The following is a 57,671-nucleotide window of genomic DNA, read 5'->3' as shown; positions in this document are numbered from 1 at the left end:
TGAAATCGATGTAATTGAAGCATTAACTGAAATGCTTGAACTAGAAGGGTTTGACGTGTTGCCATTTACCGACCCTAAATTAGCGCTGCGCTCTATAAAATCTGACAGTCATTGTGTGGTGTTGTGCGATGTGAAAATGCCACATATTGACGGCTTAACCTTGTTGGATGCTATCAATAAACGTGCCTCTAATTTGCCGGTGTTATTGATGAGTGGACACGGTGATATTCCGATGGCAACGCAAGCCATAAAAAATGGAGCTTACGACTTCTTAGAAAAACCGCTAGTGCCTTCTGATTTAATTATTAAATTGAATGATGCATTTGCTAAACGCCAGTTTGAAAGCATTGATGATGCCGTTGAAAATAACTCTTCGCTCACTATTGAAGAATTTGTGATTGGTGAATCACGCAGTATTGAGCAGATTCGACAACAAATATTAGTGCTGGCAAAAACAGGGGTCGATACCATTATCAATGGTGATACGGGTACTGGGAAAGAGGTTGTCGCCAATGCTTTACATCAGTTTAGTACACGAAAAGAGCAACCTTTTGTGGCCATTAATTGTGGCGGAATGACGGAAAGTATTATTGAAAGCGAGTTGTTTGGACATGAATTAGGGTCATTTACCAATGCCAGTAAGCAACGAATAGGGAAAATTGAACTAGCGAATAATGGAACACTTTTTTTAGATGAAATTGAAAGCATGCCTATTTCAGTGCAGATAAAGCTATTGCGAGTAATACAGGAAAGGGTCGTTGAACGTGTTGGTGGTAATCAATTGATCCCTGTAAACATAGTGGTGGTAGCGGCGAGTAAAGCAAATTTAGAGGAACTCAGTGATCAAGGGCTATTCAGAAAAGATCTATTTTATCGTTTAAATGTGGCCAGTATAAATATTCCTAAATTAAAAGAACGGGTCGAAGATGTGCATCCGCTATTTTGTCATTTTGTGAAAAAATCCTGTCAAAAATTTCAAACTCAACCGCCTATTTTATTGTGTGAGCAATTACGCGCTCTGAATATGCATGATTGGCCGGGTAATACGCGAGAGCTAAGAAATGTCGCAGACAGATTTGTTTTAGGCATTGATGGGCAAGGCTTTAACCTACAAAAAACAACCTCAGAAACAGAGCCTGAAGGATTCGATTTTGACCTACAAATGGAAGGCTATGAAAAAGCATTGTTATTAGAAGCACTAGCAAAATCAGAAGGTAATATTAATGCTTCTTCAGAGCAATTAAACCTGCCTAGAAAAACGTTATACCGTAAGTTAAAAAAATATAACATCAATAAATTTGACTTTAGAGTGAGGGCAACAAAAGAGACATAAGTGACCCATTCTTCCTTTGAAAGCATTAAATTAGTTGACTTTATTGACTCAAAAATTAGAGTTTTTTATTTTTATTTTATTCAAGCTGTTGATTAATATCTGTTTTTTATGTTGGCACTTGGCTTGCTATAGGTTATGCCTGCTCAATAGCTTATGTCTGGCCAATACCTCTGCGACATTGTAATAAGTTTCAGAGCAGACCAATAGATAACCTGATACGAGCATGACAATCTCATAAATAAAAGGAAGTAAAATGAATAAATTATACAAAGGATTACTACTCGCAGGCGCGTTAACTGTGCCGACATTAGCGATTGCTGATGAGTGTACAAATCGCGGTGTATTAGATGATAGATACTGTGATGAAAATAATGATTTAGTGGCAGATTCACCTAAAGATCCTGAACAGTGGCGAGACCCAAGTACTTTAGTATTTACTTACACACCTGTTGAAGATCCCGCTGTTTATAAAGATGCTTTCAAAGACTTCCAAGAACACCTCAGTAAAGTGACAGGCAAGCGTGTTGTTTATTACACAGTACACTCTAATTCTGCACAAGTTGAAGCGATGCGTTCAGGACGTTTACATATTGCAGGATTTTCTACGGGGCCAACAGGTTATGCCGTTAATCTAGCGGGCTATGTTCCGATTGCTGTAAAAGGCACCGCGGAAGGTTTTCAAGGTTATAACTTGATCACCATTACTCGAAAAGACAGTGGCATTGATGAAATGGCAGATCTAAAGGGTAAAAAGGTTGCACATACTTCTGCTTCTTCTAATTCTGGCAACTTAGCACCTCGTGCTTTATTCCCTGCCTTAGGTATCGTGCCAGATAAAGACTATAAAGTGTTGTACTCAGGTAAGCATGACCAATCTATTTTAGGTGTGTTTAATGGCGATTACGATGCTGCACCAGTCGCTTCAGATGTTTACGACCGTATGGTAGCTGCGGACCGTGTTGATGATGAAAACATTAAAATTATTTACCGTAGTCCAAAATTCCCAACCTCTGCATTTGGTTATGCAAATGATCTTAACCCTGAGCTTGTTAAAAAAATAGAGAGTGCCTTCTCAACTTACCGCTTTACACCGGAAATGAGTGCCACGTTTAAAGGAGCAGATAGATTTGCACCTATTACTTATAAAGAAGACTGGGGTGTGATCCGCGATATCGCGCATGCTACTGGCACGGCTTATACAAAAGCTGGTTTACAAAAGTTAGCAGAACAGAATGCTGCTAAAAAAGCCGCAAAAAAAGCCGCAGCTTTAGCCGCTGAAAAATAATAAAACTACCTAAGTAATAGGCTGAAAATCGAGCTTCAGCCTATTTTACCAATCTAACGAATTATCCGTTCATTTATGCCTTTTTTCATCACTTTTCCTTGGCATCAAAATAGATCTTTTATTAAATTCGATTGGTATTACTTAGCATTTCTGTTGATACAAGGAATTGTCACCATGGCATCTACAAGTTCTAACGCAATTAAAATTAACGATCTTCATCATGAATATATCGCCGGTAAACCTGTCCTTAAAGGCATAAATATTGATATTAATGAATCTGGCATCGTAGCCATTATTGGCCCTTCAGGCACCGGTAAAAGTACATTATTAAAATGTATCAATCGTTTAAATGACCCTAGCAGTGGTGAAATCTTATTTGACGGTGCTGATTTAACTAAACTTCAAGGTAAAGCATTACGCAAGATGCGCAGACACATAGGCATGGTATTCCAAGAATATAATCTTGTGGAGCGATTGACTGTTTTAGAAAACGTATTAAGTGGGCGCTTAGGTTATATGAGCTCTTGGGATGCGTGGCGTCGCAATTATAAACCGGAAGATTTAAAACATGCCTTTGAATTATTAGAGGTGGTTGGATTAACTGACTTTGCCAATCAACGAGCCGATGGATTATCTGGTGGGCAACGACAAAGGGTTGGTATCGCTAGAGCGGTAATGCAGGGGCCTTATCTATTATTAGCCGATGAGCCAACTTCTTCATTAGACCCAAAAACAGCCGTTGAAATCATGGAGCTAATGGAAACTTTTGCACAACGTAATGATATCCCTGTGTTGCTTAATATTCATGATGTAAATCTGGCTAAACGCTACGCTAAACGAATCATTGGTATGTCCAACGGTAAAGTGCACTACGATGGCCCACCTGAAGATATTAGTGAGGCGGATCTGAAAGTCATTTATGGAGGTGAGTCATGGATGGATTAGCCAAATCAAGCGCTAAGCATGCGGTTAACCCATTTAAAGCCTCGTTGTTAAATCGTGCGCTGTGGTTAATTGTAGTTGCTTATATTTTTTATAGTGCCAGTTCATTAGGGTTATCATTAGAACGTATTTTATTAGGATTTAGTGAAAGTGAGCGTTTGCTAACAAGAATGTTCCCACCAGACTTTTCTCGTGCTGGTTTGTTGATGGATGGGGTGGCAGAAAGCTTACAGATTGCCATTATTTCTAGTTTTTTTGGTATCGTGATTTCATTGTTTATTGGCCTTTTAGCGGCTCGTAATATGATGCCTATTATGATCACTGCGCCGGTACGTGCGTTTATTGCGCTGTGTCGTTCATTTCATCCCGTTATCATCGCTATTATTTTTGTTAAAGCGGTGGGTTTTGGGGCGTTAGCTGGGATATTAACGCTGATATTTGCATCCATTGGTTTTATCGCTAAATTATTTGCTGAAGCCATTGAAGAGATTTCATTTAACTCGGTGGAAGCGATTAGAGCGACTGGGGCAAGTTTCTTTAGTGTCATTATTTACGCCGTTATGCCACAGGTATTCACGCGTTTTATCGGCTTTGCAAGTTATCAATTAGATTCAAATTTAAGAAACTCAACCATGGTTGGCATCGTTGGAGCTGGTGGTTTAGGCGGAACTTTATTTTCAGCCTTCCAACGCTTTGATTACGATTTTGTCTCTGCCATTTTAATTACCATTATCGCTATTATTCTGGTTGGTGAAATGCTATCAAATTTAGTTAGAAGGATTTTCTAATGACAACTTCAAGTATCGATTTAGAGTGGAAAAGATTTACGTTACAGGAAAGGATCTCGCGTTTTGCTGTTTATTTGGTGATCGTGGTTTCGCTAGTATGGTCATGGCAAAGTGTAGAGGTGATTGAAGAGTTTTTATACGATGCACCAGAGCAATTGCTGGATATGTTTCAACGGATGACACCGCTAGATTACGCGTTTTACCCTAGTTCAATTCATGATGCATTAATTGAAACATTACATATTGCTACGCTGGGTACGCTGATTACATTAATTTTTGCTGTGCCTTTAGCCTTATTAAATGCACCTAATATAACCCCTAGTAAAACACTCAATTGGATTGCACAATTCTTTTTAGTGGCAACGCGATCTATTAACTCATTAGTTTGGGCTTTGTTATTTATTGCCTTGTTTGGACCTGGTGTTATTGCAGGGATAATGGCTATCGCGATTCGTAGTATTGGTTTTGTGGGTAAATTATTATCTGAAGCATTAGCTGAAGTAAATATGGGCACCATTGAAGCCTTGAAAGCAACGGGAGCGCCTTGGGGCAGTATTTTAGTAAAAGGTTACTGGCCACAGGTGATGCCGGCATTTTATTCAATTGTATTATTTAGATGGGATATTAATGTACGTGAATCGGCGGTATTAGGTTTAGTAGGTGCTGGTGGTATCGGTGTGGTACTGAATGATGCGCAAAACCTATTTCAATGGCAGAAAGTTGCGATGGTGCTTGTTAGTATCTTTGCAGTGGTTATTGTTGCTGAAATTATCGCTATTCAAATCCGTAAGCGTTTGATCTAGTTTCGTACGATCTCGTTTATGGTTTAGAACAATCATTATTTACGTAAGTTATTTATTTTATTTCTTGTGTGCTTAGAAAGGGAGGCCTTATGTTGTTGTATGTAAGTAGTTATTTAGCTCGACCTTTCAGGTTGCATTCACTTGAAACGAATCAATAAAACAACACTATAAAAAGCCAACTGATTATGAACTGCCCCCATAAAGTTGGCTTTTTTTCATTTAACTTTTTATTTAATTTTTTATTTAGTTTTTCATCTAATTATTGTAATCGCTGCCTTCGTCTGTCCATTATTAATGGAACAGGTATCACTTTTTTATTCGTAAAGTGCGAATGATCATATTAATTAGAAAAACATTATGTTCTAATGTGAGCATTAACTGGCGCGAACGAACATTTAATTCAAGGATTCCGAAATGAGCCTCAATAGAACGAACAATATTAAACAACTAGCTGAAGAAGAGTTAGATGTCCTTATTTTAGGGGGCGGTATCAACGGTGCTGTCGCTGCTGCATCTTTGGCTGCAAAGGGAGTTAAAGTTGGCCTGATCGATAAAGGCGACTTTGCTGGCGCAACAAGCTCTAACTCATCAAATCTTGCATGGGGTGGTATTAAGTATTTAGAAAGTCACGAATACCGTTTAGTGAATAAACTTTGTAAGAGCCGTAATAACTTAATGAAACATTACCCGTCATCAGTGACTGAGGTACGTTTCTTAACTACTATTCAAAAAGGTTTCCGTTTCCCTGTTTGGTTTGTATTCATGGGGACCTTAGCTTATTGGTTATTTGGTCGACTATTTACTATGGCACCTAAATACCTAACACGTAATGCTATTAAACAACTTGAACCAAGTATTAAAGTAACTGGCGCTCAAGCAGGTTTTGAGTACTCAGATGCTTTCTTAAAAGACAATGATTCACGCTTTGTATTTAACTTTATAACGGCAGCTGCAAAAAAATCAGCGCTTGTTGCAAACTATGTAGAGTCAATTAAGGCGGTGCGTGAAAATAATCAATGGGTTATTGATGCTAAAGATAACACCACTGATGAAACCTTTACGATTAAAGCAAAAACCTTGATCAATGCCTGTGGACCAATGGTTGACCAAGTAAATAAAAGCACCAAACAGAAAACATCACATCATCACTTGTTTTCAAAAGGTGTGCATTTAACGGTTGAACGTATTTCAAAAGATCACCGTGTATTGGCCTTTTTTGCAAGCGATGGACGTTTATTCTTTGTATTACCAATGGGTTCAAAAACTTGTATCGGTACCACTGATAACCAAGTAGAGAGCCATAAAACAGAAGTTACAGACGAAGATCGTCAATTTATTCTTGATAATGCTAATACATTATTAGAGTTAGATAAGCCGTTAACTAAAGCAGATATTATTGCAGAAAGATGTGGTGTTCGACCATTAGCGATTGAAGCTGAAGAAGGCGTGGCAGACTGGGTTGCTTTATCTCGCAAGCATGCGATAGATGTTAATAAGCAAGATAAACACATTAGTATCTTTGGTGGTAAATTAACTGACTGTATTAATGTTGGTGATGAAGTGGCTGATATCGTTAAAGATCTAGCCATTCCAATGAAAAAGAATGATTCACTTTGGTATGGTGAACCAGCTGATTCAGTTAAAGCTAAATTTATGAGCGCAATGGTGGAGATTGATAAATTAACACCAAAAGGTGCACTAGAGCCTTTATCAAGTCGTTTCTGGCGCCGTTATGGTGAAGATGCTTTTGTTTTACTTGAGGCAATCAAGCAAGATCCTAGTAAAGCTGAACTTGCTCTTGAGCATACAGAGTTTACTTGGGCTGAAATCGATTGGGTTGCTGAGAATGAGATGGTTGTTAACCTTGATGATCTACTGCGTCGTCGCTCGAAAGCAACATTAGTGATCCGTAAAGAACTCTTAGATAATGCTGAAGGGCTGGAAGCGGTTAGTGAACGTTTATTTGGCGACAAGGCACAACAGAAAGTTACTGAGTTCCGTAACGCGGTTTCATTCAACCGAGATTAATTGCGCGAAAGTTAGTTTCTTAGATTGAAAATTAACTAAAGCTTTAAGCTAATAAAACCACTACCAAGCGTAGTGGTTTTTTGTTTTTTAAAAGAATAAAAACTTTAGCAGAATAAAAATGATTCTTAGTTTAATGCAATTTTATTCGATTGCAGTGATAGGTAAATCTTGGGGTAGGTTAGTTTGATTAGTATAGATCTGATCAAATGTTGCTAATGAAGCTATTTTCACTGAAGCGGAACCTGACCATTTGCTCGCATCCGCCACTAACCAGGTTTGTCGTGAGTTATGTAAAATACTTTGTGATAACTCTGCTTCAGCGGTTTCATGTTCCATCGCAGTATGACTTTCAGTGATGGCGGCACAGCCTAAGATGCCAATATCTGCTTCAAAACTATTAAAAAACGTTAACACACTATGACCCACCACATCCTGTTGCTGAGATCTAAATAACCCGCCGGCAATATAAACTTCAATTTCAGGGTTCGACTCTAAAATCTTCACTACTTGTAAGTTGTTGGTGATCACTCGATTTTTGGTTTTTAAATAATAAGCAATACGTGTCACTGTGGTGCCTATTCCCATCATGATGGTTGCGCCATCGGGAATCGAGTCGGCGACTTTCTTCGCGATCGTGTCTTTCACATTAAACTGCAAGTCGCTACGCAGTTGATAGCTGGTATTAGTGAGTAGTACTGGCAAACCAACACCGCCGTGAATACGCCGCGCATAGCCAGCTTTACACAGTTGGTTAACATCACGGCGAACGGTTTGTGTGGTAACTTGAAAATATTCAGCCATAGTATCAATCTGAATATCTTCGTGTTGCCTCAAACGAGCGAGAATATTTTGTTGGCGCGCATTTATTTTTATCATGCTTGAGCAAACTGATCAGGTTTGTCAGTGATGATCATCTCAACTCCCCAAGCTCTAAATTTACTTGCTTGCTGCAGATCATTAAGCGTCCAAATATTTAATTTTAGACCTGATTGTATGACTTCTTTGGCCATCTCTTCGGTTAATATTTTGTAATCAATATGTAGGCTGTATAAATTGATCGATTTTAATTTTGCTAATGTGGCTAGCGGTTCATGTTCGGTAATATAACCGAGACGAATCGTTGGCATTACTTGTCGACAGTGCGTTAATGCTAATGTTGAAAAACTAGAAATGATTAATTTTTCATGCGGGAAGTTCATTTTTTCCAACACTTCTGCCACTTTATCGACTAAAGGTTGTACTTGATGATCATGATGAATTTTGATTTCTAGGTTCATAGATAAATCATTAGCTATAAAAAAGGCTAACGTTTGCTCTAGAGATTGAATCTGTTCTCCTGCAAACTCCTTGGAAAACCAGCTACCTGCATCTAATGCTTGTAACTGCTCAAGCGTTAAGTCTGCGACTTTATTTTTGCCATTAGTACAACGATCCACTGTCTCATCATGGAATATGACGGGCGTGTTATCGGCACTCAATTGTGTATCAAGCTCAATCCATTTTGCACCAGACTGTAAAGCTTTTTTGAAACCAGCTAATGTATTTTCTGGTGCTAGCGACGCTGCACCACGATGACCTGCAATCATAAATCCACCTGTAATGTTCATTTGAACGTTAATGACTTTGTTGATGATAATGTATTTTAGAAAATATAAAAGGCTTAAAAATACAACAGGCTGTCATATTAACTTAACAATTCAGTGGTATTTATACGTTCAGGTCTACATTTTTGTAACCTACTATTTGCACGATAATCATTTTCATATGATTCTACAAATGTTCATATGAATAATGTTGTGTGGGTTAACAAAAAAGCACATATAACCTATTTCACTATTTTTTTGTTTTAATAAACAAACTAATTTATTAAAACTAACTTTACAAACAAAGGTACTATTTATGATAAAGGTAATCGGAACCGTATTAACAGCTGTTGCATTGCTTGTTGGTTGTGGCGAAAAACCTGCTGATACAACGAAAAGCGCAGACGTTGCAAAAAAAGTTGAGCCCATCGACATCAACATGAGTTTAGTTTTTACTCAAAATGAGTTACTAACTCAAGAATTAATAAAAGCGACGGACAAAATCCGCGAACGTACCGATGGTGGCATTAATATTAAAGTTTACCCAGGTGGCCAGTTACCTGTTTATAAAGATAATCTTGAGCAAGTTGTTAATGGCGCAGATTGGATTGCGGTAGAAGATTTAAGTTACCTAGGCGATTACGTGCCTGACTTTGCTGCATTAGCTGGTCCTATGTTATACAACTCTTACGATGAATACCTTGCCATGATGGATACAAAATTAGTTGCTGATTTAACAGCACAAGTAGAAGCAAAAGGGATCAAAGTATTAAATGCCGATTACATGTTTGGTTTCCGTCATATGATTACTAATAAAGAGATTAAAAACTCTGCTGATATGGCTGGTATGCGTATTCGTGTTCCAGGTAGCCAATTATTTATTAGCACATTGGCATCAATGGGCGCTGCACCTGCATCATTACCTTTCCCTGAAACCTATGCTGGTGTACAACAAGGTGTTGTAGATGGTCTTGAAGGTTCAATTTTAACAATGTACTCAACTAAAATGTATGAAGTCGCTAAAAATATGTCTTTAACTAAACATTTCTTAGGTACTGTTGGTCTGTATATTTCACCTACATTATGGGACAAATTTACACCGGAACAACAACAAATTGTTAATGAAGAGTTTGCAGCTGGTGCCATTTCAAATACGAAAGAACTAGTTAAGCTTGATGCTGAATACACGCAAAAACTGGAAGAGTTAGGAGTTAAATTTAACGAAGTTGATAGCGCTGAATTTAGTAAATTAACTGCTGACGTTTATAACCAGTTCCCAGAATGGAGCAGTGATATTCGTAGTAAAATTGGTGCAGAGTTGGAAACAATTCGAGCAGCTAAATAGTCGAAATGAAGTCATTATATTTAACTGGCCTTTAATCACTAAGACTGAGTGCCACCGTTAAATATTAAAAAATAATGCTGCTTTATTGTTTTAACGATAAAGCAGCATCTTTTTTGGCCTGTAATAGTTATTGTGTCATTCGCATTAGTTATGTGTTTTTAAGCAAAACAAAGTATCACCAACCTAGTTGCTTTTCAGTGCTGCAATGGGTTAACGAGTAGGAGAAGTCATGGGCTTCTTATTTAAAAATTTTGAAGAAATCTTAGCATCAGTTGCTATCTCCATTACCATTTTGATGGTCATTATTAATGTCATCCTACGTTATGGTTTTGGTTTTGTTGTTCCGTGGAGTGAAGAGTTAGCCGTTATTTGCTTTATTTGGTCTGTCTATTTTGGTATTAGTTCTTGTTACAAACATAAGCTACATATGGGCGTAGATGTGATCATTGCGCTATTGCCTGAAAAAGCAAAAATTCCATTCAATATAGTCATTTCAGTTTTTTTACTGGCAATAAATTTGATCCTTGCTTACCTAAGTTACGATTACATGATGCTGTCTAATAAAGTGACTCCGGTGATGGGCATGTCCTACTTCACTATTAATGGTGTGCTATTTCTTTGTTTCTCTTTGATGTCGATTCATACCGTCAATTTTATTTTCAAAGATATTAAGCAGCTTAGGCAACCCGCACAAACTAAGCAATCTAGCGACGCTTCCTCGTCGCAGTCAGACATATAGGTGACACAGTGGAAATCTATCTTCCAATTATTATTTTGTTCTCTCTGTTTTTGCTAAATGTACCGATTGCATTTTCTTTAATAGCTTCTTCGTTGGTTTATTTTTTATTTATTAATACCTCGATCCCTGTGACGCTAGTGATGCAACGATTCATCTCATCAGCTTCCTCATTTCCGCTATTAGCGATCCCCTTCTTTATTATGGTGGGGTCGGTAATGAATTATTCCGGCATTAGTCGCAGTTTGTTATCTTTGGCGGATTCATTGATCGGTCATAAAACCGGTGGTTTGGCGCATGTGAATGTGGCTTTAAGTACGTTAATGGGAGGCATTTCGGGATCTGCGAATGCAGACGCAGCCATGCAATCGAAAATACTTGCACCAGAAATGACTAAACGAGGTTACGATTTACCCTTTACCGCTGCAATTACAGCGGCATCATCGAGTATTAGCCCAGTTATTCCACCGGGTATTAATTTGATTATTTATGCTTTGCTAGCCAATGTTTCAGTACATGAAATGTTCATCGCAGGTTATGTACCTGCTTTTATGATGGCATTATCATTAATGGTGACGATTGCAATTATAGCGAGACGTAGAAAGTATGCCCCATCAAGATCTGAGCCTGCACCAGCCAAAGAAAGGCTTCATTATTTAGGTAAAGCTATTCCAGCTTTATTGATTCCCTTCGGTATTATTTTAGGCATGCGCTTTGGTTTATTCACACCTACAGAAGCAGGTGCGATCGCAGTTTTACTGTGTGCAATCATTGGTTTATTTGTTTATCGCGAGTTAAAGCTGACACATTTTCCTGCTATTTTTAAAGAGACGGTGCAAGGTACCAGTAGTGTCATGTTCATTATTATCGGTGCGATGATCTTTGGTTATTACATGACCTTGGAACAAATTCCACAGAGCGTTGCCTCTGCATTAATCTTAGTCACCGATAACAAACTAGTTCTATTAATGTTGATCAATTTACTGTTGTTGATTGTGGGTATGTTTATTGAAGGTGGCGCTGCAATGATTATTCTTACGCCATTATTACTACCAGCAGTACTTAATCTTGGGGTGAACCCCGTGCACTTTGGGATCATCGTGATTGTTAATATTATGATAGGAGGTGTTACGCCACCTTTTGGCTCCATGATGTTTACGGTTTGCTCAATTCTTAAAGTAAAACTGACTGATTTTGTACGAGAAGTTGCACCTTTATTATTAGCATTATTAACCGTGTTAATGATTTTAACGTACTCGGAAGGTTTAGTAATGTTCTTACCTAACTTGCTGTAAGCATGAATAAATAAGCATTAATAGATAAGCGTTATAGATGCTTAAGGAAATACAATGAAGCAATTAAAAAACACCTTAACCAATGATTGGAAAGAGGTGCAATGGGTATTAACAGATGTTGACGACACACTAACCTGGCACGGGCAACTACCACCAGAGACCTTAATCGCGCTAGCTGCGTTAAAACAGGCTGGGCTGAAAGTGGTTGCTGTGACAGGAGCTTGCGCGGGATGGTGTGACCATATTGCACAATTGTGGCCAGTTGATGCCGTGATTGGTGAAAATGGTGCTTTTATTATGGAAAAGGAAGCGGGTAACTTAACCCTTAAGTCAGGGCTTCCTCTTCAACAAATTGCACAAAATCAAGCCACCTTAAAAGAGCAAGTTACTAGCATTTTAGCGGATTACCCTGACCTTGGTTTAACATTGGATCAGTCTTATCGCTTGTGTGAAGTTGCGATTGATATCGGTCAAAATCGCGACCCTGTTGCTACGCCTATTATTGAAGAAGTGGTCTCTAAAATTAAAGCCTTGGGCGCTAATGCAACGGCAAGCTCAATCCATATTAATAGCTGGTATGGAGAGCATTCAAAAAAAGCGACATCGTTTCAGTTTTTGCAGGAAAAAGGCTTATCAACCTCTGAGATACTTGCACAAGCTTGTTATGTGGGAGACTCCTTAAATGATCAATTCATGTTCGCTGCTTTACCTAAAAGTGTGGGTGTCGCTAATATCAAAAATTACTGGGAAAGGCTTTTACATCATCCAGAATTCATTATGACTGAACCAGGTGGTTATGGTTTTGCTGAGTTTACTAAACAGTTATTAGCGATAAAGAACTTAGCTTAACAATGCATTCACTGTTACGATTATTGCTTTGATAGGTTCATAGCACTTATGCCTTTAAAGTCACATGGGCATATATTGGCTAGATCATTCTCTATGGAGTAAACATTGACTAACAGAGCGGCGAGTAATACTACAACGACTAATAATCGTATTTTATGGATGGCTTTTTTAGGTTTGTTAATGACCAATTTGTTTTGGGCCATTAATGCTATTTTAGCGAGAAGTTATATGCCTGAAGTCGCGCCTATTGCGATGAATCTATTCCGTTGGTTCGGTGTTTTTATATTGCTGACGCCTTTTTGCTTACCTAGAGTGATAAAAAATTGGGCAATGATCCGCCCACATTTATCGGCGTTAACAGGGCTAGCGATATTAAGTATCGTATTTTATAACAGCTTACTTTATTTGGCCGCTAACTTTACCACCGTAGTAAATATTACCCTTATTAATACGCTTATTCCGATTGCCACTTTATTGATGGCATGGCGCGTCTTGGGTAATCGTCCTCGCTTAATGCAATTCCTTGGTATGGTGATCTCAATATTAGGGGTATTACTGATTTTAACAAAAGGGCAGTTGTTACATTTATTGAGCCTTAAATTCAGTCAGGGTGATTTATTGATGGTTGCCGCTGTGGTGGTGTGGGCATTGTTTACTGTGTTGTTGAAAAAGTTGTCACTTAAATTATCGTCTATCAATGTGCTGTATCTTTTGATCATGTTGGGCCTGCCTTTCTTGATGGTCGCTTATGCTATTGAAGCTGTGTTTTTTAAATTTTATTTACCTTCTTTTGAACACATCAGTTTATTTGCTTATTTGTGGGTGTTCCCATCCATTCTTGCCTATATATTTTGGACTAATGGGGTTTTACGACTAGGCGCGGAAAGTGCGTCATTATCGATAACCTTAATGCCTTTATTTGGGGCTGTATTGGCGATTGTATTTCTTGATGAATCCATATTTTGGTTCCATATCGCAGGCGGTATGTGCTCTCTGTTAGGCATGTTATTCGCACTGCTACCAGCCAATAAACTGGCTGTTTTGTTTAAATTCAATACTCAGGCTAGAGGTATGTCAAAAAGTTGAAAATAAATCGATACTTAAGGGATGATTTATTTGCTACTTGTTAGCATTTCATTAACATCCTAAAGACTTTATTACAGATAAGTGGTGCATTGGAAAATATAGCACTATAAACAATCGTTACCATTCAAGGAGTTTAGAATGCCGTTAAAAAGAATAATTACAAAATTAGCGATCGGAATGACGATGGCAGGGGCGTTATTAACGCCTTTTATGGCCAATGCCGCTAAAGCAGAATATAAGTGGAAAATGGTAACAACTTGGCCAAAAAACTTTCCAGGTTTAGGGACAGGGGCAAATGAATTAGCGAAACTCATTAATGAGATGAGTGATGGACGAATTCAAGTTAAAGTTTATGGTGCAAAAGAATTAGTGGGTGCATTAGAAGTATTTGATGCTGTCTCTCGTGGTACCGCAGAATTAGGCCACAGTGCAGCTTATTACTGGAAAGGTAAAGTACCTGCAGGACAATTTTTCACCGCAGTACCTTTTGGTTTAACGGCGCAAGAAATGAATGGCTGGATATATAGTGGAGGCGGGCTAGAACTTTGGCATGAAGCTTATGCACCTTTTGGTATTGTGCCTATGCCGGGCGGTAATACAGGCGTGCAAATGGGTGGTTGGTTTAATAAACGTATCGATAGTTTAGCCGATGTTAAAGGCTTAAAAATGCGTATACCGGGTTTAGGTGGTGAAGTTTTAAAACGTGCTGGCGGTACACCTGTATTGCTACCGGGTAGCGAAATTTTCCCTGCTTTACAATCGGGTACTATTGACGCGACGGAGTGGGTTGGTCCGTATAACGATTTAGCTTTTGGTTTAAACAAAGCAGCTAAATACTATTACTACCCAGGATGGCATGAGCCAGGTTCATCAATGGAAATCCTGATCAATAAAAAAGCATTAGAAGGGTTACCTGAAAATCTGCAATCGATTGTGTTAAATGCAACAAAAATTGCTAATGCAGATATGTTAGCCGATTTCACAACGCGTAATCATGCGGCACTTGGACAGTTAATGAGTAAAGGTGGTGTTGAGTTATTACCTTTTCCAAAAGATGTGTTAGCTAAATTAAAAACCTTGTCAGAAGAAGTGGTTAAAGAAGAGTCTGAAAAAGATGAAATGAGCAAAAAAGTTTATGCATCTTATAAAGCTTATCGAGATCAAGTTATTAAATGGCATGATATTTCAGAAAAAGCTTACTTAAATGCAAGAAGTCCTGAGTAGTTAGCCCCTATTTCACTACTCTCAATGTTAATCCTGTTCATTAAAGTGTTATTAATACCTTTATTGAATAGGATTAATTTCTGTTTTAACGTCATAATAACGGCCGTGATATTTTATTGAATCGTAATGTACTGGATTACATTAGATTAATAGTCACACTGCGCCGTTTCTTTTAGTTTGTAGATTGAGAATTTTGTATGGATACACCATCCCCTTCTTTAATAGCCATGATCAGGAACATTAATCGTTTCAGTGATTGGTTAGGTCGTTTTGTTTCTTGGTTTGTTTTAGCGATTGTGCTGATTACCTTCACCGTTGTTGTTATGCGTTATGCTTTTAATACTGGGTCTGTATTTATGCAAGAATCTATTAGTTACTTTCATAACTATGTGATCATGTTAGGTATGGGCTACACCTTACTCAAAGGTGCTCATGTCCGTGTTGATATATTTTACCGACCTGCCTCCGCAAAGAAAAAAGCCTGGGTTAACTTATTAGGCTTCCTATTTTTATTACTGCCAACCTGTGTCTTTATCTTCTATATCGCGTGGGAATATGTGGCTGCCTCTTGGGAAATATTAGAAGGTTCACAGGAAGCGGGCGGAGTGGATGCACGTTACCTGTTTAAGTCTACGATTTTATTAATGCCGGTATTAATGATCATTCAAGGCATTGCTGAAAGCTTAAAAGCGATATTAATTATTAAAGGATATGAACAACACGTGTTGGCATTAGATGTAACTGAAGAGGAGCATGGACTATGATCGAATTTATTCCTCTGTGGTTATTTGCTTTTGCCTTCATCATTTTATTGATTGGTTATCCGGTTGCGTTTGCGCTAGCAGGATCTGCTTTATTGTTTGCTTTAGTTGGCTTTGCAACAGATACCTTTGATAGTGTTTTTTTAGAGGCTATTCCTAATCGTATTCAAGGTATTCTCGCTAATGATCTATTAATAGCGATCCCCTTATTTGTATTTATGGGGGTGATGTTAGAGAAGTCTAAAATAGCCGAAGAACTATTAGATACAATGGGCCAAGTTTTTGGTGGCAAACCAGGTGGTCTCGGCTTATCAGTACTGATTGTTGGTATGTTATTAGCCGCTAGTACCGGGATTGTTGGTGCAACGGTTGTCACTATGGGCTTGTTAGCATTACCGACCATGCTTAAGCGTGGTTATTCTCCACAAGTTGCAACGGGTGTGATCTGTGCATCGGGCACCTTAGGACAAATCATTCCTCCTTCTATTGTCTTAGTGTTATTGGGTGATGTTATTTCATCTTCTTACCAACAAGCGCAATTAGACCAAGGCATTTTCTCTCCGGAAAGTGTCACCGTAGGAGACCTATTTTTAGGCGCTTTGCTTCCTGGTATTTTATTGGTCAGCCTATATGCGCTTTATATTATCGCCATTGCTATTCTTGCCCCTAAAAAAGTTCCCCCGATCCCTGCCGATGAACGTAAGGTAAGTAGAGAACTGTGGATGCAAGTACTAACCGTATTGATTCCGCCAATTGGGTTAATTGTTTTAGTGCTAGGCTCTATTCTTGGCGGTATCGCAACACCAACAGAAGCTGCATCCGTAGGTTCTATTGGCGCGATTATTCTCGCTAAACTTAAGAAGACACTCACCTTTCCTGTATTGCAGAAAGTGTTACGCAGCACTACTGAAGTAACCTCAATGGTATTTATGATACTCATTGGTGCTTCTATCTTCTCATTGGTATTTAGAGGTTTTGGTGGTGATGACCTAGTGCGTGAGTTTTTAACTAACTTACCGGGAGGCGTATTTGGTGCAGTCTTTTTAGTGATGTTAGTGATGTTCTTACTGGGGTTCTTTTTAGACTTTATTGAAATCACGTTTGTTGTGATCCCAATTGTTGCCCCTATCTTGCTAGCAATGGGTATTGATCCTGTTTGGTTAGGTATTATGATCGCGTTAAATTTACAAACGTCGTTCTTAACACCCCCCTTTGGATTCTCACTGTTTTATTTGCGTGGTGTCGCGCCCGACTCGGTATCAACGCCACAAATTTATCGCGGTGTTATTCCCTTTATCGGGATTCAAATAGTGGTGATTGGCCTACTTGCTTATTACCCGCAACTGGCAACGTGGTTACCTGAATTAGTGTACGGTTAAACCAACCAGAAACTAGCACTTCACTTAGCTGCAACCTACAAAGCGCTCTTTATACAGAGCGCTTTTTGTTTGTTGTTGAGTCGTAAAGAGAGTTATTTGTTGTCGAGCTGTAGAGGGAATTATTTGTTGTTGAGTCGTAAAGAGGGCAGTTTATTTTCCTTCGTTATTTTTACTGCTAACACCACAGCCCTTTAAAATCACTTGTGTTAATAATTGCACGCCTTGTTCAAAGTCTTGCTCTTCTAGCTGTTCTTTCTTCATTAGAATACTAATTTGTAAACCATGGTCTGCATAGGCCTGCGTACTGGACCATAACATAAACAATAAATGTTGCGGATTCATCGGATCCATCCATTTTTTATCGATCCAACTTTGGAATACTTGGCAGGTCTGTTCATATTGTTCTTTTAATTCTGCCTCTAACGGCGCACGAAGATAATGTGCACCATGTAATACCTCGGCAGCAAAAATACGAGATGCATTGGGATGTTGCTGGGATTGACGCATTTTATTGGCGATATAAATAGGCAGGGCATCTCTAGGGTGAGAGTGCTCATTCATTTCATTCATGCTGCCCATCCATAGCTTTAATAATTGGCTCATGACTTCTTTATACAAACCTTCTTTGGTTTTAAAGTAATAAAGAATATTGGCCTTTGGTAAACCTACTTCCTGTGCGACTGCTAAAACAGTGGTGCCTCGATAACCCCGCTCTGCAAATATTTTTTCAGCGGCTGCTAAAATATGTTTTACATTATCTTTACGTATATCAACTAATTTTCCTCGTTCATGTATTACTCTTTTTTGTCCTGTTTTTTGAGCCGATTTTTTAATTGTCTTGTTCATAACTAGGAAGCACTCTTTAGGGTTGTTATGTTAATAACTGACGCATTTAAAGATGTAATAGATACTTAACATGATGGGATTTAGATAATCTTAAATCCCATCTATTTATAATGTTAAGAAGAATGAGGGCTATTTTAGTTTGCCATCAACGCCTTCAACATAATAATCCATACGTAATAAATCACCGTCTTTCATCACTTCGCCGGCAGGTACAATTACTTTGCCAGACTGATCCTTGATTGGGCCTGTGAATGGGTGGAATGCACCACTGACAATTTGTGCTGACAATGCATTTACTTTATCTGCCACATCCTGTGGAACAGCTTTATTGAAAGGAGCAATTTGTGTCATACCTGACCCAATACCTTCCCAAACATCTTCCGATTTCCAAGTGCCATCCATAATTGATTGCACACGTTTAACGTAAAAGCTGTCCCAGTTATGAACCGCTGCAGTGAGCTGTGCTGTTGGACCGTAATCGCTCATATCTGAATGGTAAGCAATGGCATAAATACCTGCATCTTCAGCTGCTTGTACTGCTGCTGGAGAATCCGTATGAAAAGTAATAACATCGGCTTTTTGGTCGATCAAGCTGTTTGCTGCTTCACGCTCTTTTGCAGGGTCAAACCAAGTATTTACCCATACTACTTTTACTTTTAGGTCAGGTTTTACTGAACGAGCACCGAGTGTAAATGCATTAATACCACGCACTACTTCAGGAATAGGGAATGCACCGATATAACCTAAAGTGTTCGATTTAGTCATGTAACCTGCAACCACACCTGTTAAGTATCTTGCTTCATAAATACGGTCGAAATAAGTGCCGACATTTTTAGCACGTTTATAACCCGTTGCATGTTCAAAGCGTACATTTGGGAAACGTTTAGCCACTTTCAGTGTTGGATTCATATAACCAAAAGAAGTGGTGAAAATTAATTTATGACCACTTTGTGCAAGTTGTGTTATCACTCGTTCAGCATCCGGCCCTTCTGCAACATTTTCGATAAACGTTGTTTTAATTTTATCGCCAAATACTTTTTCTAGGTTAAGTCGTGCTTGGTCATGTGTGTAGGTCCAACCTGCTTCTCCCGTTGAGCTCACGTAAACAAACCCTATTTTTAGTGGCTCTTCGGCGTGGCTAAATGCAGAGAAACCCAAGGTCAGGGTTAAACACAACATTTTGAAAATCTTTTTCATATTTGTTCTCCATATATCGATTTTTTGTTTTGCATTAAAAACTGCTTAATGACGTTCCATATCAAATACCATTTTTTGAACACGAATCAAGGTTGGTACATAGTATGCAGAGCAAGAAACTGACCAAGTGGTCAAATGCATTTAAATTTTTTTAATGTTCTACAATTAATAATGCTAAGGACCTATAAACAAAGGCTCAGTTAGTAAAGGGAGGTTTACGTGATTCAGTTTTTACTTAATAACGAAATGATTGAACTGAAATCGTTTGCGCCAAGTCTGAGCATTTTAGACTGGTTACGCACCAATATGGGGAGAGCAGGGAGCAAAGAGGGTTGTGCTTCAGGAGATTGTGGTGCCTGTACAGTAGTAGTTGGCGATCTCATTAATGGCCAGTGGCAATACAAAAGCATTAATGCTTGTTTAATGCTGGTGGGCAACTTACATGGTAAGCATCTAATCACAGTGGAAGCACTCACGACTAAAGTCGACCCCACGCTAGAAGATTTACATCCAGTACAACGTGCGATGGTGGAGTGTCATGGTTCTCAATGTGGATTCTGTACGCCCGGTTTTATTATGAGTTTGTTTGCTTTGTACATGAACCATAATCAATACCCAGGTAAAGAAGCGGTTATTCAAGCGCTAGGTGGTAACTTATGTCGTTGTACTGGTTATCAACCGATTTTAAAAGCCGCAGAAAAATGCTTTAGCTATCCAAAGCAGGCAGCACAAAACATTTCACATCAAGATCATCGTTTTAGCCAACAGGTTAGCGTATTAACAGAAACGCTTAAAAAAGCCCTGTTAGCAAATCAAATTCCAATGTTAGAAGAGGGTGATCAACATTTTTATTTACCACAGAATTTATCACAGTTGTGTGCCTTAAAAGCATCACATCCTCAGGCTCAATTTGTAGCTGGTGCAACGGATTTATCGGTAGAGTTCAGTCAGCGCCTTAGTTATAACAATAAACTTATCTCAGTACGTTACTGTCCTGAATTAATGCAGTTTAATGAAGATCAGCAAGGTTTACATATTGGGGCTGCATTACCTTATAGCGAATTTTTAGAGCGGTTTAGTGAAATTTATCCAGAATCCCATGAGCTGTTTGAGCGCCTAGGATCGTTACAAATTAGAAATGCAGGTTCGCTAGGTGGCAGTATTGCTAATGCCTCACCTATTGGCGATCCTGCTCCGCTATTTATTGCGCTCAACGCCAGTATTGAGTTACAGAGTTGTCGTGGACAACGTGTGATTGCATTGGCCGACTTCTTTGTTGATTATCGCAAAACACAATTAGCTGATGATGAGGTGATCGTTGCTATCCATATTCCTAAGCGTGAGACTACATTGCAATTAAGCTGTCATAAAATATCGAAACGTATAGAAGATGATATCTCCGCTGTATGTTTAGTTTTAAGTTATCAATTGGATAACGATAAAATGCACAATGTTAGATGTGCAATGGGTGGCATGGCTGCAACGCCAGCACTGGCTAAAAATGTTGCCAAAGCACTAAATGGTCAAATCTTAAACCTAGAAAATCTACAGCACGCCGCACAACAAATAGATGTCGATTTCCAGCCGTTATCCGACGTCCGTGCTTCTTCTACTTACCGTCTTCAAGTTAGTAAAAATCTCTTTGACCGTATTTGGTTTCAAGCATTAGGTAAAATTCAATTAAAACAAAATACGCAAATTAGCAGCGCCATTCAAACAAGGATCCATCATGAGGCACTTTAAAACAGATAAACCAAGTGGCCTTGCAAAGAATGCGATTGGCCAATTTTTTGCGCATGAAAGTGCACTTAAACAGGTCACTGGCAAGGCCATTTATATTGATGATAAACCCGAAGCAATAAACAGTTTGCATGCCTACCCTGTGTTATCAACAATTACCTGTGGCCATATTGTTTCCATCGATACACGCGATGCGTTGTCAGTAACAGGTGTGGTGGATATTTATAGTGCCAAGGATATACCGGGTAAAAATGATGTTAGTCCTGTATTTAGTGGCGATATATTACTGGCAGATGACAAAATTGAATACCACAGTCAGCCTATTTTATTAGTGGTCGCAAGCAGTTATCAAATAGCTCGCACTGCCGCTAGAAAAGTGAAAATTGAATATCAAGAAACAGCGGCTGTGCTTGATATTAAACAAGCGATGGCTGAGCAACATTGGGTGCGCCCTCCACATGCATTACATCGAGGTGAGCCAAAACAAGCAATTAATGACGCCAAGCACCAAATTAATGGTGAACTCTATGTGGGTGGACAAGAGCATTTTTATTTAGAAGGGCAAGTGAGCACTGCCACGCCAACGGAAGATGGTGGCATGTTTATTGAGTCGTCAAGCCAACATCCCTCTGAAGTGCAGCACTTAGTCGCAAAAATTCTTAATAAACCATTTAATTATGTCACCGTAGAAATGCGTCGTATGGGTGGTGGTTTTGGAGGAAAAGAAACGCAGGCTGCACCTTGGGCATGTCTAGCTGCACTGGCCGCTTTTTATACCGGTAAAAGTGTTAAAATTCGTTTAGCACGTGGCGATGATTTTAAAGTAACGGGCAAACGTCATCCCTTTTACAACACCTATCAAGTAGGGTTTGATGATGATGGGCTGATCACCGGTGTTGATATCGATATCAATGGTTACTGTGGTTACTCCGCAGATTTATCCGATGCAATTGTAGACCGTGCATTGTTTCACGCTGACAATGCTTATTATTATCCTGCCGCACATATTAATGGAAACCGTTGTAAAACGAACACCGTTAGTAATACCGCATTCCGAGGTTTTGGTGGTCCGCAGGGCATGATTGTCGCAGAGCAAATTGTTGATGATATTGCTTACTACCTTGGTAAAGACCCATTACAGATTCGTAAGCTTAACCTGTATACGCCTGGTCGTGATATCACTCCTTATAAACAAAAAGTAGAGCAATTTATTCTTCAGGATATGATTGCAAAAATGGAAGTAGAGGCCGATTACTGGGCTCGTAAAGCCAGTATTGAAAACTTTAATCAGCATTCTCCAATCATTAAAAAAGGGTTGTCATTAACACCGGTTAAATTTGGCATTTCCTTTACCGTACAGCATTTAAACCAAGCCGGTGCGCTAGTGGTTATTTACGCCGATGGTTCTGTTCATGTGAATCATGGCGGTACGGAAATGGGACAGGGTTTACACACCAAAATAGCACAAATCGTGGCACAGGCTTTTTCCATCGATATGCAACATGTGCTAGTCAATGCAACACGTACCGATAAAGTGCCCAACACCTCACCCACCGCAGCATCAAGTGGAACCGACCTAAACGGTATGGCGGCATTAAACGCAGCGAATACCATCAAAGAAAGATTACTCGCCTTTGCTAGCGAGCACTTTGCAGTAAAAGCGGACAGTTTACAGTTAGTGAATAATCAGTTGATCCATGAAAAAGGGCAAATCAGCTTTCCAGAATTAATTAATCTTGCTTATTTAAACCGTATTTCACTTTCTAGCACTGGCTTTTATGCCACCCCTGAAATCTATTACGACCGTGAAAAAGCAGAAGGTAATCCTTTCTTTTATTACGCTTATGGCATTGCTTTGAGTGAAGTAGAAGTCGATGTGTTAACCGGAGAAAACTCAGTCACTCGAGTTGATATTTTGCACGATGTCGGTAACTCGATTAACCCAGCATTAGATATTGGACAGATTGAAGGTGGCTTTATTCAAGGTATGGGATGGTTAACTACTGAAGACTTAAGTTGGAATGATAAAGGTCAGTTGGCCAGTAACGCACCTGCCACTTATAAAATTCCAGCGATAGGTGATACACCTGCAGAATTTAATGTCACGCTTTACGATTCACAAAATCCAGCGACAACCGTGTTTAAATCCAAAGCCGTCGGCGAACCTCCTTTTATGTTAGGAATTAGCGTGTGGAGTGCGTTGCGAAATGCCGTCGCCAGTATCACTGATTATCAATTTGCACCAAGCTTAAATACGCCAGCAACAGCTGAATGTATTTTAGGTGCTGTGCAAGTGGCGCAAGAGTGGTTACAAGCGCAGAAAAAAGAGGGCAGTGAACAAGGCCAACAAGGAGTTGATGATGCTTAATATTTCAATGCAGGGTTTGCATAAACATAGTTGGTTACAAGCTGCCACTGAACTTGAACAGGATAGCGAAACCTACGTCATTATTACGCTATTAGGTGCGGCAGGTTCAACACCGCGTGCTAGTGGCACTAAAATGGTAGTGAGTGAACATAATATCTACGCGACTATTGGTGGTGGGCATTTAGAGTTTAAAGCGATTAAACATGCTCGACAATTGATAACACAGGGAGAAACCTGTCAGCAAGTTGAAAACTTTCAACTAGGGGCTAGTCTCGGACAGTGCTGTGGTGGCCAAGTGTTAGTCTTATTTGAAGTCTTTGCTAGCGACAATATGCACTTAGATATATACGGTGCAGGTCATGTAGCACAAGCCTTGATACCGATGCTAGGGCAACTGCCGATAAGGGTACGTTGGATTGATAGCCGGGCAGATCTATTTCCAGAGCATATACCAAGCAACATTCAAAAAGTGGTTGATGAAGCGCCTGTGGATCAAGTTAACAATGCAGTAAAAAACACTGCTTCTTTAATCTTAACGCATAACCATCAATTAGATTTCTCGTTAACGCAAGCCATTATCAAACGTGCAGATTCACTATGGTTAGGGGTAATTGGTTCAGAAACTAAAGCGAAGAAGTTTCAATATCGTTTATCGCAAAGAGGTTTCACCGATGCACAAGTCCAAACTATGGTTTGTCCTGTTGGCCTAAAAGAAGTATCAGGTAAATTACCAATGGAAGTTGCCATTTCAATAGCAGGGCAGTTGGTTGAGTTATACCAAAGTGTGCAAGTGCAATCACCAAAACAACGGGGTAAAGAATGGAAAACACTGCAAAATAACTTAGTGCAGTTAAGCGCATTACAAAGTAATAAAAGTAAGGTTAGTTAGTGGCTTAATACTCTTTGCTATAGATCGCCTACAGCGATTTGTGCCATGACCTCGTTCCCATGCCAAACGTCCTGTTTGGCTTTACTAAAAGCAGTCAATTACTTGGGAAAGCTCAACGGTGGAATTATCGTAGCTACATTAAGTAAGGTTTAAGGGAAGTTTTGGTATTGATTTGGGTTTGAAGTAGTTAGAGAAGTCGAGATGTTAATTTTAACTTATAAGTCATCTAGACTGACTTCAATGGCTGTTGATAAGTCAACTCGACGAGCTTCGACGATTTGAGCTAACTCGTAATCATCTAACGTATCCATAAGTGACTCATAGGTTTCTGCAGGGACTAAATAAGCCGTTGGTTTATTATGATCTAAGATAGTGTTCACCGAACCATCGGCCTCATTTAATAAAGCAGTAGGATTTTTCTTAAGCTCTGAAACACTTACTGAACAATCAGCTAAAACTTGTTTCATAATGACTCCTACTTAACCTCTCAAATAAGACCATATTTTAAACCTAAATATAATTAGTGCTATCTGGTTTTTTGATGTTTGCTATAACTCGTTTGCGTTCGTTGATTCATTAAGGTCATTGTAGGCTTTGGTATTCCGCCTTTTCGGCATGTCGTCTTTATTAACTAGCTAAACTTGTTTGTTTTAATGTATGGATGTCCCATACTTTGCATACTTTCGTGTATGAAAAATATCAGATATAAAATATGTGTATGCAATTGTTTTTTTATATATAAAAGCAGAATAAACAACTGTCTTTAACTGTAAGAAATGAAACAAAACACAAAGGATTAAAATTTAAAATTGGATGAAAATGGTGCTGCAATCCGTACAGCTAGCCTACATTTCCTAAGATCTTCTAAATACCATTAAACACGAAAGAAATATCACAAAAAGTGCAGTGAGAGGGGGCTCACTAACCGCAACAGGTTCATTTACAGGCACAGCTAACCCCGCATAAGTAAACTCAAATGTTTCCCCAGGATAATCTATGTGTCTGCCAAAAATGCTCATACTACCAGTATTCGTATAGGCCGTGGCATTGGAGTTTATTGAAAGGAAATAACTCTGTTCTTGAGGATTTGCGAATAAATTAGCCACTGAGAGTGGAAACAGGAAATCAAAACTAAGCTCGTTTCCATCTGCCGAGCGAGTTGCCGTATTAGGCCCCCTGTCGCCTAAACCATCGCTACGATAGTTAACATCTAACACAAAATCAGAAAAACCTGCGATGACAACTTGGTCGACAAGAAAGTTACCAGTAGTGTTATTCAATGTAGGTACTAATCTAGGAGAAAATATTAAGCTATTGTTAGCATTTGAGCGAGTCACTCTATTGGTAACATCAATGCCTACTTGAAAAAGATTGTTACCACCTGGCACTATAGAATCGTAGATTGAATTATCAGAGATAACTACGCCAGCTAATTCCGGCTCCATTGCAGCCGTTGTACCAGGAAGAAAAGCAGTATCGCCTGCATTTAACAAGATCGCGTTAGATTTAACCGGAATAAGTGCAACAACGCAACTCATTACAATGCCTATTACTATAGATTTATTCATGTCAACATCCTCTTTTATGTTAGAGTTATATTAAATTCATGTTAAATTTTCGTTATATTATAGGAGAAATAAAAGAGGAAAAATAAAAGCGCTTTACTACGATTATTCAATAATAAGACAATTTTTCTGTTTCAATTAAAACCATTTAATTGAGCTATCATTAACCTTTTTGTATTTGTTCCTTCAGTCAAGTTCAAAGCATAAAGTATACCGAAAAAAGATTATCAACAGTTTTAATGAGTTATAAAACAACCTTTTCTATATAATTGTAAACTGTAAAATATACTGACACATTTTAATATTATTTAGCATCAACTGAGATAAGATTTTATAGCTGATCAGTGGCTTACTTCTTCGGTATAAACAATATGAGAAAAAATAGACAGTCAATAATTTAAAAATCTGAAACAGGCTTAAACATGATTGTTAAAATCATAGTAGTCATTATCTGCTGGAATTCTTAGAGATTTAAAATACCCAAATAATACACATTTCAACATAAATCGTGAATTATGCGCACGTTTACGATTAGCTATCGCTAATTATATTTTTATTAAGGAATTTTTAAGAAAGATTAATGAGCTTGTCGTCGTAATTGGTTCTTACTGGCTATCCAGCATTTACCTGTATGTTCTGCAAATGAAGCTAATTCTTCTAAAGAGCCAACAGCACCTTGATAGTCTTTACCAAATCGACTAGCTAACGTTAACCAAGTTGCTTCACCTAGGCCAAGCTTGCTGATCAATTTAGGATGATGGCCTGCAATAGCACCTCGCTTATCTTCTCGTAAAATACGTCCACTCCAATCAACCAACTCAAGGTAATCTATCAATGAAAAAGGAATGCCTAGTACAGGATTAATCTTATCGCTTTCATAAGCATCACCAATAAAACCAAATAAAGATTTTTTCTTAAAATAATAATTTGATGGGTTATCTTCTGGTTGGGCGTTACCAACTTTTTTGCAAGGTAATAGGCGTTCATAAGCTGATGTATACTCTGACGTCTCTACGTTACTATGCATTTTGGCGCGAATTGGATTTAAATCTACATAAGCCATACAGGTTAATAACGCATCTTCATCAAGCAAAGCCTGCCTCTCAATTTATAAGAAAGTAAAGCGCCCCTCCCACTAATTTGTAGGGAATAAATTAGAACAGCTTTAGCTGGCCCGAAGGGTGAGCGCCATGGATGGCAGCGAATATAACCTGCCTGAGCATTCATCTTCTTTATTTGCTTTACGCGCGATAAATTCATTTAAACAACGCATAAACCAAGATATATCGACTAGACGCTCTCGCCAATCACTAATAATGGCTAATGCCGCTTTATTTTCTGCCGCTGAGATTGTCTGTTCATCCAGCCAACGCGCCACTAAGACAGGCTTGGAATATAACTAACACCAACGTTCACAAACTTGCTCATTACTCAGCTCTTCATTGTGCCGCTCATTCACATGCAATACTAAATGATAATGATTAGACACTTATGTTTATCTAAAAGGCGCATATGCACAAATATCAATACAAAAGACGGAAGCAAGATAATGCATTCGTTCAATCACCCACTGGCGTCGATGCTCAAATGATTTTTCTGTGTATTTATCTTCACCACATAAATAAGCACGACGAACACAACGTGAAATACAGTGATATTAAGGTGTATCTGATAACGACACTTGAGATTGGCGAGACTGAGTCATAACAACTACCTCTTAGCATGTAAAAGCGACATAATTAAAAGATAGAAGAGTCATGATGAGTCGTCAAAGTTTGTGGGTGTCCACGATCTTTCACTTGACCAGAATAAGCTTCTTTAAATGGCCAAAGAAAACCTATTCCATAAGAAAGTAAAAGAAAGGCCAACCGAGTTGTTTTCTAATCCAACTAATCAACTGCTTTTATAACGCACCGGCTCTTACAGGCCATTCATGGCCAGAACGAGCCAAAGCTAAACGTCCTGTTTGGCTTTGCTAAAAGCAGTCAATTACTTGGGAAAACTAAACGGTTGAATTGTCGTAGTCCCTTAGAGTTATATTTAGAATAAAGCTTATTATTAATTGCTGCGAGTATGCTTTTTGATTGATACTACAGCTTGCCAAATCAATGAAGCAAAAATTATATAAAATATAAGGCTAACAAACTCCAGACCTTTAGATAGGAATCTTCCAAATGGAATTATATTCGATGCTATAGCGTTGAAAAAATCAGAAACATAAGAGATCTGACCGTTATACTTTGGACAAATAGTATATAAATAATTATTTTCATATCCAATAATTATTAATTGGTAAATAAATGCAAATATAAAAATAAGAAATATTGGTCTTATATAACTCATCCCAAAGTTTGAGATTTTTTCATTTAACCAAAAAATAAATTTCTCTTGAGACGCTTTTTGATTTATAAGTTCTTTCTTGTATTGTCTCATTTCCAAAGCAAAGTACTTATTCGCTTCAATGTTATTACCAACTTGATCAAATGAGTTTTTAATTATTCTGTATGTTTCTCGATTTGTATTATCTGATTTTATTTCAGCTTTTAGAAAGTTTATCGACTCTTTTAAATTGGTATTTTCAAGATCTAAACCACCCTGAAAAATTGCATTTCTGCAATTTACAAAACTAAGAAATGTTACGTACTTAAATGTTGATAATTTTTTGTTTGAAAAACTGAAATTACATAACTCAAAACCAGAAAAATCATAAAATATGCATTTTTCACTTGTGTAAGTTCCAAAAGCCGATTTGTAAGCATCAAATATTTTATGAAAGTTAGTATTAAAGATATTAAAAGTATTTACAGTATTCTCTTTAAACTCAAATTTAGAATTGAATGTCACATTCTCTATGTTTAGCTTCTCTAATTTAGAATTATTCAAAACAAATTTTTTATTTATAGAAGAATTAATTATATTTAACTCTCCGAGTTCAAGCTCAATCTTTGTTGTGTTATTAAATATTTGGTTATTAATAACGGTACTAGAAATTTCTATTTTTTTCTTAAAATTACAATCAGTGAATAGTGAGTATATATTTTTATCATCAACTAGATTTTCATAATGAAATGAAACATCGCCTTCAAAAATACAATCTTGGTATAAAGTATTATCTACATTATTTAAAATTTTATGGCTATAGACAGCCCAATAAGTTTTAAAACAACAATCTTGAAAAAATACTTCAAGGGAAGGGATATCTATTTCTGATAATTGAAATGAGCAAGAATCAAAGTGAGCGGATTTTATTTTTTTTAGTAGTATAAAATAATCAAAATAATCTCGTCCTTTTCTGGAAGGAAATGCTATTTTATCGAATATAATATTTTTAGGTATTTGAGCTTTATTAAATGTTGATAATTTGGGGTCGCCACTTAAATAATTTTTAATTGTTTCTTTAGTAAGTTTGAATTCTTTAATTCTAATGCCATCAGTATGTATCTGTTCTACCATATAGTTTAACAATTCATGATAAAAACTTAATAAAAAAGAGGCTTCCTTAAAGTCATTGGAATAACTGTACTTTTTACAATGAAGAACACATTTACCTTCTCTTATCGGAGGCAATTGACATTTTTCGATTTTGCATTTTTCCATGGAGTATCCGTTTTTCGATTAAAACTATATTATATGATTAGCACATATCACTATCGCTTTAGCAATTTCTTTCATTGTAATTTGGATGAAATATCAAATTAACTAACTTGTTTTTCAATAAAATGATCCGTAATTTTAAAACATTACTCAATGTGGACGAACAATCCCACCGTTGAGTTTTCCCAAATCATCAATGGCTTTTAGCAAAGCCAAACAGGATGTTTGGATTAGGCTCGTTTGGCACATGGATGTGGCGTAAGAGCCGGTGCGTTATAAAAGCCATTTATATTTGGGTTCGAAAACGATTCGGCGTCAGTTTTTTTGACTTTCTGGGTACTGGTTTCTTTTTTGATAAAAGAAAGACGTGTCGCCGACAGGGCGAAACCACCGATAATAAATATCAAGCAGACCTGATGAGCGCAGACGAACCCTAACTCAAAGCAAACTAAAAACTGCATTTCCACGCGGAGCATGGGAACGAGAATGTAAGCTTAAGCTAAGCATAAAACATTGCTCAATGTGGACGAACAATCCCACCGTTGAGTTTTCCCAAATCATCAATGGCTTTTAGCAAAGCCAAACAGGATGTTTGGATTAGGCTCGTTTGGCACATGGATGTGCCGTAAGAGCCGGTGCGTTATAAAAGCCATTTATTATTTGGATCAGAAAACGATCCGGTGTCAGTCTCTTTGCTTACTTTCTCTTCTGACCAAGAGAAAGTAAAGTCGCCGCAAGGGCGAAATACCAAAGCATATAATTAATCAAACAGACCGGATGAGCGCAGACGAACCCAATCCAACTCAAAGCAAACCCACCCAAAGCGCACAATTAATCGCACTGACCTGATGAGCGCAGACGAACCAAACTCAAAGCAAGCCCATCCAAAGCATTAAATAAGCGATGACAACCTCGCGAGGTTAACTACTCCTATGCCATGGTTTCCCTAATGCCATCGGCTCAAACAACTTCAATCGTTGCTTGTCTCGACTTAACATCACCAACACCACTAATGTCGCAACATAAGGCATCATCGCTAATAAATTAGAAGAAACATCCCAATTTAAGCCCTGTGCCACAAGGTGCATAATGCTTGCAAAACCGAATAAGTAGGCGCCTAAAATAATGCGTTCTATTCGCCAGCTCGCAAACACAACCAAGGTTAATGCAATCCAACCCTTGCCTGATACCATGCCTTCTGTCCACATGGGAGTGTAAGCAATGGATAAGTAACCGCCTGCTAAACCGGCCATTGCACCACCAAAAATAACCGATAAATAACGAATGAACATTACCGGTAGTCCTAAGTTGCTAGCAACGCTTGGGTCTTCGCCAACCGCTCTTACCGATAAACCTTGGCGGTGATAACGGAAGAATAAATACACCACAATGACCAATATCCAGCTTAAATATACAATCGCATTTTGCCCGAATAGTGGCTTACCTATTAATGGAATGCTTTGTAATGCATCGATAGATAAAGAAGGTAACACGGCTATTTGCTTGCCCTCATAATCGTTGCCTAAAAAAGCGGATAAACCAGTACCGAAGATAGTTAGGGCTAAGCCGGCTGCAACCTGATTTGCATTTAAATTTAATGCAATGAAGGCAAATAAAAGCGACATAGCAATACCGACTAATATAGCCGCGATAAAACCAATAAAGTGATTATCCGTGTGGTACATGGCAATAAAGCCTGCAACTGCGCCCATTAGCATCATGCCTTCTTGACCTAAATTGAGCACGCCACTTTTTTCACATACCATTTCACCTAACGCAACCAATAATAGCGGCGTACCGGTCATGATCATGGCGTATAAAATATTGGTAACTAAATCAATATCCATTTGTTGATCTCCTTAATAACCTTTAATGTTTAGCAGTTGCTGTGAAACCAGGTAACTTAACGGTGAATACTATGCGGTAACGGATCAGCACATCACAGGAGAGCAAGAAAAATAAGATAAGCCCCTGTAAAATACCTGTGATTGCTCTAGGTAATTGCAATACCATTTGTGACATTTCCCCGCCCATAAATATTAAGGCAATTAATAACCCTGCTAGGGTAATTCCCACTGGGTGCAAACGCCCTAAAAAGGCAACAATAATCGCCGAATAACCGTATCCGGGAGAGATAGCGGGGATTAATTGACCCGTTGAACCGGTGACAATGACTGCGCCGGCAAGCCCTGCTAATGCACCGGACACCAAAAACACCATCGCTGCTAATTTTTTCTCTTTAAATCCTGCCATGCGAGCGGCTGGTTTATCCAACCCTAGTACTTTGATTTGGAAACCTAAAAAAGTTTTGCTCATAAATACCCAAACCATAACCAAGGCTAAGATGACCAATAACAAACCAAAATGTAGGCGTGTTCCTTCAAATAAAATAGGTAATAAAGAGCTGTCTCCAAATAGGGCGCTTTCAGGAAAGTTATATCCGCTCGGATCTTTTAAAGGGCCATAAACTGCCCACAAAAGAGTATTAAGCGCGATGTAGTTCATCATGATGGTCACTAGCGTTTCGTTACAATTTAAACGTAAGTTGAGGAACGCTGAGATGCCCGAACAAAGCATACCGCCAACCATACCTGCCAGTAAAACTAAGGGCATTGCCCAGAAGCTATCTGAATCAACAAATTGTAAGGCCATGGTGGTGGCAACCACTGCGCCTAGTAATAATTGTCCTTCTGCCCCGATATTCCATATTGAAGCGCGATAACATAAGGCCAACCCATAAGCGCAGAGTAAAATAGGGATTGCGACAACTAGTAATTCTGTAATGCCATACCAATTTTCAATAGGGCTTATAAAAAAGGTATACAGCGCGAGTTGTGGATCTTTTCCTAATCCCCAGAATAAGACAGTGGCTGCAATAAGGGTTAAAAAAACGGCCAATACAGGGGATAGGTAACCCCACTTTGCCGAAGCTTGCGCGCGAGGGGTTAACTTAATCATGACTTTTTGCTCCTATTTCCACTGTTTTTGTCGCCGCGGTTGTTGCTGTCTTTTGCTCTGTACTTGGTCCAAAATCACCGGCCATCCATTGTCCTAACTTAACTAACGGTAATACTTCCGGTACTAAAAAGTCTGATACGCTACCGTCACAGATAGCACCTAAGCGGTCACTGATTTTATATAACTCGTCTAAATCTTCGGAAATAATTAAAATTGCGCAGCCACGGTCTCTTAACTGTAAAATTGCATCGTGAATAGCGACTTGGGCTCCAATATCAACTCCCCAAGTTGGGTGCGACATTAATAAAAATTTTGGCTCTTGATCTATTTCTCGCCCAACAATGAATTTTTGTAGGTTGCCGCCAGATAAGCTTGCGGCACTAGTGTGATTACCCGGTGTTTTTACTTTATATTGTTTAATTATTTTGTCTGCTAACTGCACAATTTTAGATTTTTTTAAGAAGCCATTTTGCACTAAGCCTGAATCAAAGCTGGTCAGTAGTGCGTTATCGCATAAGTCTAAATCAGGAACAGCACCTCGGCCTAGGCGGTCCTCTGGCACAAAAGCTAACCCTAAACGACGACGTTTTAATGGGCTGAGTTGATCAACAAATTGACCTGCAAACTTTATTGCTTGTGAATTACGGTGGATCTCTTCACCGGATAACGCTTTTAATAACTCTTCTTGTCCATTGCCAGCTATTCCTGCAATACCTACAATTTCGCCTTGTTTAACCTGTAAATTAATATTTTTAAGTGCAATATCAAATTGCCCGATTGACTGTGTAGACAAGCCTTCAATACTGGCAAAAACATCACCGCCTAGAGCGCGTTTACATTCATTACTGATCGCTATATCGTCGCCTACCATCATACGTGCGATGGACTCGGAGGTTTCATTCTTAGGGATGCAATGACCAGTTACTTTACCTGCTCTAAGGATGGTTGCGCTGTCACATAGCTCAGTGACCTCATGTAATTTATGGCTGATAAACAGTACTGAGCAGCCTTCTTTAGTGAGTTTTTTTAAGGTTTTAAATAGGTCCTGTACTTCCTGTGGGGTTAATACTGAGGTGGGTTCATCTAAAATTAATAGTTGTAAATCTAATAATAAACAACGCACGATTTCAACACGTTGGCGTTCACCTGTGGATAAACTAGAAATACGGCGCTCGGGATCTAAGGGCATACCATAGCGCTCAGAGGTTGCTTTGATACGATGCGCTAATGTCTTGAGGTGGCCAGCTTGATCACCTAATACGAGTGCTATATTTTCAGTCACGGTTAAGGTTTCAAATAATGAAAAATGTTGAAAAACCATGCCAATACCTAAACCACGTGCAATCGCAGGTTGATCTATCGAAACAGGTGAGCCATTCCAAATAATGCTGCCAGCATCGGGTTTAACTACGCCGTATAACATTTTCATTAAGGTGCTTTTCCCCGCACCATTCTCTCCCAATAGGGCATGAATTTCGCCATGCTCTATATCTAGAAAGACTTGATCGTTGGCTTTACAGCCTGGATATTCTTTGGTTATCCCCTGCATTGCTAAGCGTTTAACATTGCTCATTAATAAATCCCTTTTAATTACAATGATTACTGTGTCTTTTAAAAACAGCTTTTAATAAAGGAGCATTTTGGTTGTTCTATAACCATCAGAATGCCCATCGAAATAGCCTTATTAATACTGGTTTACACTGTAACCTGTCCAATTGGTCAAAGTTGGTATGATATTAGCAATAACCTTACCAGTTATTAAAAATTCATTGGCTGAATGCCCGTAAGTGATATTTTATAAATTGCTTAAGATGCTAATAAATAAATGATTTTATGTTTTTAAATGCGTTTTTAATGGTTTTTTAAACCTAGCAAGTCAGGTCTTAAAATAATTTTATAAGCACCAAGAGTGGACATTATTTTCTCTTTTGCACCATTACAGGGCTTCGATTAAAACAGTAATCGATTAACGATTTGTAGTTAATGAGTATTACTATTTGTTGCTGTAACAGATCATCAACAGCGTTTAGCGAACAGCAGAATAGTGTTTTTATATAATGAGGTTTATTGTCAATCTTACCGAGATGAAAAAGGAAGTTAGATGAGTTTGGATAAAATAAATAATGCCAGTGCAGAGCAAGCTTATGATCTTTTTGAGCACTGCTGTTGCGCGCCAAACTGGATTAATAGCATGGTTGCAGAGCGTCCATTCAAAGATATGAGTGCATTATTAGCGGCATCACAACGCATATTTCTGCAATTATCTGAGCAGGATTATCTAACTGCTTTTACCGGACATCCGCAAATAGGTAATTTAGCGACTCTACATGAAAAATATGCCAGCACTTCTGGTAGTGCAAGTCATGAGCAGTCTGGTATGTCAGTGGCAGAACAAACACTGCTTGAGGAGATGCTGGACTTAAATAAAGCTTACTTAGCCAAGTTTGGTTTTATTTTTATTGTTTGTGCATCGGGGAAAAGTGCACAACAAATGTTAGCGATTATTCAATCAAGGATCGGTAACGATCGTCAAACTGAACTCACAATAGCCAGTCAAGAACAGGCCAAAATAACGCAAATTAGGTTGGAACAATTATGATCAATAAAAACCCAATAACCACACACATACTTAATACTGCACTGGGTAAACCGGCAGCGGATATAGCCATTCAGCTTTTTGTTTTAAATGAGCAAACTTGGCAGTTATTGTCTGCTGCTGTGACTAATGAAGATGGACGCATTGACGATTGGTTGGATAACAGTTGGTATCAAGATAAACAGCCAGAGGATCTTTTTTCGACCTATAAAATTGTATTTGAGCTGGATGCTTATTGGCAGAAGCAAGGTATTGATGCCTTTTATCCTAGCGCTGAAATCTGTTTTAAAGTGCAGGACAGTAAGCACCATCATGTGCCTCTATTGCTCTCCCCTTATAGTTATTCCACATACCGTGGTAGCTAGTAAGTGCCTATTTACAGACCGTAAAACAGTTCTACAGACCCTAAAAAACCGTTACTGAAAAAACAGCTACTAAAAATAAGAATAAAAAGGACGATATAGATTATGGAAAATTACTTAATTGAGGTCGCGCATTTAGTATTGCGTTATTTCCATGTAATTGCGGGCATCGCATGGATTGGGGCTTCCTTCTATTTTGCTTGGTTAGACAACAGCTTAGAAACGCCCCCAAAAGTAAAAGCAGATAAAGGTATCAGTGGTGACTTGTGGGCTATTCATGGCGGTGGTTTTTACGAAGTGGCTAAATATAAAAATGGGCCCGAGCACATGCCAACCACTTTACATTGGTTTAAATGGGAAGCTTATACAACTTGGATCACCGGTGGTTTGTTATTTAGTTTGCTGTATTACGTTGGCGCAGATGTAAACCTATTAGATGGTAGTAAAAGTGAATTAAGTAAACTGGCGGCGATTGCAACATCACTGGGTAGTATCGCGATAGGTTATATTATTTATCGCCTATTATGTAATTCACCTTTGGTTAAAAACGGTTTGTTATTTGCGGTAGCTATGGTGCTGCTGTTAGCAGTATGGGCTTGGGGTTTTGACCAATTGTTTGCTGATAAAGCGGTTTATATTCATATCGGTGCATTAATGGGTACCTGTATGGCGGGTAATGTTTATCATATCATCATGCCTGGTCAGCGTTATCTAGTTAAAGAAGTAGAAGCAGGGCGCATTCCTGATCCGACTGTAGGTTTAAAAGCAAAGTTGTGTTCAATTCATAATAACTACGCAACCCTGCCGATTATTTTCATTATGCTAAGTAATCATTTTTCACATACTTATACGCATCAGTATGGTTGGTTAGTGTTAATCGCCTTTATCGTAATTGGTATGTGGATCAGACATTATTTTAATCTTAAACATCGTCATATTAATAAACCTTCTGTGTTAATCAGCGGTATTGCTGCATTTTTTGTATTGATGTTGGCGATTGCACCTTGGGATAGTTTTGCGCCGAGAGTTGTTGCAACGGGAGCAGAAGCAACCGATATAGCGCAAGTTTCAGATGCGCAAGCTTGGTCTATTATAGAAAAGCATTGTACTGAGTGTCACAGTGCAACACCGACTTCAACCATGTTTGCTAGCGCGCCGTTAGGGTTTACGCTTGATTCAATGCAAGCTGTGGAAATCCAACATGAAAAGATCTATTCGCGTGCGGTGTTAAACCAAGACATGCCTTTAGCTAATTTAACGAAGATCACAGCAGAGGAACGTGAAACCTTGGGTAGATGGATTGAAAACTATCGCTTAAAGAAAGCCAAGCAGTGATTAAAATTTAACGTTCCAGATGAGCCCTGTTTAATATGTTAGGGCTCCTCGATCACGCTCGCTGATCATCGGCTAGTGCTGCCTCTATTTATGAATGTGTTGGTTATAAACGTACTGAATAAAATCTTGAATAACGTATGAAATAAAGCACTTATCTTGAGTGCCTTTAACCTATCCCGCTACATTGAATTTTTCTCATCTTCATCCAGCGTAAGTTTCATTATGAATTTTGTCTAAATATGTTTAAATAAGGACATATCTTTTAGACGTATAGAAGTCCATTAATGAAAAAATTAACTATATTAGATGGTGGCATGGGACGCGAACTTAAGCGTATTGGCGCACCGTTCTCACAACCATTGTGGAGTGCACAAGCACTGCTAGAAGCCCCACATTATGTAACGCAAGCACACCAAGGATACATTAATGCAGGTGCTGAAATTATTACGGTTAATAGCTATGCCTGTGTGCCTTTTCATCTCGGTGAAACATTGTATCAACAACAAGGTAGTGCATTAGCCACACAAGCTGCAGTGATTGCTAAAGACGTTGCAAAAGGCGCTAAACATGAGGTTTTAGTGGCTGGATCTTTACCGCCTGCTTTTGGATCTTACCGTCCAGATTTATTTGAAAGCGAAGGTGCCTTTGATATTTTAAGCACTTTATTTAACGCACAAGATGAACATGTAGATATCTGGTTGGCTGAAACCATCTCAAGTATTGAAGAAGCACAGGTTATGTCAAATGTACTTAAGCATTCAACAAAACCTTGTCACTATGCATTCACATTAAGCGATGAAATTGAACAAGTTGCTAGATTAAGATCTGGCGAGTCTGTTACAGAAGCTATTAACATTATCCTTGATGGCAGTTTTAATGAAAATATTGACGGTATTTTCTTTAACTGTTCTATTCCAGAGGTAATAGAGCAGGCAATCGCAGATACTAACCAAGCTTTATCTGTGCATAACATACAGGCCAACATCGGTGTGTTTGCTAATAGCTTTACACCGATCGCTAGCGATTATAAAGCAAATGAAGGTGTGCAAGCTTACCGTGAGTTATCCCCTGAAGCCTATCTCGAATTTGCTAAAAAATGGTATGAGCTAGGAGCCAATATTATCGGCGGATGTTGTGGTATCAGACCTGATCATATTCAAGTGCTGGCTGAGTGGAGAGATAGTATCGAAGCTGCTTAAGCTAATACCGACTCCGCTAAGTAACTGAGCAATCTTACTGGCTAAAAGAAACTATTTTTGCGTTAAAAGTTTTGTAAAGGGAGTAACCATTTACGGTAACTTTTGCCTTAAACTAGCTCCTTTTCCCTACATAATATTCGATTATTAAACTAACGGGGTAGGTATAATAAAGCCCATTATTGGGTCACTAATATCTTCTGTGGCATCAATGGCTGCAACAAAAATCATTGCAGCATTGCCCGGCTTTCTCTTATCCACAATAACTACTCCTTGTTTTTCATCCTCACGCTTTCCCTATATTTTTTGTATCACTATCTCACTATGTAATGACAGGTGAAACTCTATTTCCAGCAATAAAAAAGTGATTCATTTCAAATTTTTATAAAACCATCTCTTTTAATCTCTATTTATACGATCTCCTTCAAATTTATTTTAAATCCTTTTAAAACAATTATTTATAAATTTTTGTGTGCTTTGTGTCTAAAAATAAGCCTTAAAATAGTGAATAAAATGGAATCTTGGTTAGTATTAATTCCGTATTGTGGAATTCATAACTGGAGGTCAAGATGGCATTAGTAGCAATTAAAAGATTACAAGAAGAATACGAACGCATTTTATTAGCGAGAGATATGGATGGCGAAATGGCTACAAAACTAGCCGCTGGTTTCGTAGAGATGGCTAACGAAGGCACTTATTCTCATGGTATTAATCGCTTTCCTGTTTTTATTGATCAAGTAGATAAAGGCCAAATCAAACTTAATGAAGTGCCTAAATGTGTTAACAGTATGGGCGCGCTTGAGCAATGGGATTGTAATTTTGGACCGGGTGTTTTGAATGGTTTAATTTGTTCTGAACGAGCAATGGAATTAGCACGCGAACACGGTATTGGCATGGTTGGTATGCGTAATTCTAACCATTGGATGCGTGGTGGTGCTTATGTATTAAAAATGGCGAGACAAGGGTTTGCTGGTATTGCATCAACTAACTCAATTGCTGTTATGCCTGCTTGGGGTGGTAAAGATCATCGTGTTGGTTCTAACCCGCTTATTATGGCAATTGCCGGCGATCCACCTGTAGTTGTTGATTGCTCAATGAGCCAATTCTCTTACGGTCAATTACAAAACTATGTATTAGCTGATAAGCAATTACCTGTTGTTGGTGGTTTTGATGATAATGGTGAGTTAACGACTGACCCGCATATCTTATGGGAAAACAAACGTTTATTACCAATGGGATTTTGGAAAGGTTCATCTATGTCTATCGTATTAGACATGATGTTAACGGCAATCACTGGTGGTAACTCTGTTCCTGCTCTTACTGAAGATATGGGTGGCGAATTTGGCGTATCTCAATTCTTGATTGCGATTGATTTGAGCAGAACTATGGAAAAAGACCAATTTGCTCGTGAGATGAAACGTATTCGTGATTATGTATTAGCGTCTGAGCCTGCTGAAACAGGATCTGTAATGATTGCTGGTTCAGAAATGCAGAACTTCATCGATAAGCATGAAAAAGCCGGTGGCATCGAGATTCACGATGAGATTTGGAATCAAATCACAGCCTTGTAATTGAGCGCTAGATTAGGAGAACTTTATGCGAAGTGTATTTAAGTGGATCTGGAACTGTATCGATATTTTAATGGCAGCCGTTTTGTCTTTTATGATTGTGCTTGTCTTTACTAATGTTGTTTTACGTTATGGATTTTCCTCAGGTCTACGTCCTTCCGTGGAACTTTCTCGTCTAGGCCTTGTTTGGGTTGTCATGTTAGGTGCAGTCGTTGTGCTGCGCCGCGGTGAGCACCTTGCTGTGAGTGAATTTTCCGAGAAATTGTTTCCCAAGTTCGTGCCCATATTAAGACGCCTATGTTGGGCTGTCATTTTAGTGTCAGTTAGCATGTTATACCTAGGTTCATTCAATCAAATGATGGCTAATTGGGGAGATATTTCTCAACTGACGGGGCTACCATCTGCACTATTTTATCTCGCGGGTGTTATTTCTGGCGGGCTGATGGGAGTGATTGCTTTGGTACGGATTATTAATCCAGATTGGTTGCTCGATCATAAAGAGAATGGAGAATAAATAATGGTTTTAGCAATATTTTTATCGGTATTGATTATCTCAATTCTGTTAGGTCTTCCGGTTGCATTTGCATTGCTATTGTCATCAATAGCACTGATGTTCCATTTAGATCTATTCAGTGCGGATATTCTTGCTCAAGGCCTTATTAATGGCGTAGATAGTTTCACATTATTAGCTATTCCATTCTTTTTAGTCGCTGGTGAGGTGATGTCTGCAGGTGGTCTGTCTAAAAGAATTGTGAGATTAGCAACCACCTATGTTGGGCATCGTAAAGGTGGCTTAGGTTACGTAGCAATCTTAACTTCGGTATTACTGGCGGGTTTATCTGGCTCAGCAGTAGCAGATGCGGCGGCATTGGTTAGTATTTTATATCCTATGATGAAAGCAGCTAAATACCCTGAAGGTTCATCAATGGGCTTGCTCGCTTCCGGTGGCATTATCGCCCCTGTTATTCCCCCTTCACTACCACTGATTTTAGTGGGTGTTGCAGGCGGTATTTCTATTAAAAACCTTTTCTTAGGCGGTATCGTACCTGGTTTGTTAATGGGCTTAACGCTCATGTTTGTATGGAGCTTATTAGTTAGAAAAGAAGATTTAGAAGTCAAAGAGAAAGCATCAAAAGCAGAGAGACGTGCAGCACTAAAAGATGGTATTTGGGCGTTGTTCTTACCATTCATTATTATTGGCGGTATACGTTTTGGTATTTTTACACCAACAGAAGCGGCTGTGGTTGCTGCTGTTTACGCCATTTTTGTATCAAGTGTCATCTACCGTGAAATATCCTTAAGAGATTTTTATAACATCTTATTAACTGCGGGGCGTTCAACTGCCATGGTTATGTTCTTGGTGGGATGTGCAATGGTTGCGGCTTGGTTGATTACTGTTGCGCAATTACCACAACAACTTGCTGGCATGTTAGGTCCACTGGTTGATAGCCCTCGCTTATTGATGGCTGTGATCATGTTATTGGTATTGTGTGTGGGTATGGTAATGGACCTTAGTCCGACGATTTTGATCCTCGTACCATTACTGATGCCGATTGTTAAAATGGCGGGTATTGACGTCACTTATTTTGGTTTGATGTTTGTTATTAACTGTTCTATAGGTTTAATCACTCCACCTGTTGGCACCGTTTTAAACGTGGTGTGTGGTGTGGCTAAAGTACCCATGTCTACCGCGGTAAAAGGGGTGTTACCTTTTATTGGTGCGTACATGATTCTGTTAACTTTATTTGTAATATTTCCAAGTATTATTACTGTCCCGATGGCTTTTGTCATTGGTTAAACTACCCAAGGAGAAGAAAATGAAAAAATTTTTTAAAATAGTAGGGATTGCATCGACGATTGCTTTTTGTTCATCAGTGTCGGCACAAACGACATTAAAACTGGCTCATGCTGCGCCTGAATCTGATTTACAACAAGACATGTCCTTATTCTTTAAAAAAGAAGTAGAGGCTCGTACCAATGGCGATATTAAAATTAATATCTTCCCACAGGGACAGTTAGGTAACGATAAACAAATGATCGACGGTACTCGCTCAGGGATTCTAGATTTCTCCATGGTAGGTGTAAATAACTACTCTGGCTTCTTACCTGAATCATCGGCTTTTACGCTTCCGTTTATATTTCCTACCCGCGAATCTGCTTATACAGCACTTGATGGCGCACCAGGTAAAGAAGTATTAGTTTCAATGGAAAAATTCGGTATTAAAGGTTTAGGTTATCCTGAAAGTGGATACCGTAATGTTACTAACAGCCGTCAACCAATTCGCACACCAGCAGATCTTGAAGGATTGCAAATGCGAGTAAATGGTTCGAAAGCATTGAATGATATGTTTAATGAGCTTAAAGCAAATCCACAGCAAATTCCTGTTGCTGAACTTTACAGCGCATTAGAAACAGGTGTTGTTGATGCACAAGACCATCCAATTGGCGTGACATTGTCATTTAAATTTTATGAAGTTCAAAAATACTTAAGCATGACGCAACACGCTTACTCGCCTTTAGTGTTGACTATGAACTTGAAAAAATTCAATAAATTAAGTGCTGAAAATCAAAAAATCATAACAGAGGTTTCTAAAGAAGCCGTTGATATGCAACGTAAGCTTAGTATTGCTAAAGAAGATCAAATGATCGCTGATTTAGAATCGCATGGTATGAAAGTTAACCGTGATGTTGATGGTGCTGCTTTCCAAGAAGTGGTTAAGCCAGTATGGGCTTCATTTATTGAAGCAAATGGCGATGACATGATTAACAAGATCCAAGCTGCTACAAAATAGGTAAGAAAATATACGTCATCTAGTTGAGGGTGTGACTAGGTGGCGTATTTATCAATGTAAATGATAAACAGGGGCCACAGGGTATGAGCATATATAAAGAATTAAAAAAAAGAGTATTAGAGGCTAATTTACAACTTCCTAAGTATGGTCTAGTGACTTTTACTTGGGGTAATGTCTCTGAAATCGATAGAGAAAAAGGTGTGATTGCGATTAAACCATCGGGTGTTGAATATGATGTAATGGCAGAAGAACATATTGTCATTATTGATTTAGAAGGTAATCGAATTGAAGGTGAGCTTAACCCTTCTAGTGATACGGCAACGCACATCGAACTCTATAAAGCTTTTCCTAATATCGGTGGCATTGTTCATACGCATTCTAGAAATGCAACTATTTGGGCTCAAGCTGGTATCGATATCCCCGCGCTAGGGACAACACACGCAGACTATTTTTACGGCAATGTTCCATGTACGCGACAATTAAGTGATGCTGAAATCGAGCATGATTACGAAAAAAATACAGGTACGGTGATTATTGAAGAATTTGCTAAACGCAAGTTAGATCCAAAAGCAATTCCAGGTGTTGTAATTGCTGGGCACGCTCCTTTCTCATGGGGAAAAGATGCCTTTGATGCCGTGCATAATGCGGTTGTATTAGAAGAAATATCTGCAATGGCGATTGGCACTAGAGCATTAAATCCTGAGATTATGATTAATCCCGCGTTATTAGATAAACATTATTCTCGCAAACACGGTGCAAACTCTTACTACGGTCAAAAATAAAGGCACATGCTTATGTATAAATTATTGGCGTTGGATCTCGATGGTACTGTTTTAAATTCAGAGCATAAAATTAGTGCTCAGTTAGTTCAGGCAATTCAACAAATTTCACAGGTTCACCATGTTGTTATTGTGACTGGACGTCATCATGTGGCGGCTGCTCCTTATTACCATGAGTTAGGCCTAAGCACGCCAATTATTTGTTGTAACGGTACTTATATTTACGATTACCATAATAAAAAAGTGCTCTCTGAAAAATCAATAGATAAGTCAAAAGCACTTGATTTCATTAAGCTTGCGAAACAATTCAACCTCAAAATGGTGATGTATAGCCGAGATTCAATGCTGTATTCAACACAGCAACCGGTTGCTTATATGGAAAAACTGTCACAGTGGGCAAATAACTATCCAGTAGCCGAAAGGCCAAGTATTTTACAGGTTGATAGTTTTACTGATGCCTTACAAGAGACAGATTATATTTGGAAGTTTGTTGTTGAAGGCGGTGAAGTGGACTCGTTTAATCAGACTGATTTTATTAACAATAATTTTAATGGTGAACGCTCTTGGGTAGATAGAGTTGATTTTGCCAATAAAGGTAATAGCAAAGGTAATGCGCTCTCTCAATATGCGCTTAACTTAGGGATTGAAGCAAATCAGATTGTCGCGGTTGGTGATAATCATAATGATATTTCTATGCTGCAATTAGCAGGGTTAGGCGTAGCAATGGATAACGCTGAGCCAGAGGTTAAGCAACACGCGCAACACGTCACCTCGAATAACGACCACCCAAGTGCACTTGCACAGCTGCTATTAAAAACATTTTTATAGAGGGTACATGATGTTAATTGGACATATTGACAACAGTGCAATGAGAACTAGCTATCCGGCGATCATTGATGATGTATTGAATGAGTTATCAGCTTTAGACTTGCATTCATTAGCGCTGGGGCGACATGAGTTTAACAACTTAGATAATCAAAAAGTGTGGTTTGTACTTCTAGAATATAACAAATCACCATTAACCGACTTACAGCCGGAAGTGCATCAATACCATTCTGATTTACAAATAGTATTAACAGGCCAAGAAACGATGGCATGGGCATTAGATACAGGTAAACATCAAATTAATCAGCCTTATAACCCAGACAGAGATATTCTTTTTTATGAATATCAAGGTATCGATTTAAATTATATCGCAGCGATCCCTGGGTGCTTTTATCTGTTTACACCGAATGTGGTCCACATTACGAACATCCAAGATGATGATCAGCAAATAGTTCGTAAGCTGGTGGTGAAGATCCATAACGATTTATTGGACATAAAATAATGAATTATTATATAGGTTTAGACTCTGGCGGCACTTTTATGAAGGCTGCTTTATACGATAGTAAAGGTGTACAGGTTGCTTTAACAAGAACCTCTGCAAGTGTCATTAATGAACAGCAGGGGTGGGTAGAAAGAGATCTCGATAGTTTGTGGGATGATGCAGTTATTGTGATCAAAGAGTTATTAGCAACCACTGATATCAATCGAGAAGATATTAAAGGCATTAGTATTTCCGCGCAAGGAAAAGGCGTTTACCTACTAGACAAGCAAGGTCACAACTTAGGGCGTGGCATTATGTCTTCTGACTCACGCTCATTAAGCATTGTTAAAGAATGGTTACAACAAGGTTTACCAGATCAGATCTACAGCAAAACGCTGCAAACGCTATGGACTGGACACCCGGTGTCTATTATCCGTTGGTTAAAAGACAATCAACCTGAGCTTTATTCTAATATTGGTGCGATCATGATGGCGCATGATTATATTCGATATCGGTTTACGGGTGAGGTGGGTGCTGAAATAACCAATATGTCGGAGAGTAATTTCTTTAACGCTCAAACCGGCCAATATGATATGGATTTATTAACCTTATTTGATATTGAAGAAGTTTGGGATGCGCTACCTAATATTGTTCAACCGGATCAATTAGCCGGTAGCATTACTGAGCAAGTCGCGCTTGAAACGGGTTTAGTTGCTGGTACACCTGTTTTTGGTGGATTGTTTGATGTTGTTTCTACCGCATTGTGTTCGGGTATTGATGCATCGGAACAAGCATTAAACTATGTGATGGGAACGTGGGCGGTGACCTCAGGTATTACACGTGAAATAACTCAAGCAACACATAATTTTGTGTACGGACATTATGCCGTTGAAGGTGAATATATTATTCATGAAGCAAGCCCTACATCGGCGGGAAATTATGAATGGTTTGCTGAATATTTAAGTGCAGATGGGGAATTACAACATCAACACAATGAGTCATTAGTGGCTAACTTGGAAGTGGCATCGAGTAGTGTTTATTTTGTCCCATTCTTATATGGCTCTAACCAAGGTTTAGGCCTTAAATCTGGCTTTTATGGTTTGCAGGCTCACCACACTAAGGCGCATATTATTCAAGCAATCTGGGAAGGTATATTGTTCTGTCACAATATACACCTAGAAAGAATGAGAGCTAGATTCCCACAAGCAAAAATACTAAAAGTGACTGGCGGACCTACTTCTAACCATACGTGGATGCAAATGTTAGCGGACTTGACCGGTATGGAAGTGGAGATAACGGACATAGATGAAACCGGTTCATTAGGGGCGGCTATTGTTGCGATGGTTGGTGCTGGCGAGTATTCATCGAGCCGTGAGTGCATGGATAATATTGTCAGTCAAAGCAAGCGTATTCTGCCTAATGTTGATAACCACCAAGCTTTGAATAAAAAATATCATCACTATCAGCAATTAGTTCAACTATTTAAAACATTTGAGGAACAGATTAATGACTAAACCCTTATTACAAATGGCCCTAGATGCAACGGATCTAGAAACGGCAATAGCTTCAGTAGCAGATGTTTCAGAAAAATTAGATGTGATTGAAATAGGAACGATTTTAGCCTTTGCTCATGGTGTGGATAGCGTTCAAGTATTACGCAATAAATACCCAGATCATATTATTGTTTGTGACATGAAAATTACCGATGCCAGCGCCATTCTAACGCGTTTAGCTATGCAAGCCGGTGCTAACTGGGTAACAGTTAGTGCTGCTGCACATATAGAAACCATTCGTTCTGCGAAAAAAGTAACCGATGAATTTAATGGTGAAGTGCAAATCGAGCTTTATGGCCATTGGACATTAGATGATGCTAAAGATTGGGTTGAAATGGGTATTACTCAAGCTATTTATCATCGCTCTCGTGATGCTGAATTAGCTGGGGTGAGTTGGACAGATGAAGATTTGAAAAAAATGAAAAGCCTATCAGACCTTGGTATTGCGCTTTCTATCACCGGTGGCATTGTGCCTGAAGACGTACATCTATTTCAGGATATATCAGTTAAATCATTTATTGCTGGTCGCGCTTTAGCGGGTAGCAACGGTGTTGAAATTGCTAATAGCTTCCATAGTCAAATGAATAAATATTGGTAATGACATTATGAGTGAGCAAATTAAATCCTTATCGAAAGCATTAGTCGTTTTAGAATTTTTAGGGCAGTTCCCTAATGGCGTTTCTCTACAAAAAATTGCAGAAGGAACTGGGTTTAATAAATCCTCAGCTCATCGAATTTTGGCAACCTTTGAAGAAGCAGGATATGTTGCTCAACTCAGTTCAGGTAAAGAGTACCGATTGACCATGAAATTGGTGCACCTTGGCCATTCTGCAATGAATTCTGACGTGACTGGCATAGTAAAACCCTATTTATCTGAGTTATTAGGTGAAGTGAATGAGACAGTTAATTTCTTATCATTTGATGCTGATAACATTGTCTTTAAAGATAAGTTTGAGCCTGAGAATGCGTCTTTTAGAACCCGTACTTACGTAGGCTTGCACTCACCAATGTATTGTTCTGCGGCTGGGAAATGTTATTTAGCCTTTAGCTCTGACATGGTCAGAGAAGCTTACTGGCAACGAAATGCTAGCACCATGAAACCGCTAACCGAGAATACCATCCTAGATAAAGGTCAGTTCTTTACTGCTTTAGATGATATTAAAAAATTAGGTTATGCCCTCGATGATGAAGAAAATGAAGCTGGTATTTCCTGTGTTGCGGTACCCGTTTTTGATAAATTTCAAAAACCTGTTTACGCGGTGAGCGTCTCCTCTTTAACACCTAAAATGAGGAAAATTAGTTACCCCATTTTAGCTCAAAAAATTCAATCCTTTACTGCACGTATAGAGCAGCAACTTTACTAAGGACCTAGTATGTTTAATTTAAAGAATAAGTTTCGTTTGGGTATTTATGAAAAAGCGATGCCAACCTCATTAACGTGGGAAGAGCGTTTAATCAATGCTAAACAAGCGGGATTTGATTTTGTAGAAATATCTGTGGATGAAACTGATGAACGTCGTGCGCGTTTAGATTGGAGTGATCAAGAAATATATGCTTTGCGCCGTTTATGTGAAGAACATGAAATGCCTTTGCAATCTATGTGTTTAAGTGCGCATAGAAAATTTCCATTTGGTTCAATGGACGATGCTATTAGAACTGAGTCATTAGTGATCATGGAAAAAGCAATCGCACTGGCTTATAAGCTAGGTATTCGTTGTATTCAAATGGCGGGTTACGATGTGTTTTATGAACCGCAGTCAGAGGAAACTCATTTGCGTTTTATTGATGGCATGCAACAAGCAACTAAAATGGCTGAAAGAGCAGGGATCATGCTTGGTGTAGAGATCATGGATACACCATACCTTAACTCATTAAGTAAGTTTGAAGTGTTAAAGCGTGAAATTCCATCTCCATTTTTTATGGCTTATCCTGATGTGGGTAACATTACAGGTTGGAATTATGACGTGTGTACAGAGTTGAAATTATCTCGTGACCATATTGTGCAAATACATCTAAAAGATACGCTGCGTGTTTCTGAAACCTGTAAAGGCCAATTTAGAGATCTAGTTATTGGAGAGGGGCAAGTGGACTTCCCAGCGATCTTTAAAACATTAGCTGAGATTGATTATAGCGCTCCCCTCGTTATTGAAATGTGGGCGCAAAATGATCAATGGTTAGATGATATTAAAGCAGCTAGAAGCAAATTAAAAACCATTGCTAATGCGGCAGGCTTTGCACTATAAATATAAGAGGTGGAATAGTAATAATGAATAAATTAGAACAGCTTAAAAAACTAACCGTAGTGGTTGCTGATACTGGCGATATTCAAGCGATTCAAAAATATCATCCTCAAGATGCAACAACTAACCCTTCTTTGATTCTAAAAGCGGCACAATTAAGTGATTATGCACCTTTAATGGATCAAGCGATTGCCTATGCAAAAACACAAAGTGAAGACAGTAAAGAACAAGTCCAAGCAGCCTGTGACATGTTAGCGGTAAGCATTGGTAAAGAGATATTAAACGTTGTCCCAGGGCGTATTTCAACAGAAGTTGATGCATGCCTTTCCTATGATTGCGAGGGCAGTATTGCTAAAGCACGTCAGTTAATCAAAATGTATAACGATGCTGGTATTAAGAATGATCGTATCTTGATTAAGTTGGCGGCTACTTGGCAGGGTATACGTGCTGCCGAGCAACTTGAAAAAGAAGGCATTAACTGTAATTTAACTCTGTTATTTTCATTCGCTCAAGCGCGTGCTTGTGCTGAAGCCGGTGTCTTTTTAATTTCGCCTTTTGTTGGTCGTATTATGGATTGGTATAAAGCGAAGCAAGGACAAGATTTTGAAGCCAGTGAAGATCCTGGTGTACAGTCTGTTAGCCAAATTTATGATTATTACAAAGCGCATAATTACAAAACCGTAGTGATGGGAGCTAGTTTTAGAAACGTAGGTGAAATTCTGGAATTAGCAGGTTGTGACAGATTAACGATCAGCCCTGATTTATTGCAAAAATTAGAACAGTCAGATGGTGATGTTGAAGTTAAATTACAACCCGCTCAAACACAGCATGATCGCCCTGAAGCAATGAGCGAAGCTGAGTTTTTATGGGAGCATAATCAAGACCCAATGGCAGTTGAAAAACTGGCAGAAGGTATTCGAAACTTTGCACTCGACCAAGGCAAACTTGAAGCGATGATTGCAGCTAAATTATAATCTGCTAAAGCTTGGTTTAACTGTTTAATAGGTTACAAAGGAAGTACTGAATGACTATTTTAAGAACGGCATTTTTTGAAGCCAACTTGAGTGCTGAAGAAAAAGAAGATTTTTATCAATATATGCAACAGGTTGTTGCACCTATTATTAATACTTTTCCTCACAATCAAGGTGTTGTATTAAGTAAGCCTGAGTTTATTGAGTCTGAAGCGCATCAGGAAGTATTGTTAATAATGCAGCATAGTTATGCGAACAAGGCATTAATGCAACAGGCTTTAGATTCTGAGCAAAGAATACAGAGTATGAATGCAACTAAGAAAATTATTGAAAAATATAACATTAGAGTGCATCACATGAATCTTATTCAGGATTAATACATTTGATTGCTGTGCTAGGCGAAGTGTACTAAGCCTGTATCTGCATAAGAATATGGATGATTGTTAAACAAGAGGCGTCAGTAGTGGATCATTACTGGCGTTTTTTTATTGTGTTGCTTGTAATAAGTGCTATTGGTACCCCAAAAAGGGAGACTTTTTTCTATATTATGTTTTCGTTTTTAATTATATATTTTCATTTTTAATTACAAAAATGATTAATTAAACCCAAGCTGACACTTCTACTAAAATAATTGCACTCATCACAATCGCCATTTTCGCGAAGAAAAATGCTTTATCAGCAAATGCTGAAACGTTGTCTAAATTTTTTACTGAGTTATCTAAAGTTGTAGTATTCATACGTAATTTCCTTACTTATATAATGAATTCGTACATATTATGCTCAAAACTGTGACTCAAGTCAACTTTACGTTGTAATATTATTACCTCTTTCAGATTGATAATAAATTCAAATTAGATCAACGACCTACCTAAAAATATCAACAAATAATGCGTTATAGCTAAGCTTTTCATGGCTATTTTTTGCATTTCATCAGTTCATTTTTACTTATAAAACCTTGTTTTTAGTAAGTGATTTTAATGGGATGAAGATCAATTAAACAGAGATTAGTGAACCAATAGATTTAAATTAGGAGGTGAATCACATCTTATTTCAATGACTATCACTACTATAATGTGGAATTTATCGGAATGATATTCCACATTGTGGAATTTAGTCCTTATATTAAAAAGACAATATAAGAGGATTGTATGAGATTTGTAGAGACCCCCGAAGGTAGTTTGCTTTCGATTAATAACCTGACGAAACGGTTTTTTAATTTTGTAGCGTTAGAGTCTGCTTCTTTTAATGTGCACCCAGGCCGGTGCGTTGCTTTATTAGGAGAAAATGGTGCTGGCAAATCGACTTTAATCAAAACCTTGGCTGGCATTAATAAAAAAACCAGCGGTGACATTCTTTTTAAGGACAAGTCGATAGAGGATGCCACTGTTCTGAATCGTTCTGGTAAATCACCGATTGCATTTATCCATCAAGATTTGGGATTGATTGAATGGATGACAGTTACCGAAAATATTGGGTTAACGTTAGGTTTTCCTAAAAAGTGGGGCTTAATTAATTGGAAAGAAGCTGAAAAAAAAGCAACTGAAGTTCTTAACTTAGTGGGCTTAGATGCAAAAGCTTCTGAACGTATTTTTAACTTGAGCGCTGCTGAAAAAGCGTTGTTAACGATTGCTCGTGCGCTGATAGCTGATGCAGAGGTGTTGATATTGGATGAACCAACAGCATCTTTAGTGGCGAGTGATGTCGGGCGCATGTTTGATGTACTTAAGCGTTTGAAGTCTCAAGGTGTAGGCATGATTTATGTTTCACACCGTTTAGATGAAATTCATGATATTTGTGATGATGTGGTGGTGTTACGTGATGGAAAAATGGTGGGCTCTGGTTTAGTTAAAGATTATTCATTAGATGATTTAGTGACGTTAATCGTTGGTATGAAAAAAGAGATGAGTTATAGAACGCCATTAAACTCAACCGCTGACATTGTTTTAGATATAAAAAATCTACAGGTGGGTGACCTTGACCCTTTTAATATGACGCTACGAAAAGGTGAGCTAATTTCTTTAGTTGGGTTGAGAAACGCAGGGCAAGAGGCAATAGGCCAATCGTTATTTGGTCGCTTAAATATTCACAGTGGCAGTGTAGTGATTAATGGGCAGCCAGCGAATATTTCCTCACCAGCAAATAGTATTGCCAGTGGTATAGCGATGGTCGCAGCAGACCGCGTAAAAGAAAGTATTTGCGGATCAATGAGTGCTTTGGAAAATTTAAACTTAAATCCGAAGAACTTAGGCAAGAACGATTTATCGTTTTTATCCAAGGAAAAAGAGCAGTCATCGACATTACAAGCGATGCTCGAGTATACGGTTAGACCAAGAGATCCTGACATTGCTATCAATGCTATGAGTGGTGGCAACCAGCAAAAAATTATCCTCGCTAGATGGTTCAATATGAATAAACCAGTCATGATTTTAGATAACCCAACTGCTGGCGTTGATATAGGTGCACGCTCTGAAATATACAAAATAATGCAAAAAGCGATTAACAATGGTCTCGCTGTGATCGTTATTTCAAGCGACTTTGAAGAGGTCGTTAATATATCAAATCGCGCGTTAGTCTTTAACCGTGGACGAGTCGTGAAAGAGTTAATTCAAGAAGATGTGACTTTATCAAATTTATTGAAGTACGCGTCAGGTTCAAAAGTAGAAGAGGTACAACATGTCAACATCTAATATTAAGTCTACCGCGTTAGAAACAGAAGTGACGATGAAGCTAGGTTTAGGAAACATGGTCACACAAGTATTAATGAGATATGGGTTATTAATACTAACCGTCTTATTAATTATATTGTTTAGTGCCACCACAGATACTTTTTTCTCGATGTTAACGCTACAGGCGATCCTCAGTGAAAAGAGTGTGGTCGCGATTCTGGCGCTAGCTGCAATGGTCACTATGGTGACAGGCAAGATGAATCTGAATGTAGGTTTTGGTGTTACGTTTTGGCATGTTTTAGTCATTACACTACAACAACGTTACGGTTTTTCATGGGAAGTTGCGGCAATTATAGTTGTCTTATGTGGCTGCTTATATGGTGTGCTAAATGGCATGTTAGTAGCATTAGCTGACATTGATTCATTTGTTGCAACATTAGGAACCGGCACAGTGATTTATGCTATTTCACTTTGGCATACGGATGGTCGTCAAATCGTCGGTGCTTTACCTGAAAGTTTTTATAATTTAAGTGGTTTTGAAATATTTGGCTTGCCTGTTGTGGTGTTTTATCTCGCAGCAATCACTTTTGCTTTGTGGTTGTTAACTGAATATACAGCGCTAGGTAGAAAGTTGTATGCGGTAGGTGCGAACCCTAATACAGCAACCTTAAATGGTATTAATACAAAGGCTTGTTATATCGGATCTTATGTTGTTTCCGATGGCCTGATCGCCTTTGCTAGTGTGTTGTTAGCTTCACATATCGGTATTGGTTCCTCTTCGGTTGGACAAGATTTTATGTTACCTGCTTTAGTGGGGGCTTTTTTAGGGTCAACCACATTTAGAGCTGGCAGAGTGAATGTATGGGGCACCATTATTGGCGTCTCCTTGGTAAGTGTTGGTATCTCAGGTTTACAACAACTGGGTACTCCTTTCTTCGTCGAACCCTTATTTAACGGCGCAATTTTACTAGTGGCTATTACCTTGGCTGGTTTTAGTCAAAAACGAAAACAAACCGCAACTAAAAACAACGTAAAGGTGAAATAATGAAAAAGACAATGAAATATTTGAGCTTTGCAGTGATCACATCACTAGCAAGCTACGCAAATGCTGACACCAGCAGTGCCCAACAATATGTTGATATGGCAAAGCAAGTGGTTGCTGAAGCATCAGGTGAAACTAATAGTGTTTTTTCTTTGCCTGCAGGACCTGCAGCAGTTAAAGATAAAACAGTTATCTTTATCGCATCGGACTTAAAAAATAGTGGTGTCGCTGGCGTGGTAAAAGGATTTGAGGAAGCTTCAGAAGCGATTGGTTGGAATGTCAGAGTATTGGATGGTGCGGGTAGTGTGCCATCGCAATCATCTGCGGTAAAACAAGCCCTTGCCTTACAGCCAGATGGGATTGTGATAGGTGGGTTTACACCAAATACTATGGTGCCGACATTACGTAAAGCTAATAAATTAGGTATCAAGTTAGTGAGTTGGCATGCAACGCCTGATCCAGGCCCTATCAAAGATTTATTTATTGAAACCAATATTACGAGTTCAGCTGATGATGTAGCCCGTGTATCTGCGATGTATGCAATTGCTAAATCAGAGGGGAAAGCTAACGTTGTTATATTGACCGACGGCCTGTACAGCATTGCTGTTCATAAAGCGGATGTAATGAAATCTTACATTGAAAAATGTGAAGGTTGTTCGGTATTAGGTTATGAAGATACACCGCTAGCGAACACGTCATCACGTATTCCACAGCTGACTTACTCTTTAGTGCAAAAACACGGTGAAAAATATAATTATACATTAGCGATCAATGATCTCTATTTCGATTATATGTCTCCAGCATTAAGATCCGCGGGTAAGAAAAAAGGTGATGCACCTTATAACATCTCTGCGGGTGATGGTAGTGAATCGGCATTTGAAAGAATTCGTAATGGTGATTTTCAGGTAGCAACAGTAGCTGAACCATTGAGTTTACATGGCTGGCAAGTTATTGATGAGTTTAATCGTATCTTCCAAGATCAACCTATTAGTGGTTACGTAACACCAGTACATTTGGTGACTGCCGATAACATTCATAGTAATGGTGGGGATGATAACCTTTATGATCCTGATAACAATTACCGTGCTTATTACTCTGCGTCTTGGAATGCTAAATAGAGGAGATAAACATGCCATTTTCTGAAGCAATTGTCTCGCCATTACGACGAGTCAGCGAAGGACATATTTGGTGTGAAGGTGCGGCTTGGTTGCCGCATTCTAACCAACTATTGTTTTCAGATGTTAAAAAAGGGGCGTTACACCTTTATGATGTTGATACCCAATCAACTTTGTTAGTCACGGACCAATCTAATTATGCTAACGGTAATTGCACCTTAAGCAGCGGCGATGTGATCTCCTGTGAACATGGGCGAAGATGTATCTCTTTAAGGTCTAAAGATAATTTAGCTATTGCGAAGGTGATTATCGAAAAGTTGGATGGTAAGCGATTAAACTCACCTAACGACTTAGTTGAACGAAAATCTGACCAAACGATTTGGTTTACAGATCCTCCCTACGGCATTATTAGTGATGATGAGGGGTTTAAATCAGAGAGCCAAATAGTCGGTTGTTATGTCTATTGTTATGACCCTAAAACGGAGCAGTTGACGATCGCTACCACTGATGTGCAAAGGCCGAATGGTCTTGTATTCTCTCCGGATGAATCAATACTTTATGTCGCTGATATGTCCATTGTGGATTTTCCAACGCAAGGTTTAAAACATTTAAAAGCCTTTGATGTTAATGGTAGTACTTTATCGAATGGCCGTTTAGTGTATGAAGTGGAGCATGGTATACCGGATGGCATGACAGTTGATCAATTTGGGACGCTTTATTTAAGTTCTTCTGAAGGCATATTAGTGCTTAGTAAAGAGATGCAATTATTAGGTAAAATTGCGACCACCGAAACGGTTTCTAATTGCACCTTTGATAGTGCAGAGAAAACGCTATATATCACAGCATCAACTTCAGTGTATGCGATAGATATCGATACAGCTTGTTTAAGCAAGCTGAGTTAAAAGAAAGCTCGCTATTAAGTTAACCTTAAGTGGCTATGCTAGAGGGATGTGAACAAATCAGCAAACCTTGACGCTATGCCACTTATTTTAAGCCTTGTGCTTATATTCTCAACTAAAGGCAACGATACGCTTAAAGGTCAGCAGGTATATTGTGCTGCAATCATGTAATATGGCACATTCTATCTATCAGGGGATAAAGCCGGGTTATCATATTATTACCTTTAAATTCTCCTCGTTTAATACATTGTCGCTAGTGCCATTACACGGTATCGAGTGATTAGCGTATGTAATAATAGTAAACTATCCCCACTTACATTGGTTTAATTGCTACGAAAAGTAACGATAAAGATTGATGAGCAAATAACTAAAATAAAAAATGCAGGCAAACGGGCAAATATACTATGCAATCAGTTAATAAAACTTTCGAAGTGCTTGAAAAAATAGCTAATTATTCCAATGGTATTACATTAGAGCAATTGGGGAAGGAATTACCTTACCCTAAACCAACACTGCATCGAATTTGTAAGTGTTTAAACCAAAATGGCTATATCAGCCAACGCTCAAGCGGCTTGTATCAGTTAACGACTAAAATGATCTCATTAGGTTACAACGTCATACATAATGATGCCTTACTGATGGATATTACGCCTCATATGTCAGATCTAGCTAATAGAGTGGGTTTTACAATCAATTTACAGCGCCGTGATTTTGATAACGTTATTTTGTTAAAAAAAGAAGAATCTCGTGCTTCTATTTTCCATACTAATGCGCATACTGGCTTAACTTCCTCTTTGCTTAATGCGGCTTGTGGCAAAGTGATTTTGGCCAATTTTTCACTACAGGATAAAGAGAAATACTGGGCTTCACATTGCCAAGATTTGAACAAATTACAGCACTTCAGTGATAATACCATCAGTGATAAAACTACATTTTTTGCAGCACTAGACAGTATTAAAGAGCGTATGTTTGCATTAGATGGTGAAGGAAATGAATCAGGTATTACTTGTATCGGTGTGCCTTTGGAAATTAATGGCATCGTCTCTTATGCGATTAGTGTGTCTGGTTTAACCCCTGAGATTAAGCGTTATGGTCAAAGTAAGTTAATAGATGAATTACATGAATTTTCAGCATTTGTCTCTGCAAAACTAGGGCAAAAAGTAGATAAATAAGTGACTAGCTTGCTACTAATACACCGTTAGCTGGCTCATTCTAGAGACTGCTAACGGCGACCGTAGCGTATTGAAATTAATACCTTAACTTGTTAAGAATTGATACAACGCGGTCTTAATGGGAATACCTTCTTTTTGGCATTTTGCTTTATACTCGACCTGAATGTCATTAGGTGCTAACACCTTTTCAACTCCTGGTGCTGGTGGCGCAGCCTGTAATTCTTTGACCATCATTGCCATGATAACGGGAAATAGAGGCGAACCTAATTTACGTGGATCAATGACAATAACTAAACTAGCTAATTTTCGCATTTTGTCATATTCATCATACATTCTGACTATGTGATTACCATATTCAGCGCCCATTAATATTCCTGTTAACGCATCGATTGCAAGTGCAATACCTGTCCCTTTATGGCCACCGAAAGGCAATAATGTGACGGCTTCATTGGCATCTGTTGTTTCATATCCATTAGCATCTATCGCTAAACCTTTCTCAATTGGTTTACCCGATTCTTTAGCTAATAATAGTTTACCAAATGCGGTGGCACTGGTTGCAAAATCAACAATCATTGGTGTACTCCCTTCTACCGGGAATCCAAATGCCAGAGGGTTTGTTCCAATAAACCGAGTCGCACCACCATAGGGAGCAACGCAGGTATCTGTTTGTGTCATTGCAATAGCAATCATTCCTTGGTCCGTTGCTTGCTCCATGAAGTATGACAATGCACCACAATGCGAGGTGTTTTTTACACTGACAAAACCAAGCCCTGTTTCAGCAGCTAATTTAATACCGTGCTCTGTGGCTGCAATTAATGCCGCATGTCCCATCCCATCATCTGAATCTAAAATTGCTACGGAGGGAGATATTTGTTCAATTGAAAAGTTAGCTGTTTTATTTAAACCACCTGCTGCAAGGCGTTTACAATAATGTTCTATACGCATTACACCGTGGGAATGGACACCGGTGATATCAGCATGAACTAATACATCTGCTACTTTTTGTGCTGTTTCTTGATCCAGCCCTGCACCATGCAATTTATCAAAAGCGAGTTTATTGAGTTCTTCTGCAAATATAAGTTGAGTTGTCATGTTTTGGTTCCCTTCGCTTAAAATTTAATGATGCCTTTAACTAAAGACTTATTTTCCACCACATTTTCTTTATAGGTATTCCCAAAAGTATGAAAGTCGTATTCTTTATTTTTCATTATTTTTTCGTCTATTTTGCCTAACGACATTAATTCGATGACACGTTCAAAGTCTTGTCTCGTTGCATTACGACTACTTAATAGGGTGGTTTCTTTTTTATGGAAAGTGGGATCATCCAGTACTAAATCACCAATATATAAGCCGATAAATACAATTTTTCCTCCGTGTCGAATGAGTTCAACGGAGCGGCTCATTGAGGCTTTATTTCCTGTCGCATCCATTAATACGCATGGGAGTCGCCCTTTAAATGTTGATTTCAAATCATCAACATACGTT

The 57,671-nt window shown here is 38.6% G+C and carries 54 protein-coding genes (2 of these 54 cut by a window edge); 40 read left to right on the top strand and 14 right to left on the bottom strand.

All coding sequences use genetic code 11. From position 1 onward, the window contains the following. The 6 genes from MT390_RS01530 to MT390_RS01505 form a co-directional block, all read left to right on the top strand. Positions 1-1,333, top strand: the 3' portion of a protein-coding gene (locus MT390_RS01530) for a sigma-54-dependent transcriptional regulator (protein ID WP_499439193.1). It extends 35 nt beyond the left edge of the window; the window shows 1,333 of its 1,368 coding nt (coding positions 36-1,368); its start codon lies beyond the left edge, outside the window; its stop codon occupies positions 1,331-1,333. A gap of 253 nt (positions 1,334-1,586) precedes the next feature. After that, the gene (phnD, locus tag MT390_RS01525; protein ID WP_166368522.1) at positions 1,587-2,618 is read left to right on the top strand and encodes a phosphate/phosphite/phosphonate ABC transporter substrate-binding protein; all 1,032 of its coding nucleotides are present in this window, start codon (positions 1,587-1,589) and stop codon (positions 2,616-2,618) included. A gap of 174 nt (positions 2,619-2,792) precedes the next feature. Further along, positions 2,793-3,563, top strand: coding sequence for a phosphonate ABC transporter ATP-binding protein (gene phnC, locus MT390_RS01520; protein WP_028868552.1), 771 nt, complete (start codon positions 2,793-2,795; stop codon positions 3,561-3,563). Continuing rightward, complete coding sequence (phnE, locus tag MT390_RS01515) at positions 3,551-4,348, top strand: phosphonate ABC transporter, permease protein PhnE (protein ID WP_499439190.1); 798 nt, start codon at positions 3,551-3,553, stop codon at positions 4,346-4,348. The genes phnC and phnE (MT390_RS01515) overlap by 13 nt, the downstream gene beginning before the upstream one ends. Continuing rightward, the gene (gene phnE / locus MT390_RS01510) at positions 4,348-5,151 is read left to right on the top strand and encodes a phosphonate ABC transporter, permease protein PhnE (protein ID WP_166368518.1); all 804 of its coding nucleotides are present in this window, start codon (positions 4,348-4,350) and stop codon (positions 5,149-5,151) included. Before phnE (MT390_RS01515) ends, phnE (MT390_RS01510) begins: the two co-directional genes overlap by 1 nt. A 414-nt stretch (positions 5,152-5,565) precedes the next feature. Beyond that, the gene (locus tag MT390_RS01505; protein WP_166368516.1) at positions 5,566-7,179 is read left to right on the top strand and encodes a glycerol-3-phosphate dehydrogenase/oxidase; all 1,614 of its coding nucleotides are present in this window, start codon (positions 5,566-5,568) and stop codon (positions 7,177-7,179) included. 141 nt (positions 7,180-7,320) lie between these two features. Here the strand turns inward: MT390_RS01505 and MT390_RS01500 are convergent, their stop codons facing one another. Both MT390_RS01500 and MT390_RS01495 read right to left on the bottom strand, forming a co-directional pair. Beyond that, positions 7,321-8,052 carry a DeoR/GlpR family DNA-binding transcription regulator gene (locus MT390_RS01500; RefSeq protein WP_499439493.1) on the bottom strand — a complete coding sequence of 244 codons (732 nt, stop codon included), beginning with the start codon at positions 8,050-8,052 and terminating at the stop codon, positions 7,321-7,323. Continuing rightward, the gene (locus MT390_RS01495) at positions 8,052-8,765 is read right to left on the bottom strand and encodes a glycerophosphoryl diester phosphodiesterase (protein WP_299666481.1); all 714 of its coding nucleotides are present in this window, start codon (positions 8,763-8,765) and stop codon (positions 8,052-8,054) included. Before MT390_RS01495 ends, MT390_RS01500 begins: the two co-directional genes overlap by 1 nt. Before the next feature lie 313 nt (positions 8,766-9,078). On the opposite strand from MT390_RS01495, the gene MT390_RS01490 reads away from it, so the two are divergent. From MT390_RS01490 to MT390_RS01455, 8 genes are all read left to right on the top strand, one after another. Continuing rightward, complete coding sequence (locus MT390_RS01490; protein WP_166368512.1) at positions 9,079-10,107, top strand: C4-dicarboxylate TRAP transporter substrate-binding protein; 1,029 nt, start codon at positions 9,079-9,081, stop codon at positions 10,105-10,107. A 229-nt stretch (positions 10,108-10,336) separates the two neighbouring features. Next, on the top strand, positions 10,337-10,846 hold the full coding sequence (locus tag MT390_RS01485) for a TRAP transporter small permease (RefSeq protein ID WP_166368510.1): 510 nt from the start codon (positions 10,337-10,339) through the stop codon (positions 10,844-10,846). Between the two features lie 8 nt (positions 10,847-10,854). Then, positions 10,855-12,138, top strand: coding sequence for a TRAP transporter large permease (locus tag MT390_RS01480; RefSeq protein ID WP_166368508.1), 1,284 nt, complete (start codon positions 10,855-10,857; stop codon positions 12,136-12,138). A 54-nt stretch (positions 12,139-12,192) separates the two neighbouring features. Next, positions 12,193-12,987, top strand: coding sequence for an HAD-IIB family hydrolase (locus tag MT390_RS01475; RefSeq protein ID WP_499439186.1), 795 nt, complete (start codon positions 12,193-12,195; stop codon positions 12,985-12,987). 105 nt (positions 12,988-13,092) lie between these two features. Next, entirely contained in the window at positions 13,093-14,073 is a 981-nt protein-coding gene (locus MT390_RS01470; protein WP_499439184.1) for a DMT family transporter, read from the top strand. A 177-nt stretch (positions 14,074-14,250) separates the two neighbouring features. Then, positions 14,251-15,297 (top strand): TRAP transporter substrate-binding protein, encoded by a 1,047-nt coding sequence (locus MT390_RS01465; RefSeq protein WP_499439492.1) that lies wholly within the window; start codon positions 14,251-14,253, stop codon positions 15,295-15,297. 197 nt (positions 15,298-15,494) lie between these two features. Continuing rightward, on the top strand, positions 15,495-16,061 hold the full coding sequence (locus MT390_RS01460) for a TRAP transporter small permease subunit (RefSeq protein ID WP_166368500.1): 567 nt from the start codon (positions 15,495-15,497) through the stop codon (positions 16,059-16,061). Further along, positions 16,058-17,437, top strand: a complete 1,380-nt coding sequence (locus MT390_RS01455; protein ID WP_499439182.1) for a TRAP transporter large permease — start codon at positions 16,058-16,060, stop codon at positions 17,435-17,437. The genes MT390_RS01460 and MT390_RS01455 overlap by 4 nt, the downstream gene beginning before the upstream one ends. A 150-nt stretch (positions 17,438-17,587) precedes the next feature. On the opposite strand, the gene MT390_RS01450 is transcribed toward MT390_RS01455, so the two are convergent. Next, positions 17,588-18,283 (bottom strand): TetR/AcrR family transcriptional regulator, encoded by a 696-nt coding sequence (locus MT390_RS01450; RefSeq protein ID WP_499439180.1) that lies wholly within the window; start codon positions 18,281-18,283, stop codon positions 17,588-17,590. A gap of 129 nt (positions 18,284-18,412) precedes the next feature. After that, on the bottom strand, positions 18,413-19,480 hold the full coding sequence (locus tag MT390_RS01445) for a BMP family ABC transporter substrate-binding protein (RefSeq protein WP_499439178.1): 1,068 nt from the start codon (positions 19,478-19,480) through the stop codon (positions 18,413-18,415). A 219-nt stretch (positions 19,481-19,699) separates the two neighbouring features. Between MT390_RS01445 and xdhA the strand changes: the two genes are divergently transcribed. Genes xdhA through xdhC form a run of 3 tightly spaced genes read left to right on the top strand, consistent with a single transcriptional unit; the run spans position 19,700 to position 24,477 of the window. Continuing rightward, on the top strand, positions 19,700-21,223 hold the full coding sequence (xdhA, locus tag MT390_RS01440; protein ID WP_499439176.1) for a xanthine dehydrogenase small subunit: 1,524 nt from the start codon (positions 19,700-19,702) through the stop codon (positions 21,221-21,223). Then, positions 21,210-23,588, top strand: coding sequence for a xanthine dehydrogenase molybdopterin binding subunit (gene xdhB, locus MT390_RS01435; RefSeq protein ID WP_499439174.1), 2,379 nt, complete (start codon positions 21,210-21,212; stop codon positions 23,586-23,588). The genes xdhA and xdhB overlap by 14 nt, the downstream gene beginning before the upstream one ends. After that, entirely contained in the window at positions 23,578-24,477 is a 900-nt protein-coding gene (xdhC, locus tag MT390_RS01430) for a xanthine dehydrogenase accessory protein XdhC (RefSeq protein ID WP_499439172.1), read from the top strand. Before xdhB ends, xdhC begins: the two co-directional genes overlap by 11 nt. 215 nt (positions 24,478-24,692) lie before the next feature. Here xdhC and MT390_RS01425 read toward each other — a convergent pair whose 3' ends face one another. From MT390_RS01425 to MT390_RS01415, 3 genes are all read right to left on the bottom strand, one after another. Continuing rightward, the gene (locus MT390_RS01425; protein WP_499439170.1) at positions 24,693-24,944 is read right to left on the bottom strand and encodes a type II toxin-antitoxin system Phd/YefM family antitoxin; all 252 of its coding nucleotides are present in this window, start codon (positions 24,942-24,944) and stop codon (positions 24,693-24,695) included. A gap of 387 nt (positions 24,945-25,331) precedes the next feature. Beyond that, a complete protein-coding gene (locus MT390_RS01420) occupies positions 25,332-26,045 on the bottom strand; it encodes a hypothetical protein (RefSeq protein ID WP_166368486.1) in 714 nt (237 codons plus the stop codon). A 574-nt stretch (positions 26,046-26,619) separates the two neighbouring features. Then, the gene (locus MT390_RS01415; RefSeq protein ID WP_499439168.1) at positions 26,620-27,135 is read right to left on the bottom strand and encodes a hypothetical protein; all 516 of its coding nucleotides are present in this window, start codon (positions 27,133-27,135) and stop codon (positions 26,620-26,622) included. Positions 27,136-27,232: 97 nt separating this feature from the next. Here MT390_RS01415 and MT390_RS01410 point away from each other — a divergent pair, with 97 nt between their 5' ends. Then, a complete protein-coding gene (locus MT390_RS01410; protein ID WP_499439166.1) occupies positions 27,233-27,445 on the top strand; it encodes a hypothetical protein in 213 nt (70 codons plus the stop codon). 655 nt (positions 27,446-28,100) lie between these two features. On the opposite strand, the gene MT390_RS01405 is transcribed toward MT390_RS01410, so the two are convergent. The 4 genes from MT390_RS01405 to MT390_RS01390 all read right to left on the bottom strand — a co-directional run bounded on the left by MT390_RS01405 (position 28,101) and on the right by MT390_RS01390 (position 34,167). Next, the gene (locus MT390_RS01405) at positions 28,101-29,639 is read right to left on the bottom strand and encodes a hypothetical protein (protein ID WP_499439164.1); all 1,539 of its coding nucleotides are present in this window, start codon (positions 29,637-29,639) and stop codon (positions 28,101-28,103) included. 917 nt (positions 29,640-30,556) lie between these two features. Next, positions 30,557-31,483 (bottom strand): ABC transporter permease, encoded by a 927-nt coding sequence (locus MT390_RS01400; protein ID WP_166368482.1) that lies wholly within the window; start codon positions 31,481-31,483, stop codon positions 30,557-30,559. A 22-nt stretch (positions 31,484-31,505) separates the two neighbouring features. Beyond that, on the bottom strand, positions 31,506-32,594 hold the full coding sequence (locus MT390_RS01395) for an ABC transporter permease (RefSeq protein WP_499439163.1): 1,089 nt from the start codon (positions 32,592-32,594) through the stop codon (positions 31,506-31,508). Continuing rightward, on the bottom strand, positions 32,587-34,167 hold the full coding sequence (locus MT390_RS01390; protein WP_499439162.1) for an ABC transporter ATP-binding protein: 1,581 nt from the start codon (positions 34,165-34,167) through the stop codon (positions 32,587-32,589). Before MT390_RS01390 ends, MT390_RS01395 begins: the two co-directional genes overlap by 8 nt. Positions 34,168-34,695: 528 nt before the next feature. Here MT390_RS01390 and uraD point away from each other — a divergent pair. The 17 genes from uraD to MT390_RS01305 all read left to right on the top strand — a co-directional run bounded on the left by uraD (position 34,696) and on the right by MT390_RS01305 (position 49,669). Further along, entirely contained in the window at positions 34,696-35,193 is a 498-nt protein-coding gene (gene uraD, locus MT390_RS01385) for a 2-oxo-4-hydroxy-4-carboxy-5-ureidoimidazoline decarboxylase (protein WP_166368476.1), read from the top strand. Beyond that, the gene (uraH, locus tag MT390_RS01380) at positions 35,190-35,555 is read left to right on the top strand and encodes a hydroxyisourate hydrolase (RefSeq protein WP_205962922.1); all 366 of its coding nucleotides are present in this window, start codon (positions 35,190-35,192) and stop codon (positions 35,553-35,555) included. The genes uraD and uraH overlap by 4 nt, the downstream gene beginning before the upstream one ends. A 102-nt stretch (positions 35,556-35,657) precedes the next feature. Further along, positions 35,658-36,887, top strand: a complete 1,230-nt coding sequence (locus MT390_RS01375) for a urate hydroxylase PuuD (RefSeq protein ID WP_499439160.1) — start codon at positions 35,658-35,660, stop codon at positions 36,885-36,887. A 284-nt stretch (positions 36,888-37,171) separates the two neighbouring features. Beyond that, the gene (locus MT390_RS01370) at positions 37,172-38,086 is read left to right on the top strand and encodes a homocysteine S-methyltransferase family protein (protein WP_499439158.1); all 915 of its coding nucleotides are present in this window, start codon (positions 37,172-37,174) and stop codon (positions 38,084-38,086) included. A gap of 566 nt (positions 38,087-38,652) precedes the next feature. Beyond that, positions 38,653-39,654 carry a 3-dehydro-L-gulonate 2-dehydrogenase gene (gene yiaK, locus MT390_RS01365; RefSeq protein WP_166368470.1) on the top strand — a complete coding sequence of 334 codons (1,002 nt, stop codon included), beginning with the start codon at positions 38,653-38,655 and terminating at the stop codon, positions 39,652-39,654. Between the two features lie 25 nt (positions 39,655-39,679). Beyond that, positions 39,680-40,165: a TRAP transporter small permease gene (locus MT390_RS01360; protein ID WP_166368468.1), complete on the top strand. Its 486-nt coding sequence runs from the start codon at positions 39,680-39,682 to the stop codon at positions 40,163-40,165. 3 nt (positions 40,166-40,168) lie between these two features. Next, complete coding sequence (locus MT390_RS01355) at positions 40,169-41,449, top strand: TRAP transporter large permease subunit (protein WP_166368466.1); 1,281 nt, start codon at positions 40,169-40,171, stop codon at positions 41,447-41,449. Positions 41,450-41,468: 19 nt separating this feature from the next. Next, positions 41,469-42,443, top strand: coding sequence for a TRAP transporter substrate-binding protein (locus tag MT390_RS01350; RefSeq protein WP_499439155.1), 975 nt, complete (start codon positions 41,469-41,471; stop codon positions 42,441-42,443). Between the two features lie 89 nt (positions 42,444-42,532). Continuing rightward, entirely contained in the window at positions 42,533-43,225 is a 693-nt protein-coding gene (locus MT390_RS01345) for an L-ribulose-5-phosphate 4-epimerase (RefSeq protein ID WP_166368987.1), read from the top strand. A 12-nt stretch (positions 43,226-43,237) separates the two neighbouring features. Continuing rightward, entirely contained in the window at positions 43,238-44,050 is an 813-nt protein-coding gene (locus MT390_RS01340) for a Cof-type HAD-IIB family hydrolase (protein ID WP_166368462.1), read from the top strand. Between the two features lie 7 nt (positions 44,051-44,057). Next, entirely contained in the window at positions 44,058-44,549 is a 492-nt protein-coding gene (locus MT390_RS01335) for a NanQ anomerase/TabA/YiaL family protein (protein WP_205962920.1), read from the top strand. After that, positions 44,549-46,042, top strand: coding sequence for an FGGY-family carbohydrate kinase (locus MT390_RS01330; RefSeq protein WP_499439154.1), 1,494 nt, complete (start codon positions 44,549-44,551; stop codon positions 46,040-46,042). Before MT390_RS01335 ends, MT390_RS01330 begins: the two co-directional genes overlap by 1 nt. Then, complete coding sequence (locus MT390_RS01325; RefSeq protein WP_499439152.1) at positions 46,035-46,679, top strand: 3-keto-L-gulonate-6-phosphate decarboxylase UlaD; 645 nt, start codon at positions 46,035-46,037, stop codon at positions 46,677-46,679. Before MT390_RS01330 ends, MT390_RS01325 begins: the two co-directional genes overlap by 8 nt. Positions 46,680-46,686: 7 nt before the next feature. Then, entirely contained in the window at positions 46,687-47,445 is a 759-nt protein-coding gene (locus MT390_RS01320) for an IclR family transcriptional regulator (RefSeq protein ID WP_166368456.1), read from the top strand. A gap of 9 nt (positions 47,446-47,454) precedes the next feature. Further along, positions 47,455-48,324, top strand: coding sequence for an L-ribulose-5-phosphate 3-epimerase (locus MT390_RS01315; protein ID WP_499439150.1), 870 nt, complete (start codon positions 47,455-47,457; stop codon positions 48,322-48,324). 20 nt (positions 48,325-48,344) lie between these two features. Further along, the gene (gene tal, locus MT390_RS01310) at positions 48,345-49,295 is read left to right on the top strand and encodes a transaldolase (protein ID WP_499439490.1); all 951 of its coding nucleotides are present in this window, start codon (positions 48,345-48,347) and stop codon (positions 49,293-49,295) included. Positions 49,296-49,345: 50 nt separating this feature from the next. Next, positions 49,346-49,669, top strand: a complete 324-nt coding sequence (locus MT390_RS01305) for a hypothetical protein (RefSeq protein WP_299666591.1) — start codon at positions 49,346-49,348, stop codon at positions 49,667-49,669. A gap of 222 nt (positions 49,670-49,891) precedes the next feature. On the opposite strand, the gene MT390_RS01300 is transcribed toward MT390_RS01305, so the two are convergent. Continuing rightward, entirely contained in the window at positions 49,892-50,029 is a 138-nt protein-coding gene (locus MT390_RS01300) for a hypothetical protein (RefSeq protein WP_166368450.1), read from the bottom strand. 411 nt (positions 50,030-50,440) lie between these two features. Here MT390_RS01300 and MT390_RS01295 point away from each other — a divergent pair, with 411 nt between their 5' ends. The 5 genes from MT390_RS01295 (at position 50,441) to MT390_RS01275 (ending at position 56,186) form a co-directional block, all read left to right on the top strand. After that, positions 50,441-51,979: a sugar ABC transporter ATP-binding protein gene (locus MT390_RS01295; RefSeq protein WP_166368448.1), complete on the top strand. Its 1,539-nt coding sequence runs from the start codon at positions 50,441-50,443 to the stop codon at positions 51,977-51,979. Next, positions 51,966-53,003, top strand: a complete 1,038-nt coding sequence (locus tag MT390_RS01290; RefSeq protein WP_299666600.1) for an ABC transporter permease — start codon at positions 51,966-51,968, stop codon at positions 53,001-53,003. Before MT390_RS01295 ends, MT390_RS01290 begins: the two co-directional genes overlap by 14 nt. Then, entirely contained in the window at positions 53,003-54,118 is a 1,116-nt protein-coding gene (locus MT390_RS01285; protein ID WP_166368444.1) for a substrate-binding domain-containing protein, read from the top strand. Before MT390_RS01290 ends, MT390_RS01285 begins: the two co-directional genes overlap by 1 nt. 11 nt (positions 54,119-54,129) lie before the next feature. Continuing rightward, entirely contained in the window at positions 54,130-55,017 is an 888-nt protein-coding gene (locus MT390_RS01280) for an SMP-30/gluconolactonase/LRE family protein (RefSeq protein ID WP_499439149.1), read from the top strand. A gap of 401 nt (positions 55,018-55,418) precedes the next feature. Next, a complete protein-coding gene (locus MT390_RS01275; RefSeq protein WP_166368440.1) occupies positions 55,419-56,186 on the top strand; it encodes an IclR family transcriptional regulator in 768 nt (255 codons plus the stop codon). Positions 56,187-56,270: 84 nt separating this feature from the next. Here the strand turns inward: MT390_RS01275 and MT390_RS01270 are convergent, their stop codons facing one another. After that, complete coding sequence (locus MT390_RS01270) at positions 56,271-57,278, bottom strand: Ldh family oxidoreductase (RefSeq protein WP_166368438.1); 1,008 nt, start codon at positions 57,276-57,278, stop codon at positions 56,271-56,273. 17 nt (positions 57,279-57,295) lie between these two features. Beyond that, positions 57,296-57,671 carry the final stretch of a zinc-binding alcohol dehydrogenase family protein gene (locus tag MT390_RS01265; protein WP_499439147.1) on the bottom strand. 641 nt of this gene lie beyond the right edge of the window, so only the last 376 of its 1,017 coding nucleotides appear in the window; the start codon falls outside the window, past its right edge; the stop codon is at positions 57,296-57,298.

It is taken from the genome of Vibrio sp. 2-Bac 85 (assembly GCF_037546705.1).
Classification (GTDB): Bacteria; Pseudomonadota; Gammaproteobacteria; order Enterobacterales; family Psychromonadaceae; genus Psychromonas.
Note: the sequence above shows the minus strand (reverse complement) of the source record. Positions and strands in the feature narration are given on the sequence as shown.

Coding starts and splice junctions, on each gene's coding strand:
- phnD (WP_166368522.1), top strand. CDS start 1,587: ATGAATAAATTATACAAAGGATTACTACTCGCAGGCGCGTTAACTGTG.
- phnC (WP_028868552.1), top strand. CDS start 2,793: ATGGCATCTACAAGTTCTAACGCAATTAAAATTAACGATCTTCATCAT.
- phnE (WP_499439190.1), top strand. CDS start 3,551: ATGGATGGATTAGCCAAATCAAGCGCTAAGCATGCGGTTAACCCATTT.
- phnE (WP_166368518.1), top strand. CDS start 4,348: ATGACAACTTCAAGTATCGATTTAGAGTGGAAAAGATTTACGTTACAG.
- MT390_RS01505 (WP_166368516.1), top strand. CDS start 5,566: ATGAGCCTCAATAGAACGAACAATATTAAACAACTAGCTGAAGAAGAG.
- MT390_RS01495 (WP_299666481.1), bottom strand. CDS start 8,765: ATGATTGCAGGTCATCGTGGTGCAGCGTCGCTAGCACCAGAAAATACA.
- MT390_RS01490 (WP_166368512.1), top strand. CDS start 9,079: ATGATAAAGGTAATCGGAACCGTATTAACAGCTGTTGCATTGCTTGTT.
- MT390_RS01485 (WP_166368510.1), top strand. CDS start 10,337: ATGGGCTTCTTATTTAAAAATTTTGAAGAAATCTTAGCATCAGTTGCT.
- MT390_RS01475 (WP_499439186.1), top strand. CDS start 12,193: ATGAAGCAATTAAAAAACACCTTAACCAATGATTGGAAAGAGGTGCAA.
- MT390_RS01465 (WP_499439492.1), top strand. CDS start 14,251: ATGACGATGGCAGGGGCGTTATTAACGCCTTTTATGGCCAATGCCGCT.
- MT390_RS01460 (WP_166368500.1), top strand. CDS start 15,495: ATGGATACACCATCCCCTTCTTTAATAGCCATGATCAGGAACATTAAT.
- MT390_RS01455 (WP_499439182.1), top strand. CDS start 16,058: ATGATCGAATTTATTCCTCTGTGGTTATTTGCTTTTGCCTTCATCATT.
- MT390_RS01450 (WP_499439180.1), bottom strand. CDS start 18,283: ATGAACAAGACAATTAAAAAATCGGCTCAAAAAACAGGACAAAAAAGA.
- MT390_RS01445 (WP_499439178.1), bottom strand. CDS start 19,480: ATGAAAAAGATTTTCAAAATGTTGTGTTTAACCCTGACCTTGGGTTTC.
- xdhB (WP_499439174.1), top strand. CDS start 21,210: ATGAGGCACTTTAAAACAGATAAACCAAGTGGCCTTGCAAAGAATGCG.
- xdhC (WP_499439172.1), top strand. CDS start 23,578: ATGATGCTTAATATTTCAATGCAGGGTTTGCATAAACATAGTTGGTTA.
- MT390_RS01425 (WP_499439170.1), bottom strand. CDS start 24,944: ATGAAACAAGTTTTAGCTGATTGTTCAGTAAGTGTTTCAGAGCTTAAG.
- MT390_RS01420 (WP_166368486.1), bottom strand. CDS start 26,045: ATGAATAAATCTATAGTAATAGGCATTGTAATGAGTTGCGTTGTTGCA.
- MT390_RS01410 (WP_499439166.1), top strand. CDS start 27,233: ATGGATGGCAGCGAATATAACCTGCCTGAGCATTCATCTTCTTTATTT.
- MT390_RS01405 (WP_499439164.1), bottom strand. CDS start 29,639: ATGGAAAAATGCAAAATCGAAAAATGTCAATTGCCTCCGATAAGAGAA.
- MT390_RS01400 (WP_166368482.1), bottom strand. CDS start 31,483: ATGGATATTGATTTAGTTACCAATATTTTATACGCCATGATCATGACC.
- MT390_RS01395 (WP_499439163.1), bottom strand. CDS start 32,594: ATGATTAAGTTAACCCCTCGCGCGCAAGCTTCGGCAAAGTGGGGTTAC.
- MT390_RS01390 (WP_499439162.1), bottom strand. CDS start 34,167: ATGAGCAATGTTAAACGCTTAGCAATGCAGGGGATAACCAAAGAATAT.
- uraD (WP_166368476.1), top strand. CDS start 34,696: ATGAGTTTGGATAAAATAAATAATGCCAGTGCAGAGCAAGCTTATGAT.
- uraH (WP_205962922.1), top strand. CDS start 35,190: ATGATCAATAAAAACCCAATAACCACACACATACTTAATACTGCACTG.
- MT390_RS01375 (WP_499439160.1), top strand. CDS start 35,658: ATGGAAAATTACTTAATTGAGGTCGCGCATTTAGTATTGCGTTATTTC.
- MT390_RS01370 (WP_499439158.1), top strand. CDS start 37,172: ATGAAAAAATTAACTATATTAGATGGTGGCATGGGACGCGAACTTAAG.
- yiaK (WP_166368470.1), top strand. CDS start 38,653: ATGGCATTAGTAGCAATTAAAAGATTACAAGAAGAATACGAACGCATT.
- MT390_RS01360 (WP_166368468.1), top strand. CDS start 39,680: ATGCGAAGTGTATTTAAGTGGATCTGGAACTGTATCGATATTTTAATG.
- MT390_RS01355 (WP_166368466.1), top strand. CDS start 40,169: ATGGTTTTAGCAATATTTTTATCGGTATTGATTATCTCAATTCTGTTA.
- MT390_RS01350 (WP_499439155.1), top strand. CDS start 41,469: ATGAAAAAATTTTTTAAAATAGTAGGGATTGCATCGACGATTGCTTTT.
- MT390_RS01340 (WP_166368462.1), top strand. CDS start 43,238: ATGTATAAATTATTGGCGTTGGATCTCGATGGTACTGTTTTAAATTCA.
- MT390_RS01335 (WP_205962920.1), top strand. CDS start 44,058: ATGATGTTAATTGGACATATTGACAACAGTGCAATGAGAACTAGCTAT.
- MT390_RS01330 (WP_499439154.1), top strand. CDS start 44,549: ATGAATTATTATATAGGTTTAGACTCTGGCGGCACTTTTATGAAGGCT.
- MT390_RS01325 (WP_499439152.1), top strand. CDS start 46,035: ATGACTAAACCCTTATTACAAATGGCCCTAGATGCAACGGATCTAGAA.
- MT390_RS01320 (WP_166368456.1), top strand. CDS start 46,687: ATGAGTGAGCAAATTAAATCCTTATCGAAAGCATTAGTCGTTTTAGAA.
- MT390_RS01315 (WP_499439150.1), top strand. CDS start 47,455: ATGTTTAATTTAAAGAATAAGTTTCGTTTGGGTATTTATGAAAAAGCG.
- MT390_RS01305 (WP_299666591.1), top strand. CDS start 49,346: ATGACTATTTTAAGAACGGCATTTTTTGAAGCCAACTTGAGTGCTGAA.
- MT390_RS01300 (WP_166368450.1), bottom strand. CDS start 50,029: ATGAATACTACAACTTTAGATAACTCAGTAAAAAATTTAGACAACGTT.
- MT390_RS01295 (WP_166368448.1), top strand. CDS start 50,441: ATGAGATTTGTAGAGACCCCCGAAGGTAGTTTGCTTTCGATTAATAAC.
- MT390_RS01290 (WP_299666600.1), top strand. CDS start 51,966: ATGTCAACATCTAATATTAAGTCTACCGCGTTAGAAACAGAAGTGACG.
- MT390_RS01285 (WP_166368444.1), top strand. CDS start 53,003: ATGAAAAAGACAATGAAATATTTGAGCTTTGCAGTGATCACATCACTA.
- MT390_RS01280 (WP_499439149.1), top strand. CDS start 54,130: ATGCCATTTTCTGAAGCAATTGTCTCGCCATTACGACGAGTCAGCGAA.
- MT390_RS01275 (WP_166368440.1), top strand. CDS start 55,419: ATGCAATCAGTTAATAAAACTTTCGAAGTGCTTGAAAAAATAGCTAAT.
- MT390_RS01270 (WP_166368438.1), bottom strand. CDS start 57,278: ATGACAACTCAACTTATATTTGCAGAAGAACTCAATAAACTCGCTTTT.